Origin of the sequence: Streptomyces sp. XY006, from assembly GCF_002237655.1 — a bacterium.
GTDB lineage: Bacteria > Actinomycetota > Actinomycetes > Streptomycetales > Streptomycetaceae > Streptomyces > Streptomyces levis.
In genome coordinates, this window is sequence record NZ_NOKT01000001.1 from 454,408 (window position 1) to 511,263 (window position 56,856).

53 protein-coding genes and 1 pseudogene (2 of these 54 cut by a window edge) are annotated in these 56,856 nt (G+C 71.1%); 32 read left to right on the top strand and 22 right to left on the bottom strand.

Annotation, left to right across the window (positions count from 1 at the left end):
- Positions 1-1,140: the 5' portion of an ankyrin repeat domain-containing protein gene (locus tag CHR28_RS02025; RefSeq protein ID WP_094051636.1), read on the bottom strand. It extends 615 nt beyond the left edge of the window; the window shows 1,140 of its 1,755 coding nt (coding positions 1-1,140); its start codon is at positions 1,138-1,140; the stop codon falls past the left edge of the window.
- A gap of 140 nt (positions 1,141-1,280) precedes the next feature.
- Here CHR28_RS02025 and CHR28_RS02030 point away from each other — a divergent pair, with 140 nt between their 5' ends.
- Entirely contained in the window at positions 1,281-1,898 is a 618-nt protein-coding gene (locus CHR28_RS02030; protein ID WP_094051637.1) for an RNA polymerase sigma factor, read from the top strand.
- Entirely contained in the window at positions 1,891-2,826 is a 936-nt protein-coding gene (locus CHR28_RS02035) for a CU044_5270 family protein (RefSeq protein ID WP_094051638.1), read from the top strand. Before CHR28_RS02030 ends, CHR28_RS02035 begins: the two co-directional genes overlap by 8 nt.
- A 145-nt stretch (positions 2,827-2,971) precedes the next feature.
- On the opposite strand, the gene CHR28_RS02045 is transcribed toward CHR28_RS02035, so the two are convergent.
- Complete coding sequence (locus tag CHR28_RS02045) at positions 2,972-3,919, bottom strand: MerR family transcriptional regulator (protein ID WP_094051639.1); 948 nt, start codon at positions 3,917-3,919, stop codon at positions 2,972-2,974.
- Between the two features lie 183 nt (positions 3,920-4,102).
- Complete coding sequence (locus CHR28_RS02050; protein WP_094051640.1) at positions 4,103-4,627, bottom strand: hypothetical protein; 525 nt, start codon at positions 4,625-4,627, stop codon at positions 4,103-4,105.
- A gap of 399 nt (positions 4,628-5,026) precedes the next feature.
- On the opposite strand from CHR28_RS02050, the gene CHR28_RS02055 reads away from it, so the two are divergent.
- Both CHR28_RS02055 and CHR28_RS02060 read left to right on the top strand, forming a co-directional pair.
- Positions 5,027-5,476, top strand: a complete 450-nt coding sequence (locus tag CHR28_RS02055; protein ID WP_094051641.1) for a VOC family protein — start codon at positions 5,027-5,029, stop codon at positions 5,474-5,476.
- A gap of 105 nt (positions 5,477-5,581) precedes the next feature.
- The gene (locus tag CHR28_RS02060; RefSeq protein WP_094051642.1) at positions 5,582-6,820 is read left to right on the top strand and encodes an ATP-grasp domain-containing protein; all 1,239 of its coding nucleotides are present in this window, start codon (positions 5,582-5,584) and stop codon (positions 6,818-6,820) included.
- A gap of 28 nt (positions 6,821-6,848) precedes the next feature.
- On the opposite strand, the gene CHR28_RS02065 is transcribed toward CHR28_RS02060, so the two are convergent.
- The 9 genes from CHR28_RS02065 to CHR28_RS02105 all read right to left on the bottom strand — a co-directional run bounded on the left by CHR28_RS02065 (position 6,849) and on the right by CHR28_RS02105 (position 17,561).
- Complete coding sequence (locus CHR28_RS02065) at positions 6,849-8,120, bottom strand: MFS transporter (RefSeq protein WP_094051643.1); 1,272 nt, start codon at positions 8,118-8,120, stop codon at positions 6,849-6,851.
- A 94-nt stretch (positions 8,121-8,214) separates the two neighbouring features.
- Positions 8,215-9,468, bottom strand: a complete 1,254-nt coding sequence (locus tag CHR28_RS02070) for an ATP-grasp domain-containing protein (RefSeq protein WP_094051644.1) — start codon at positions 9,466-9,468, stop codon at positions 8,215-8,217.
- Complete coding sequence (locus CHR28_RS02075; protein ID WP_094051645.1) at positions 9,461-10,723, bottom strand: ATP-grasp domain-containing protein; 1,263 nt, start codon at positions 10,721-10,723, stop codon at positions 9,461-9,463. Before CHR28_RS02075 ends, CHR28_RS02070 begins: the two co-directional genes overlap by 8 nt.
- Positions 10,720-12,000 carry an aminotransferase family protein gene (locus CHR28_RS02080; protein ID WP_094051646.1) on the bottom strand — a complete coding sequence of 427 codons (1,281 nt, stop codon included), beginning with the start codon at positions 11,998-12,000 and terminating at the stop codon, positions 10,720-10,722. Before CHR28_RS02080 ends, CHR28_RS02075 begins: the two co-directional genes overlap by 4 nt.
- Positions 11,994-13,541, bottom strand: coding sequence for an amino acid adenylation domain-containing protein (locus CHR28_RS02085; protein WP_094051647.1), 1,548 nt, complete (start codon positions 13,539-13,541; stop codon positions 11,994-11,996). Before CHR28_RS02085 ends, CHR28_RS02080 begins: the two co-directional genes overlap by 7 nt.
- Positions 13,534-14,715 (bottom strand): acyl-CoA dehydrogenase family protein, encoded by a 1,182-nt coding sequence (locus CHR28_RS02090; RefSeq protein ID WP_094051648.1) that lies wholly within the window; start codon positions 14,713-14,715, stop codon positions 13,534-13,536. Before CHR28_RS02090 ends, CHR28_RS02085 begins: the two co-directional genes overlap by 8 nt.
- Positions 14,712-14,978, bottom strand: a complete 267-nt coding sequence (locus CHR28_RS02095; RefSeq protein WP_094051649.1) for a phosphopantetheine-binding protein — start codon at positions 14,976-14,978, stop codon at positions 14,712-14,714. Before CHR28_RS02095 ends, CHR28_RS02090 begins: the two co-directional genes overlap by 4 nt.
- A gap of 16 nt (positions 14,979-14,994) precedes the next feature.
- On the bottom strand, positions 14,995-16,248 hold the full coding sequence (locus tag CHR28_RS02100) for a pyridoxal phosphate-dependent aminotransferase (RefSeq protein WP_094051650.1): 1,254 nt from the start codon (positions 16,246-16,248) through the stop codon (positions 14,995-14,997).
- Complete coding sequence (locus CHR28_RS02105; protein ID WP_094051651.1) at positions 16,245-17,561, bottom strand: KamA family radical SAM protein; 1,317 nt, start codon at positions 17,559-17,561, stop codon at positions 16,245-16,247. The genes CHR28_RS02100 and CHR28_RS02105 overlap by 4 nt, the downstream gene beginning before the upstream one ends.
- Before the next feature lie 338 nt (positions 17,562-17,899).
- On the opposite strand from CHR28_RS02105, the gene CHR28_RS02110 reads away from it, so the two are divergent.
- From CHR28_RS02110 to CHR28_RS02160, 11 genes are read left to right on the top strand one after another with little or no spacing between them, the layout of a single operon-like run.
- Complete coding sequence (locus CHR28_RS02110) at positions 17,900-18,619, top strand: thioesterase domain-containing protein (RefSeq protein ID WP_179272285.1); 720 nt, start codon at positions 17,900-17,902, stop codon at positions 18,617-18,619.
- Entirely contained in the window at positions 18,612-19,862 is a 1,251-nt protein-coding gene (locus CHR28_RS02115) for a glutamate-5-semialdehyde dehydrogenase (protein ID WP_094051653.1), read from the top strand. Before CHR28_RS02110 ends, CHR28_RS02115 begins: the two co-directional genes overlap by 8 nt.
- Positions 19,863-19,896: 34 nt before the next feature.
- Positions 19,897-20,178, top strand: a complete 282-nt coding sequence (locus CHR28_RS02120) for an acyl carrier protein (RefSeq protein ID WP_094051654.1) — start codon at positions 19,897-19,899, stop codon at positions 20,176-20,178.
- Positions 20,175-21,500, top strand: a complete 1,326-nt coding sequence (locus CHR28_RS02125) for a TrpB-like pyridoxal phosphate-dependent enzyme (protein WP_094051655.1) — start codon at positions 20,175-20,177, stop codon at positions 21,498-21,500. The genes CHR28_RS02120 and CHR28_RS02125 overlap by 4 nt, the downstream gene beginning before the upstream one ends.
- A complete protein-coding gene (locus CHR28_RS02130) occupies positions 21,497-22,348 on the top strand; it encodes a hypothetical protein (protein ID WP_094051656.1) in 852 nt (283 codons plus the stop codon). The genes CHR28_RS02125 and CHR28_RS02130 overlap by 4 nt, the downstream gene beginning before the upstream one ends.
- 40 nt (positions 22,349-22,388) lie before the next feature.
- Entirely contained in the window at positions 22,389-22,652 is a 264-nt protein-coding gene (locus CHR28_RS02135; RefSeq protein ID WP_094051657.1) for an acyl carrier protein, read from the top strand.
- Positions 22,649-23,761, top strand: a complete 1,113-nt coding sequence (locus CHR28_RS02140) for an acyl-CoA dehydrogenase family protein (RefSeq protein ID WP_094051658.1) — start codon at positions 22,649-22,651, stop codon at positions 23,759-23,761. The genes CHR28_RS02135 and CHR28_RS02140 overlap by 4 nt, the downstream gene beginning before the upstream one ends.
- On the top strand, positions 23,758-24,360 hold the full coding sequence (locus tag CHR28_RS02145) for a 4'-phosphopantetheinyl transferase family protein (RefSeq protein ID WP_218829455.1): 603 nt from the start codon (positions 23,758-23,760) through the stop codon (positions 24,358-24,360). The genes CHR28_RS02140 and CHR28_RS02145 overlap by 4 nt, the downstream gene beginning before the upstream one ends.
- Complete coding sequence (locus CHR28_RS02150) at positions 24,357-25,235, top strand: hypothetical protein (RefSeq protein WP_094051659.1); 879 nt, start codon at positions 24,357-24,359, stop codon at positions 25,233-25,235. Before CHR28_RS02145 ends, CHR28_RS02150 begins: the two co-directional genes overlap by 4 nt.
- On the top strand, positions 25,222-25,779 hold the full coding sequence (locus CHR28_RS02155; protein WP_143655769.1) for a flavin reductase family protein: 558 nt from the start codon (positions 25,222-25,224) through the stop codon (positions 25,777-25,779). The genes CHR28_RS02150 and CHR28_RS02155 overlap by 14 nt, the downstream gene beginning before the upstream one ends.
- A gap of 12 nt (positions 25,780-25,791) precedes the next feature.
- Positions 25,792-27,372 (top strand): AMP-binding protein, encoded by a 1,581-nt coding sequence (locus tag CHR28_RS02160; RefSeq protein ID WP_094051661.1) that lies wholly within the window; start codon positions 25,792-25,794, stop codon positions 27,370-27,372.
- A 45-nt stretch (positions 27,373-27,417) separates the two neighbouring features.
- Here the strand turns inward: CHR28_RS02160 and CHR28_RS02165 are convergent, their stop codons facing one another.
- Positions 27,418-28,296 (bottom strand): LysR family transcriptional regulator, encoded by an 879-nt coding sequence (locus CHR28_RS02165; protein ID WP_094051662.1) that lies wholly within the window; start codon positions 28,294-28,296, stop codon positions 27,418-27,420.
- 391 nt (positions 28,297-28,687) lie between these two features.
- Here CHR28_RS02165 and CHR28_RS02170 point away from each other — a divergent pair, with 391 nt between their 5' ends.
- The 5 genes from CHR28_RS02170 (at position 28,688) to CHR28_RS02190 (ending at position 32,572) form a co-directional block, all read left to right on the top strand.
- Positions 28,688-29,287, top strand: coding sequence for a 2OG-Fe(II) oxygenase (locus CHR28_RS02170; RefSeq protein ID WP_107473110.1), 600 nt, complete (start codon positions 28,688-28,690; stop codon positions 29,285-29,287).
- The gene (locus tag CHR28_RS02175; protein WP_094051664.1) at positions 29,284-30,024 is read left to right on the top strand and encodes a hypothetical protein; all 741 of its coding nucleotides are present in this window, start codon (positions 29,284-29,286) and stop codon (positions 30,022-30,024) included. Before CHR28_RS02170 ends, CHR28_RS02175 begins: the two co-directional genes overlap by 4 nt.
- 53 nt (positions 30,025-30,077) lie before the next feature.
- Positions 30,078-30,947, top strand: a complete 870-nt coding sequence (locus tag CHR28_RS02180; protein ID WP_179272286.1) for a glycosyltransferase family 2 protein — start codon at positions 30,078-30,080, stop codon at positions 30,945-30,947.
- Between the two features lie 194 nt (positions 30,948-31,141).
- Entirely contained in the window at positions 31,142-32,056 is a 915-nt protein-coding gene (locus CHR28_RS02185) for an NADP-dependent oxidoreductase (protein WP_094051666.1), read from the top strand.
- A gap of 36 nt (positions 32,057-32,092) precedes the next feature.
- Positions 32,093-32,572, top strand: a complete 480-nt coding sequence (locus CHR28_RS02190) for a MarR family winged helix-turn-helix transcriptional regulator (RefSeq protein WP_094051667.1) — start codon at positions 32,093-32,095, stop codon at positions 32,570-32,572.
- Positions 32,573-32,741: 169 nt separating this feature from the next.
- On the opposite strand, the gene CHR28_RS02195 is transcribed toward CHR28_RS02190, so the two are convergent.
- Both CHR28_RS02195 and CHR28_RS02200 read right to left on the bottom strand, forming a co-directional pair.
- Positions 32,742-33,095, bottom strand: a complete 354-nt coding sequence (locus tag CHR28_RS02195) for a cupin domain-containing protein (RefSeq protein WP_094051668.1) — start codon at positions 33,093-33,095, stop codon at positions 32,742-32,744.
- 401 nt (positions 33,096-33,496) lie between these two features.
- Positions 33,497-34,102: a lytic polysaccharide monooxygenase auxiliary activity family 9 protein gene (locus tag CHR28_RS02200; RefSeq protein WP_094051669.1), complete on the bottom strand. Its 606-nt coding sequence runs from the start codon at positions 34,100-34,102 to the stop codon at positions 33,497-33,499.
- A 341-nt stretch (positions 34,103-34,443) separates the two neighbouring features.
- Between CHR28_RS02200 and CHR28_RS02205 the strand changes: the two genes are divergently transcribed.
- Both CHR28_RS02205 and CHR28_RS02210 read left to right on the top strand, forming a co-directional pair.
- Positions 34,444-34,872, top strand: a complete 429-nt coding sequence (locus tag CHR28_RS02205) for an ATP-binding protein (RefSeq protein WP_094051670.1) — start codon at positions 34,444-34,446, stop codon at positions 34,870-34,872.
- A gap of 328 nt (positions 34,873-35,200) precedes the next feature.
- Positions 35,201-35,563 (top strand): hypothetical protein, encoded by a 363-nt coding sequence (locus tag CHR28_RS02210; protein WP_094051671.1) that lies wholly within the window; start codon positions 35,201-35,203, stop codon positions 35,561-35,563.
- A 135-nt stretch (positions 35,564-35,698) separates the two neighbouring features.
- On the opposite strand, the gene CHR28_RS02215 is transcribed toward CHR28_RS02210, so the two are convergent.
- The 3 genes from CHR28_RS02215 to CHR28_RS02225 all read right to left on the bottom strand — a co-directional run bounded on the left by CHR28_RS02215 (position 35,699) and on the right by CHR28_RS02225 (position 38,866).
- Complete coding sequence (locus tag CHR28_RS02215; RefSeq protein WP_094051772.1) at positions 35,699-36,844, bottom strand: MFS transporter; 1,146 nt, start codon at positions 36,842-36,844, stop codon at positions 35,699-35,701.
- An 895-nt stretch (positions 36,845-37,739) separates the two neighbouring features.
- A complete protein-coding gene (locus CHR28_RS02220; protein WP_143655771.1) occupies positions 37,740-37,922 on the bottom strand; it encodes a hypothetical protein in 183 nt (60 codons plus the stop codon).
- Between the two features lie 59 nt (positions 37,923-37,981).
- Positions 37,982-38,866, bottom strand: coding sequence for a helix-turn-helix transcriptional regulator (locus CHR28_RS02225; RefSeq protein ID WP_094051673.1), 885 nt, complete (start codon positions 38,864-38,866; stop codon positions 37,982-37,984).
- A 187-nt stretch (positions 38,867-39,053) separates the two neighbouring features.
- On the opposite strand from CHR28_RS02225, the gene CHR28_RS38715 reads away from it, so the two are divergent.
- Positions 39,054-39,881 (top strand): SDR family NAD(P)-dependent oxidoreductase, encoded by an 828-nt coding sequence (locus CHR28_RS38715; RefSeq protein ID WP_094051674.1) that lies wholly within the window; start codon positions 39,054-39,056, stop codon positions 39,879-39,881.
- A 115-nt stretch (positions 39,882-39,996) separates the two neighbouring features.
- On the opposite strand, the gene CHR28_RS02235 is transcribed toward CHR28_RS38715, so the two are convergent.
- A complete protein-coding gene (locus CHR28_RS02235) occupies positions 39,997-41,526 on the bottom strand; it encodes an MFS transporter (RefSeq protein ID WP_256984075.1) in 1,530 nt (509 codons plus the stop codon).
- A gap of 349 nt (positions 41,527-41,875) precedes the next feature.
- On the opposite strand from CHR28_RS02235, the gene CHR28_RS02240 reads away from it, so the two are divergent.
- From CHR28_RS02240 to CHR28_RS02255, 4 genes are all read left to right on the top strand, one after another.
- On the top strand, positions 41,876-42,298 hold the full coding sequence (locus tag CHR28_RS02240) for a winged helix-turn-helix transcriptional regulator (RefSeq protein WP_218829456.1): 423 nt from the start codon (positions 41,876-41,878) through the stop codon (positions 42,296-42,298).
- A gap of 118 nt (positions 42,299-42,416) precedes the next feature.
- A complete protein-coding gene (locus CHR28_RS02245; protein ID WP_094051677.1) occupies positions 42,417-43,334 on the top strand; it encodes a LysR family transcriptional regulator in 918 nt (305 codons plus the stop codon).
- 4 nt (positions 43,335-43,338) lie between these two features.
- Positions 43,339-44,061: an SDR family oxidoreductase gene (locus CHR28_RS02250; RefSeq protein ID WP_094051678.1), complete on the top strand. Its 723-nt coding sequence runs from the start codon at positions 43,339-43,341 to the stop codon at positions 44,059-44,061.
- A gap of 491 nt (positions 44,062-44,552) precedes the next feature.
- Positions 44,553-45,551, top strand: a complete 999-nt coding sequence (locus CHR28_RS02255) for a YdcF family protein (RefSeq protein WP_143655773.1) — start codon at positions 44,553-44,555, stop codon at positions 45,549-45,551.
- Positions 45,552-45,727: 176 nt separating this feature from the next.
- On the opposite strand, the gene CHR28_RS02260 is transcribed toward CHR28_RS02255, so the two are convergent.
- The gene (locus tag CHR28_RS02260) at positions 45,728-46,207 is read right to left on the bottom strand and encodes a hypothetical protein (RefSeq protein WP_256984076.1); all 480 of its coding nucleotides are present in this window, start codon (positions 46,205-46,207) and stop codon (positions 45,728-45,730) included.
- A gap of 270 nt (positions 46,208-46,477) precedes the next feature.
- Here CHR28_RS02260 and CHR28_RS02265 point away from each other — a divergent pair, with 270 nt between their 5' ends.
- Entirely contained in the window at positions 46,478-48,619 is a 2,142-nt protein-coding gene (locus CHR28_RS02265) for an FUSC family protein (protein ID WP_094051680.1), read from the top strand.
- Positions 48,620-48,704: 85 nt separating this feature from the next.
- On the opposite strand, the gene CHR28_RS02270 is transcribed toward CHR28_RS02265, so the two are convergent.
- Positions 48,705-49,463 carry a hypothetical protein gene (locus CHR28_RS02270; protein ID WP_094051681.1) on the bottom strand — a complete coding sequence of 253 codons (759 nt, stop codon included), beginning with the start codon at positions 49,461-49,463 and terminating at the stop codon, positions 48,705-48,707.
- A gap of 886 nt (positions 49,464-50,349) precedes the next feature.
- On the opposite strand from CHR28_RS02270, the pseudogene CHR28_RS02275 reads away from it, so the two are divergent.
- The 4 genes and pseudogenes from CHR28_RS02275 to CHR28_RS02290 all read left to right on the top strand — a co-directional run bounded on the left by CHR28_RS02275 (position 50,350) and on the right by CHR28_RS02290 (position 55,371).
- Positions 50,350-51,498 (top strand): annotated as a pseudogene (locus CHR28_RS02275) (hypothetical protein).
- Between the two features lie 373 nt (positions 51,499-51,871).
- A complete protein-coding gene (locus CHR28_RS02280; protein WP_094051682.1) occupies positions 51,872-53,044 on the top strand; it encodes a glutathione-independent formaldehyde dehydrogenase in 1,173 nt (390 codons plus the stop codon).
- Between the two features lie 213 nt (positions 53,045-53,257).
- A complete protein-coding gene (locus tag CHR28_RS02285) occupies positions 53,258-54,199 on the top strand; it encodes an SRPBCC family protein (RefSeq protein ID WP_256984077.1) in 942 nt (313 codons plus the stop codon).
- Positions 54,196-55,371, top strand: coding sequence for a zinc-dependent alcohol dehydrogenase (locus CHR28_RS02290; RefSeq protein WP_094051684.1), 1,176 nt, complete (start codon positions 54,196-54,198; stop codon positions 55,369-55,371). The genes CHR28_RS02285 and CHR28_RS02290 overlap by 4 nt, the downstream gene beginning before the upstream one ends.
- A gap of 210 nt (positions 55,372-55,581) precedes the next feature.
- Here the strand turns inward: CHR28_RS02290 and CHR28_RS02295 are convergent, their stop codons facing one another.
- On the bottom strand, positions 55,582-56,856 hold the final stretch of the coding sequence (locus tag CHR28_RS02295) for a glycosyl hydrolase (protein ID WP_094051685.1). It continues 1,533 nt past the right edge of the window; the window shows 1,275 of its 2,808 coding nt (coding positions 1,534-2,808); the start codon falls outside the window, past its right edge; it ends in the stop codon at positions 55,582-55,584.

Here is a 56,856-nt window from a genome sequence, read left to right on the forward strand (position 1 = left end):
CTCCACCGCCCCCGGCAGACGTGCGACGAGCGGCGCGAGCGACGTGGTCAGCAGCAACCGGCCCGGGGACCAGGGCCCGGTCTGCGGCGTCCACACATCCGCCCCGGCGTCGATCAGTGCTCGGACACTGCCCTCGTCCACAGAGCAGGCGGCGTACCACAGCGGTGTGTGTCCGTCCTCGTCGCGCGCGTCGGCCTCCGCGCCATGCGACAGCAGCGCGGCTACGCCCTCCGCCGCCCCTTGCTCCGCCGTGAGGTGCAGCGGACTGGTGCCACGCCATCCGACGCGGGCGTCGGGCGGTGCCCCGGCGTCCAGCCGGGCACGGATCAGGGCAGCGTCACCCCAGTCCCGGTACCCCATTCGCTTCCAGTCGGCCTGCGGCACGTAGCGCCTGCGGGCTTCCTCCTGGCGGCGCAGCATCTCGCGCTCGTGCCGGGACAGGGGCGGCGCCAGGAACGCGGGCGGACCGCCCATCTCCACGTACCCGAAGGTCTCCGGCTGCTGCGACGGATCCGGCGGTTCGAGCGACGGCCAGACCTCGAGCGCCCGAGCGGAGGCGGCATGGAGGGCTGCCACATCGACCGAGGTGCGGGTTTCGGCGATCCCCTCGTCCGGCCACTCCATCACCAACTGAGCCTCTCCGGCGGGTGGAAGCTCCGCCAGATACAGGTCGACGTCGGTCTTGAACAGGGACCGGCGGGAAGGCTGCAACCCGGGATCCAGCGGAATCAGTCCGACCGCTTGCGGCGTGGATCCCACTGTCACCTGTCCCTGCGAGTCGGTGAACTCCACCCTCCGGTCCACCGTGCCGTCCAGCGAGGTCACCCGGCGACCGTCGGAGAACAGCAGGCCCACTCGCAACCCGGACTGCCGTCCCCCGGCCGCGCTGTCCTGACGGGCCCTACGGAAGACGGCCAGATGCAGGGTGGCTGCCTGCGGCCACACGGACCACCCCGTGAGCACCACCTTCGTCAGCGGACCGGCGCCGAGCACCTCAAGCTGAGACAGCAGCACAGGCGCGAACCAGTCGACCGGCGGCGCGTACTGCCCGGTGTCCTCTGCCGGCGGCCCTAACCGGACCAGTACCGCCCGCTCGGCGGCCGGTTCCTCCGGCACCACCAGATCGTCGAAGATTCCCATGCAGCGATCGTGACAGAGGGGTCTGACAACGAATGCCCTGTCCCGCGCGATCGCGGCATGGGGAACCGGAAATCCGTGTGCGGCGAAGTACCGGTGAGAGGCCAGGATTTCAGAGCGGTGAACCGATGAAAGGAGCCCCGATGACCGCTGAACCAGGCGTCAGGGTGGGGCAGGACAGTGACGCCTCGGTGATCGAACGGTCGTGGGACGAACCCGAAGCCTTCGCGGAGCTCTTCGACCGCCATGCCGACGCGGTGCACCGGTACGCGGCGCGCCGGCTCGGTGCGGAGGCGGCCGAGGACGTGATGGCGGAGACCTTCACCACCGCATTCCGGTTGCGTTTCCGGTACGACACGGCGCTGGCCGGCGCCCGCCCGTGGCTGTTCGGCATCGCCACCAACCTCATAGGCCGCCACAGGCGCGCCGAGGCGCGGCGTCTGAAGGCGCTCGGACGGCTGCCGTCGTCCGCCCCTGGTGACCAGGCCGAAGAGATGCTCGCGGACCGGGTGGCGGCGCGGGTCACCGCGCAGGCCGTCGGCCGCGAACTCGCCTGCGCCCTGGCCCGGTTGCCCGCCCGCCACCGGGACGTGCTGCTGCTGGTCGCCTGGGCCGACCTCAATTACGAGGAGGCCGCACGCGCCCTCGGGGTGCCGGTGGGGACCGTCCGGTCACGGTTGCACAGGGCGCGCAGCAAGGTTCGTGAGGCACTGGGCGGGTTCGATCCGACCACTCTGCGAGAGGAATCCGACGATGAATGAACTCGAGCTCCTGAGGGAGTGGGACGCCGACGCGCCTCCTCTCACGGACACCGTCCGCGCCCGCGCCCGCTTCCGCCTGGATCAGGCGATGCGAACTCCCGCCGCAGCGACGCCGGTTCGCCGTCGTCCGCTGCTGCGGATCGCGGTGGCCACCGTCGCCGCGTCGGCGGTCGCCACGACCGTGCTGGTCGCCGAGAACACCGGGAACCCGCCCCGCACCCGGACGGTGAGCGCGGCGACGGTGCTGCGAGGGGCGGCCGCCGAGGAACGCAGGCTCGAAAAGCCGATCGCGCCGCGCGACGACCAGTTCCTCTACACCAAGGAGATCATCAAGGAGACCCCGGTCGGAGGCGGCCCGAGCAGGACGTACGTCGACGAGAGCTGGAACTCCGTCGACGGCTCCAAGAAGTCCTACGTCAGCGAACTGGGCCATACGCAGTGGGTGCCGCCGGACCGGCCGGGTCAGCGCAGCTGGCCGCCGCGCAGGTGGGCTCAGCTGAAGCAACTGCCCACCGATCCGGAGAAGCTCCCGATCGCCCTGCGCGAGGTCGGCAGGACGCCGGACTACGAACGGCCCGTGAAGGCCGACGACTGGCCGAAGGTGCAGATCTTCCTCTCCGGCCTGCTGCGTGCCCCCGTCCTGCCGAAGGGCTTGCGCCCTGCGACGTTCGAAGCACTCGCCGCCGTCCCCGGTGTCAAGGTGATACCGGGCCAGACGGACGGAGACGGCCGCGCGGGCATCGGCATCCAGTACGTGGGCCCGCCCGGCACACCCTGGGTGAACGGCGCACAGGTGCTGGTCTTCGACGCGCAGACGTACCGGTACCTCGGCATGCGTGACCAGCGCAATGCGGGAGGAAAGACCTACCAGCAGTGGTCGTACGTGGCCGCCGGCGCGGTGGTGGACCGCGTGATGCAACGCCCCTGAGCGACCGCCCAAGGTGGGTATCCGTGATCGCGGCGATCCGTCGGCTGGTGAGGCCGGCGGCGAGCATCTGCTGGAGGCAGCGGACCAGGGCGACGGCGTCCTGTCGGTACAGGCGCTGGCCGGCCAGCGGCCTGAGGGGCTCATTTCATGGAGCGGTTGACTCCTGGGCGGCGAGTTCTTCGGCCAGTTCCATGCAGCGCAGGCGGGCCGGGGAGAAGTCGTACGGCATCTTCCCGACAGCCTCGAACGCGCTCATGGCCTTCTGCGCCCCGCCCGAGCTCTGGTCGGCCTCGTCCTCGCCCTCATCGGCGGCAGCGGGCTGCACAGTGTCCCAGGAGTCGAAGAGTGCGTCGTCGCTTGCCGCCAGGCCGGAGTGCTCGATGGCGGCGTGCAGCGCCTTTTCGAAGGCGTGCCGTTCGGCGGCCACTTGGGCCACGCGGGGGTCATCGACAGCGATCGTGTCGTCGAGTGCCTCCTCGGCGGCATCAACACGGTCGGACTCCTCCCGCAGATCCGGGTGGGTGGCCAGGGCGATGAAGCGGCCGGCCTGGACGGCTGCTCCGAGCGGGCCGAAGATCCGCTCGGTGACCAGCAGGCTGTCCAGGTCCGCCTGGCGCAGGGAGCCCTCGGGCAGGCCCTTGAGGCGGCTGGTGACGAACTCGGAGAGCAGACCCATCCTGCTTCCCTCGGTACGCATGCGCTGCACGGCGGTCCGTTGCCGCCGCAGTTCTGCCTCCTGGGCCAGGAGGGTTTCCTCCAGCCGTTCCAGGGTTTCCGCGATGCCGTCGCCGTCGCCGTCGCCGTCGCCGTCGCCGTCGCCGCCGTCGGTGTCGGTGTCGGTGTCGGCCGAGGCCCTGTCGGCGAAGGCGTCACGGATGTCGTCCAGGGCGATCCCCGCGTCGGCCATCCTACGGATCCACAGCAGCCGAATCATGTCCTCGTAGCCGTAGCGGCGGCGGTCGTCGCCGCCCCGCACGGGCTCGGGGAGCAGCCCGATCTCGTGGTAGTGACGGATCGCCCGCGGTGTGGTGCCGACGAAGGCCGCCGCGTCACCGATCTTGACCTGGCGCGGCGCGGTGAAGGACGAAAGCATGAGCAGGGGCCTTCCTCAACGGGGCGGGACGTGAGTACAGCGGACCACATACCGCTACGGAAGATGCAACCCGAGACGCTCCGTCTGCCATCCATGCCAGGACGAGCCTCCTTCGCCGCCCCGGCGCCCGCAGTGGTCGGCACCTCGGCCTGCGCACACCGTGCCGGTGCACCCCGATCGCGTTCACTGCTGTTGCAGGGCCTGGCGCATCCAGTGCAGGCGGTGAAGGGAGCGGCGGCGCATCCACAGGACCCAGGAGCACAGCGCGGCCATGCCGATGGCGAAGAGGACAGGGAAGACGAGGGACCCGCTGACGGCCCCCAGGACGAGCATGCCGGCCGCGACGAGGCTCATGGCACCGAGCCAGTACGGCAGCCACCTGCCGGCCCGCTCCACCTGGCCGAGCTGTTCGGTGACCAGCCGTCGCATGGCCGCCCGCTCCTGGGGGTCGTTCGGCACCTGCTGGTGGCGGATCCTGCGGTTGAGGTCGGCGAGTCGGCCCGTGTCGGTGCCGGCGGCGCGGGCGGCCCGGCGGCGCTGGACGGCCAGGACCGCGACGGCGATTCCGGTGTAGAGAGCGCTGTGGAACAGCCAGACGGCCGGATGCTCGTCCCTGCGGATCACGCCCGTGATACCCAGTACCAGCAGGAAGGTCAGAATCGCCTGCGCGGTCAGGCTGCGGTCGAGTAAGCGCTTGAGCGAGAGCACAGCGCCAACCTCCTTCAGAAGAGAGCCGGGACAGCGTCGTCGCCTCTCGGATACCCCGAGTCGTCCCGCTCATCGGGCAGCGAAGCTGCACCACCACCTGCTCAAGGGCGAATCGTCGATGGCCGATGGTTCGGGCTGCCGATACCGGAGGGGCCCGGCTGGGAGTTCTGGGAAAACACCGGCGACCCCACAGCCGTGCCGCCGGACTTCCGCTTCGACAGCGCCCAGTATGAGGCTGAGGTCGTGAGGGCCTGACCGCCCGCATGGTGGCCGGCGATCCGCGGACGTCCGCCGAGACGTACCGCTGAGGCCAGAATGATCGCCTGGCCGGCCGTGCCCGCGGCAGGCGTTCCCCCGACTGGGTCGTTCGGGCGGGGCCGGGCCGGGCACATGGAGTCCATGACCGACGACGCAAGCCGCATCCGGCTGGTGCAGACCGTGCTCGACAGCACCGACGCCCGCAAACTCGCCGAGTTCTACCGGGGTCTGCTGGGCCTTGAATACGCGGAGGGGGACGAGCCGCCTCCGGCAGGCGTGCCGGACGAGCACGGCAGGGACTGGCTCGTGCTGCGCAGTCCCGACGGCGGGCGGCAGCTCGCCTTCCAGCAGGTGGAGCGTCTGCGTGAGCCGGACTGGCCCGACGGCCCGGTCCCTCAGCAGATGCACCTCGACTTGAGCGTCACCTCGCTGGAGGAACTGCTGCACCAGCATGAGCGCGTGCTCGCCCTCGGCGGCAGTCTGCTCAGCAATCGGGACCAGCCGGATCCCGACGACGAGGAGCGCTTCCGTGTCTACCGGGATCCCGACGGCCATCCGTTCTGCATCTTCGTGGCGGAGCGGGAAGCCTAGCCCTGGCGGGGCGTCAAGAAGTCGGCGGGCGCGCCTGAGGAGACATCAGCAGGGGGGAGCCGCCGCCGTGGGACTCGCCGGGCGGCGCACGGGTAACCGGTGCCCATGACGATGGGACACCTGCTCGTGATCACGCCCGGCATCCGCGCCTACCGCGAGTACCTGCTGCAGTCGATCAGCCGCGACTTCCGCGTCCACTTGGTGCTGACCGAAACGCCCACATGGGAACGGGCGTACACGGCCGGCCACACCGTGGTGCCCGATCTGGCCGACGTGGACGGCCTCGTGCGGGTCGCCCGGACCGTCGACGCCGCGCAGGCGCTGGACGGCGTCATCTGCTGGGACGAGACCTGGATCGAGCAGACCGCGCAGGTGGCCGCCGCGCTCGGGCTGCCGGGAGGGGACCGGCGGTGCGTCGAGCGCTGCCGGGACAAGTACCGCACCCGCGCGGCCCTGGACGCAGGCGGGGTGCCTCAGCCGCGCTCGGTGCTCGTGTCAGGTCGCGAAGATGCCCTCGCGGTGGCCGAGGACATCGGCTACCCGGTCGTGGTCAAGCCGCGGGCCCTGGCCGGCAGCTTCGGTGTGGTGCGGGCCGACTCTCCCGCCGACCTGATGGAGGCCGTGGCGTTCACGGACGTGAGCGGCCAGTGGGCGCCCGACCTGCCGACGCACGAGCGGAACATCCTGGTCGAGGAGTTCGCCCGGGGACCGGAGATCAGCGTCGACAGCGTGGTCCACCGCGGCACGGTGACCCCGGTCTGCCTCGCCCGCAAGGAGGTCGGTTTCGCTCCCTACTTCGAGGAGACCGGGCACGTCGTCGACCTGGGGGACCCGCTGTGGTCCGACGAGACACTGGCCGACGTCGTCACGCGTACGCACGCCGCCCTGGATTTCACCGACGGCGTGACCCACACGGAGATCAGGCTGACCCCGAGCGGGCCCAAGGTCATCGAGGTCAACGCCCGGATCGGAGGGGGCATGATCCCCCTGCTGAACCTCATGGGCGGTGGCCCGGATCTAGCGCTCGCCGCCGCCGACGTCGCGTGCGGCAGACCGCCGAGGCTGCGAGCGGCCGCCGGACCGCGACGCGTCGCGGCCATCCGCTTCTACTATCCGCCCGCGGACGACTCCCTGATCGAGGAGGTCCGCTTCGAGAAGTCCGGGCTGCCGGAACAGGTGGTGCGCTGCGGCCCGCTGGCGACGCCGGGACAGGTCAAGTCGCCCCCGCCGCGCGGACTGATGGACGGCCGGATCGCCTATGCGATCGCCCTGGCCGAGAACGCGGCCACCTGCCGTGCCGCCCTGGACAAGGCGGGGCACGCACTGCGGGTGGCGGTGGGCTGAGGCGGCCGGCCGCCGGACCGCGGTCCGCTCAGGGCGTGCTCGTCGGTGTGGCGGTCCGGGCCTCCTCGGGGGGCTCGGGCCGGAGGCTGTCCAGGGTGCGGACCGTGCGCAACGGGGACAGGATCAGGAAGAGACTGGTGCTCAACAGCCCCACGGTCCCCACCACCAGCGCCCCGCGCAGCCCGAGGTGGGTGCCCAGCCAGCCGCCGAGCAGCGAGCCGACCGGTTTCATGCCCAGGGCGACGAAGAGGTAGGCGGCGTTCGTGCGTCCCAGGAGCCGCTCCGGGGTCACCGTCTGACGGATCGTCATGGTGTGCACGTTGCAGGCGGTGATGCCGAAGCCCTGCACGAAGAAGGCGAAGGCGAGCAGGGGAGCCGCCCAGGTGCCGCGGTGCGCGACCGGCAGCAGCAGGGGGGCCAGATCACCGATCACGGCGGCGATCACGAGCGTGCGGCCCAGGCCCACCCGGTGGGCGAGACGGTCGGTGAACGCCGCGCCGAGCAGCGCTCCCACGGCACCGACGGACAGCACGACGCCCAGCGTTCCGGGGCTCATGTCCAGTTCCTTGACCGCGAACAGGGTGAGTATCGTCAGCACGATCTGCCAGCACAGGTTGTAACTCGCGGCCTCGCCGAGAGTGGCCCGCAGGTAGGCGCTGGAGAAGGTGAAGCGAAAACCCTGGGTCACCTGTGACCGTAAGGGCGCGGGATCGGCGAGAACGGCCTTCTCGCGCTTGCGGACCGCCGAGAAACCCAGCGCGGAGGCGAGGTAGGAGACCGCGTCGACGAGCAGCGCGAACGGCGCCCCCACGAGCTGCACCAGGGCCCCGCCCAGCCCCGGCCCGCCGATCTCCGCCACCGACTCACTCGCAGTGAGACGGGAGTTGGCGCCGGTCAGATGTTCCGGCGGCACGATCGCCGGCAGGTACGAGCGGTAGGCGATGGTGAAGAAGACCCGCGCCGTCCCGGCCGCGCACGCCAGTGCCAGCAGCCGGCCGAACGTCAGCAGATCCAGCGCCGCCAGCAGCGGAATCGCGCCGATCGACAGCGCCTGCCCCAGGCTGGACAGGATCAGCACCCCGCGCCGTTGCCGCCGGTCGACCAGAACGCCGACGGGCAGGCCCAGGACGACGTACGGGGCGAAGGTCAACGCGCCCAGCAGCCCCAGCTGCGCGGGGGTGGCGTCGAGGGTGAGAACCGCGGTCAGTGGCATGGCCAGTTGGTACACCTGAGTGCCGACCAGCGAGGCGGTCTCGCCCGCCCAGACGAAGTTGAAGTCCCTGCGCCAGCCTTCGGCCACGATGCTCCCCAGATGTCGGTTCCGCCGCCGGTACCGGTCGGTACCGGTGCCGCCATCCCCGGACGGACGGGTCCGGGAACGGCGGTGAGACTTCTCAGTGCCCCGGTTCCACGTCGTAAAAGCCGAAGCCGTCCAGATAGCAGACAGTGGCGAAATCCTGCAGGAGGACGGAGCGGTCCGGATGGATCAGACCCACCGTGACCGGTTCGCTCTCGTCGTCGACCGTGCGCACCAGGTGTTCGCCGGGTTTGAAGCGCTGGGTGACGCCCTGGCAGCTCTCCAACTGCTCGATCAGGCCGATGTGCGGATAACCGCGCAGGACACCTTCGTAGGGGGAGGCGAAGAAGGCCATGGCGCCGTGATTCTCCACGGCGTACTCGGCGTCGGTCTCCTTGAGGAACCGCTCAGGGTCGGCGTACGCCTGTACGGTGCGGTCGATCTGCGACTCGCCCGTGAGCAGGACGGCGTACCGGGCGACGTCCGCGCCGCACAGTCGCGCGCCGGCCTCGACCAGGCGCGGTCCGGCGGCGGTGAGCATGACCTCAAGGTGCACCGGGCCCCAGAGGATGCCGAGGGCGTCGAGGACGCGGTGGGAGTATTCGGTGACGGCGTGCCAGTCCGCTTCGTCGCGTGGGACCGAGGTCATGCCGTTGATCCGGTCGCGCATCCCGTTGACCGTGATCTTCTGGTAGCGCCAGACGTCCGTGACCCGGTGCCGGCCCCGGCAGCTGACGGTGTTGACCACGAACTCCACGCCCCGCAGGTACTCCTGGGCGACGACGCCCTCGTTGGGGACGTCGAAGACACTGTCCCGCGACATGATCCGGTGGTACGCGGCGACCGACTGCTCGGGGGTGTCGCAGAACGACACCCCGTCGTTGCGGGCGCTGCGCACCGGCTTCACGACGATCCGGCCGCCCATGGAGCGGTGCCACGCCTCCAGTTCCCGCGGGGAGCCGACGCGCTCCTGCCGGGTGGTGGGCACCCCGGCCGTCCTGAGCGCCTCGATCTGGACGTACTTGTCGCGGCGTGCCTCGCTCAGAGCGGTCCCGTTACCGGGCAGGCCCAAGGCCTCGTTGAGCCGGTCCGTGAATTCCACCCCCAGCTCACTGCCCACCACGAGGGCTTCCGGACCGGCCTTCGCCAGCCGCTCGACCATGTGCGCGAAGGTCCCGTCGTGGACCAGGTTGTCCCGGTAGCCGGTCAGGTCGGCCGGTCCGTAGGACGGCGGGACTTCCGGTGTGGACTGGACGCGGAGGCAGTCGAAGCCCGCCTCGCGGAACGCCTGGCCCACCTTGTTGACGGCGCCGTAGGGGTCCACCAGGGCGATCGTGCGGGGGTCAGCCATGGTGTCCCTGCTCCACTTCGTAGAAGCCGTGGCCGTCGAGATAGCAGACGGTCTGGAAGTCCTTCTCGACGGTCGCGGCCTCGGCGTTCGCCAGACCGACCGCGAGGGGCTCACTGCCGTCGTCGACCGTGCGGCGCAGCCACTGCCCGGGAGTGACCCGCAGCGCCATGCCCCGGTAGCTCTCCAGGCGTTCCACCTCGCCGAGCAGGGGGTACGACCTGAGACGGCCTTCCAGCGGGGAGGCGAGGAACGCCATCGCGGCGTGCCCGTCCCTGCCGTAGGGGCTGTCGACGTCGGCGAGGAACGCTTCCGGGGCCGTGTACGCCTGCACCGTGCGGTCGATCTGCGACTCGCCGGTGACGAGGACGGCGTACCGGGCGACGTCCGCGCCGCACAGGCGGGCGCCGACCTCCACCAGACGAGGACCGCCGGAGGTCATGATGATCTCCAGGTGAGCGGGCCCGTGGGTGATGCCGAGGGCGTCGAGCACGGAGAAGGCGTACTCCCGCAGCCGGCTCCAGCGCGGGTCCGACGGCGGCAGCGAGAGGATGCCGTTGATACGGTCCCGGACGCCGTTGACGTCGATCTTCTGGTAGCGCCAGGTGTCGGTGACGCGGTGGCGTCCGTCCCGGCTGACGGTGTTGACCACGAACTCCGTGCCGATCAGGTACTCCTGCGCCACCACCCCCTCGTTGCGCAGCCCGAAGTCGTTGACGGCGTCGCGGATCCGTTCGTAGGCGGCGACGGACTCGGACGGGTCGTCGCAGACGCTCACCCCGTCGTTGCGGGCGCTGCGGACCGGTTTGACCACGACCCTGCCGCCCAGCCGTGTGTGCCATTCCCTCAGCTGTGCGGCGTTCTCGACCGTGAGCTGACGTGCGGTGGGCAGCCCGGCCGCCGCCACGGTCCGCGTCTGCACGTCCTTGGTGCGCCGGGCGTGGCTGAGCGCGGTGCCGTTGCCCGGCAGGCCGGTGGCCTCGCACAGAGCGTCGGCGAGTTCGACGCCCTGCTCGGCTCCGGCGATCACCGCGATCGTCCGGTGCTCGGCCAGCCGCGCGGCGGTCGCGTCGATGTCACCGGTGTGCACGAGGTTGTCGGCGTACAAGCCGAGGTCGAGTTCGTCGCGGTAGTGGGCGGGTATGTCGACGGTGCTCTGTACCCGCACACAGTCGTGCCCGGCGGCGTCGAACGCCTTCGCCAGGCGAGCGGCCGATCCGAAACCGTCGACGACCGCGACGGCGGGACGCCCGGTCACGAGCCGTGCCCGACCACGGTGCGCAAGGCGGTCGTCAGCCGCTCCACCAGCTCGTCGGCCTCCTCCTCATCCAGCACGAGCGGGGGCATCAGCACGAGCGTGTTGTTGGTACTGGTCAGCAGCAGACCGGCGGCCTTGCAGGCGTCGCGCACCTCGGCCATCTCGCTCTCGCCCGGGCGGCCCGACTCCCGGCGCAGCTCGACGCCGACCATCAGGCCCTCGCCGCGCACGTCGTGGATCAGCGGTATCTCCGCGGCCGCCGCGCGCAGCCGTCGGCGGATCTCCGCCCCGGTCGTGCGCACCCGCTCCAGCAGCGTTCCGTCGGCCAGCTCCTCCAGCACGGCCAGTCCGGCGGCCATGGCGGCGGGATGGCCGTCGGCGGTGCAGCCGTGCGGGAAGACGTACTCCGCACGGGAGACGGCCTCGTCGAACACGGAGTCCGAGCAGACCAGGGCGGCCAGAGGGAAGTAACCGGAGGTGATGCCCTTGCCGAGGACCAGCATGTCGGGCAGCACGCCCTGCGCGGCCATCACCGACATCGCGCCCGTGCGGCCGAATCCCGTGGTGACCTCGTCGGCGATGAGATGGATGCCGTGCAGGTCGCACAGCTCCCGGATCCGGGCCAGGGCCCCTTCGGGAGCGGGCACGACGTCGGTGCCCATGATCGGCTCGACGATCACGGCGGTGATGTTCTCCGGCCCGTGCCGCTCGACGGCCCGTTCGAGGGCGGCCAGGTCCCAGGGCCGGACGTGGTGCACCTCGGGGGCGAGCGGGGCCTGCAGCGCGTGCATCTGCCGTTCGCCGGTGAGCGCCCCGGCCAGGCCTCCGGTGCCGTGGTAGCCGTTGGTGAAGGCAAGGACCTTGACGCGCTGTGTCTCGCCGCGGACCTTGCGCACGAAGCGCGACATGAGCACCGCGGCGCTGGTCATCTGGGACCCGGTGCTGCCGAAGCGTACGTGGTTGAGGGGGTCGGGCAGGGCGGCGACCAGCCGGCGCGCATAGCGCAGGGAGACCTCGGCGGGCTCCTGGTAGCGGATCATCTGGGCCACCGGCAGCCGGCGGAGCTGCTCGGTCACGGCGTCGACGATCCGTTCGCAGCTGTAGCCCAGGGTGGTGTTCCACAGGGCCGCCCGCGCGTCCAGGTACCAGGTGCCGGTGGCGTCCTGCAGGCGGCAGCCCTTGCCGTGCACGACGGCGGTGGCGTCGAAGCCGCCGTCCCGGACGGTCTGCGGTGTGAGGGAGTTGTGCCAGAGTGCGTCGTGGTCGTTCCTCAGCATGCCAGTGTCTCCAGCTTCTTACGGTCGAGCTTGCCGTTGTCGTTGAGCGGGAAGCGGTCCACCCGCAGGATCCGGCCGGGGACCATGTAGGCCGGCAGCCGGGTGGCCACCCATCCGGCCAGTTCCGCCACCGCCACGGTGTCGCCCACGTAGAGGGCCCTGAGGTCGGTGCCGTCGAAGAGGACGGCGGCGTCCTCGACGCCGGGATGGCTGGCGAGGGCCGCCTCGACCTCCCCGAGCTCCACGCGGTAGCCGTGCACCTGGACCTGGGCGTCCAGCCGGCCGAGGTGGGTCAGCACGCCGTCCTCGTCCACGACCCGGTCGCCGGTGCGGTACCACAGCCGCGGCGGCGGGGCGTCGTGCGTGTCGTGGACGCGGACTCCGGCGCCGGGCTCCCAGTCGAGGAAGCGGCCGGCGTTGTTCTCCGGGTCCAGGTAGCCCGCGAAACGCTGTACGCCGCGGACGCACAGTTCGCCCTCGGCCGCGGGACTGCCCGTCTCGTCCAGGACGACGTGCTCCAGGTGCGGCAGGCGGTGGCCGATGGGGACGGATGCGTTGCGAGTCGTGGGCCAGTCGGCCGGGTCGGCGGGCAGCCGGTAGGCCGTGCAGGTGACGGTCAGTTCGGTGGGGCCGTACAGGTTCTCGATGACCGCGCGCGGTGCCGCCCGGTGCCAGGCGGCTGCCTGCTTGAGCGTCAGTTGTTCTCCCGCGAACAGACCCCACCGCAGGTCGGGCAGGCACCCGGCGGGGAGTCTGCGCATCCGTGCGGCGAGCGAGACCACCGACGGCACGGAGAACCAGTGCGTGAGCCGGTTCGCCCGGGCGAAGGCGGCCGGGTCGGCGAGATCGTCGCGCTGCGGCACGACCAGGGTGGCGCCACCGGCCCACGTGACGAACATGTCGAACACCGACGGGTCGAAGGTCAGGTCGAAGGTCTGGCCCAGCCGGTCGCCCGGAGCGACCTCGTAGCGTTCCACCTGGTGGGCGATGTAGGGGAGCACGTTCCCGTGCGCGATGGGCAGGCCCTTGGGGACGCCTGTCGAGCCCGACGTGAACAGGATGTAGGCGGGGGGCCCGTCGGCGGACGGTGAGGCGGCCGGGCTGTGCGTCCCGGCCGTGCTCCCGACGGTCGTTGCCGCCGGGGCGAGCCGGCCCGCGGGTGTGCCGTCCGCCGTCGCCAGGACGAGCGGGACCGCGCTCTCGCGCATCAGGTCCCGCAGCGCCGTGTCGGTGAGGACGCTCCGCAGGCCGGCCCGGGCCGCGATCGCGGCGTTGCGCTGCGCGGGGAAGGCCGGGTTGAGCGGGACCACGGTCGCCCCGGTGCGCAGGATCGCCAGGTAACCGGCGTAGGCCAAGGGGGAGCGAGAGGCCAGCAGTCCGATGCGCGCCACCGCCGGGACCGGGCCGAGGTGGGCCGCGAGGCGGTCGGCGGCCCGGGCCAGCTCCCGGTAGGTGAGGGTCGTGCCGGCCACGCTCAGGGCGGGCCGGTCCGGATGGCGCCGTGCGCTGGCGGAGAACAGGCCGGACAGCGAGTCAGACATGGCGGACCTCCCGGTCCATGAGGGCCAGCACGCCGTCCGCCGCGTGCAGGCGGTCGTTGCTGTAGTTCAGCGGGGCGGAGCGCAGGTCGCGCAAGGTCCGCTCCAGGCCGGTCGGCGAGTCCTTCAGGTAGCCGTGGCGCATGCCCATCAGGTCGGTCAACTCGTCGGCCGCCGCGGGGCACAGCTCCGACGCGGTCAGCTTCACCGCGTTGAGCAGGAGCTGCACCGGCGCGCTCGTGGGGTCCTCGGCCGAGGCGAGGACGGACGCGGCGTGCGTGATGAGCGCGTGGACGGTGTCCAGGCGCTGGCGGACCCGGGAGAGACGGGTCAGCAGCAGAGGGGAATCCAGGTCGTAGCGGCCCCGCTCGGCCCGCAGCAGGGTCACGACGCGCTGGAGCGCCCCGTCGGCGGCGCCCTGCCAGCACGCCGCCCAGCCGAGGTGGGCCAGCGGGGCGAAGGTGCGTATCGCGATGTCCCGGAACGCCCCGTGCTCTCCGATGACTTGGTCGTGGGGGATCTCACCGGACAGGTGCAGGGGCGCGCTGTGGGTCGCGCGCATGCCCATCGGGTTCCAGCCGCCCCGCACGGTGACGGTGAGCTGGTCGCGATCGGCGTACACCAGTGACAGCCGGGACGGGGACGTGGCGTCGGGGGCCAGGGCCGTGATGAGGAACCCGTCGGCGTGACTGCCTCCGGTCACGACGGGGGCGAAGCGGTCCACGCGCACGGTGGAGTCGTCACCGGCCGTCAGTTGCGACCCGGAGGACAGCAGGTGCCCGCCGCTTGCGGCCTCGGTGGTCACCGAGGCGAGGTAGAGCTCGCCGCGGACGATGCGGGGCAGCAGCCGCTCCCGCAGGTGGCCGCCGTCCCGGACGACGGCGGCCACCTGCTGGCAGTGCATGGTGAAGATCATGCCGACCGACATGCAGGTGCGGGAGAGACGGCTGCTCACGGCCAGCAGGTCGGCCATGCCCCCGCCGGGGCCGCCGTCCTCGGCCGGCACCAGGAGGCCGAGGAGGCCGGTGCGGCGCATGGCCTCCAGCGCTTCGGCGGGGAAGCGTGCCTCGCGGTCGCAGACTTCGGCGTGCCGGGCGGCCTCCGCCTCGACCTCGGACACGGCACGTTCCAGGTCGGCGGGCCGCCACGCCGTGCGGGGGAGGTCGGTGACGGTCATCCGGGCACCCCGCTGGTGCGCAGGGTCCGCTCGAAGAGGGCGGTGAGGGTGTCCAGGCGGCTGAGGTTGTCCGGGGTGAGTTCGCTCGCCTCGACCTCGGTGTCGAGTTCCTCCTCGACCCGCTCGACGATCTCCACGATGCGGAAGGAGCTGAACGTGGGCAGGTCGGTCAACGCGTTGGTGCTGTGCAGAGCGGCCGGGTCGACGCCGAGGACCTCGGCGGTGATGCCGGTGACGACCGCGCGGACGTCGGGTGTCTCCATGATGTCTCCGGATGTGTCAGGCGCCGAGTTTGGCGAGGCCTTCCGCGACGCGGGTGAGGGAGTCGGCGACGTGGGGGACGGCGAGCGGGTCGGGGGCCGCGAGGGCGGCCTCCTGCTCCTCGTCGGTGTCGCCGTAGAGCATGCTGGTGGCGGCTTTGAAGCGCAGGGCGCCGGGATCATCGCCGAGATGGTGCCCGGCGAGGACGGCCAGGCCGTGTTCGTCCAGCAGATGGCGGGCCAGCGACGGCGATCCGGTCACTCCGCGCTGGGCCAGCGCCTCGCGCCGCGGCTCGAAGTCGGGGTAGACGTAGAACGCCCCGGTGGGCGGCCGGCACGTGGCTCCGGCGGCGATCGCCGCGGCGTGCACGGCACGGGCCACGGCTCCGTGCAGCCGTGCGCCGGCCGCCAGCCGCTGCCGGATCTCGGGCGGGTCGCCGAAGGCGTACGCGGCGACCTGCTGCATCGGTCCCGACAGCGTGGACCACAGGTCGCTGGCCACGGCGACCAGCCGGGCGCGCAGGTCCCGGCCCCGGATCCCCGGGGGCACCCGCAGGCCGCCGATGCGCCAGCCGCCGAGCGCCAGGGACTTGGAGAGTCCGGTGGTCACGACGGTGCGCTCGGGGGTGACTTCGGCCGGGCTGAGGAAGGGGGCGTCGGGCTGGTGTATGACGTCGCGGTAGATCTCGTCGGAGACGATGACCAGGTCCTCCGCCTCGGCGATCCGGCACAGCCGCTCGATCAGCCCGGCGCCGGCGAGCGTGCCGGTCGGGTTGTCGGGGAGCGTGACGACGACGATGCGCGGGTCGCCTCCCGCCCGGCGGGCGCGCTCGACGGTCTCCGGCAGGGCGTCCGGGTCGGGGATGCCGCCGCACTCGGCGGGGATCGGGACGCCGTACACGTTCTTCCCGGCCATGCGGGCCTGCGGCTCGTAGGAGTTCCAGCTGGGACGCGGCAGCAGCACGTCCCCGGGCAGGACCAGGTTCAGCGCCATGAGCAGGGGCTTGCTGCCGGGGCCGAGCAGGACGTCCTCGGGGCCGGTGGGCAGGCCGCGGCGTCCGAAGTAACCGGCGAGCGAGGCGAGGGCGTCGGGCGCTCCGGCCACGGGCCCGTAGGCGTTGCGGTGGGCGCCGGCGCGCAGTTGCTCCACCAGCGGGGCGAAGGCGGGCAGCCGGGACTCGCCGAAGCCGAGGTGGACGATGGACCGGCCCTGGGCCCGCATCCGCACGACTTCCTCGTTCAGGGCGAGATTGGGGGACATCGAGGTGCTCATGGCCGCAGTGCCTCCCGGATGTCCTGCGGCGCGTCCGCCGCGATCCGAAGGTCGCTGAGCCAGGTGGCGCTGGGGTCGAAGTGCGCCCGGAACGGGCGGCCGACCAGAGCGGGGTTGCGGGCCTGGGCCAGCCGCAGCTGGAAGTACCGGTCCGTGCCGAGGGTTTCGACCCCGTCCACCACGATCTTGCCGGGCGTGGTGGACATCACCGGGCCGCGCACAGTGCGGGCGAGCCCCGGCAGGGTGCGGTAGGCGGTGTGGAAGATCTCCATCGCGCGGGCCAGCGGCACCTTGAAGTAGTCGTAGGGGCCGGTGTCGCGCTCGACGAACATGTAGTAGGGGACCGCGCCGAGGGCCAGTTCGGACCTCCACATGGCGGCCCAGGTGTCGGCGTCGTCGTTGATGTGCGCGACCATCGGGGCCTGGCAGTAGACCACGGCTCCCGTGGCCCGGATCCGCCGCACGGCCTCGGTCACCAGGGCGGTGCGCACCTCACGGGGGTGGGTGAAGTGGGCCATGACGGCGACCTGTTTGCCCTCTGCCGCGATCCGCTCGAAGAGCCGCAGCAGCGAGTCGGCGTCCGCGTCGCTCACGAAGCGCTGCGGCCAGTAGGCCAGGGACTTGGTGCCGATGCGGAGGGTGTGGACACTCTCCACGCCGAGCAGCGGCTCCAGATGTCCGGTGAGGCGCTCGGTGCTCATCACCATGGGGTCGCCGCCCGTCACCAGGACGTCGCTGACCTCGGGGTGGTCGTGCAGGTAGCGGACGAGGCGGTCCGGGCCGGGGGCGGCGAAGCGCAGGGACGGGTCGCCCACGAACTGCGCCCACCGGAAGCAGTAGGTGCAGAAGGAGTGGCAGGACTGTCCCTGCGTGGGGAAGTACAGCACCGTCTCGCGGTACTTGTGCTGCAGGCCGGCCAGTCGTTCGCCCTCGTGCACCGGCACGTTGTACTCGCGCTGCCCGGAGGGGTGGGGGTTGAGTCCGGCGCGGATCCGCGTGACCTCGGCGGCCATCTCGCGCTTGCCCGCCCCGGAGCGCACGAGGGACTCCAGGCAGCGCTCGTCGTCCTCGGGGAGCATGCCGCGCTGGGGGAAGACCAGGCGGAAGAGCGGATCCTGCGCCGGGTCCGTCCAGTCGATCAGCTGGTCGAGCACGTACTCGTTGACGCGGAACGGCAGAACGTGCGCCAGCAGGGCGATGCCGTCCCGGATCCGGGGGGAGAGCCCGTACCGGCGGGCGATGTCGTCGATCTGCCGCGGACCGAAGGCACGGAAGCGGGTGGCGCCGACCGGTTGGTCGAGCATCAGTGTCATGCGGGGTCCCTCTGCATTCGGCGGAATAGCTGGGCGACGGCAGGGCCTGCCCTTGTCGGCGGTCGTGGCGTCGAGCGCCGATTACCCCGCTGGGATTCGTTGATTCGAGTCCGTTCCCTCAGCCATACACGCTTCGCATGGCGTCGATAAGAAAGCCGAATCACGCCTCCTGACCTGCTTTCATAATGCCCGCGGTCAAAGGCGATAAGTGCCCTCTATGGGGTGTGAACGAAATTCGTTTGAAAGGGGGGTGGTGCGGAAGTCGCTTCTCGTCAATGCCATTGAGCGCGGAAGGAAAGATCATCGATGATGGATTGCCCCCGTCGCGGACGCACACCATGAGCCGCGCGGAAGTCGCCCAGCCGGTGCTCATGCCGATGGGCCGGCCCCGGCCCGGGAAGTGCAGCGTCCTCGTCCACGCCGCCGGCGGCGGGGTCGGGGCGTACACGGGCGTCGGGTTCGCCCTGCGCAGGTCCGGCCCGGTCTTCGCCCTGCGCGGGTACGGGCTGGCGCCGGGGGAGGAGCCGGACCGCAGCGTCGCCGCCATGACGGACCGGTACTGGTCGCTGCTGGCGGAACTCCCCGAGCCGCCGCAGCTGTTGTTCGGCTGGTCGCTCGGCGGTGTCGTCGCCTGGGAGCTGGCCGCGCGGCTGGCCGAGGAGGGACGACGGCCACGGGTCGTGATGGTCGACAGCCCCGCCGCCCGCATCGACCGGGACCCGGCGACCGCCCGCCGGTGGCGCGAGCGGGTCCACGCCTCCCTCGCCGCCGACGACAGCGGCGTCCCCGCCGACCGGGTCGCCGCGACCGCCGACGCGCACCTGGACGCCGTCGTCTCCTACCGGTCCGAGACCCGGCACGACTGCCCCGCACTGCTCATGCCGTGCACCGACGAGGACAACGACGACCACCTGGCCGCCTGGCGCGAGGTCGCCCCGCGTCTGACCGTACGGCCGCTGCCCGGCGACCACTTCACCGCCTTCGACGGCGAACGGCTGCCCCTCGTCCTGGACCACCTCGGCGCCTTCCTCACGACGACGGAGGAGCAGCATGCCTGACGGTCTCCTGAGCCGAGCCCGCGCGGCGTTCGACACGGCCCCGCCCGTGGGCGACCCCGCCTACGACCGGTACTGCCGTGTCCTCGGCGAGGAACTCGTCGCGCACTGGCCGCAGATCGCCAGGGCCAACGCGGCGGACGTCACCACGGCCCGCCGGCTGGGCATGCCGCCCACCCTGGTGGAGCGGCTGCGCCTGACCGACGCCCACCGGGACCGGATGGTCGAGCTGACCGCGATGACCCGTGACGAACTGCGGCAGGTGCGCGAGAGCGAGGTGCCGGTCTCCGGCGCGGCGCGGCACGTCCACCGCGTCCCGCGGCCCCTCGGCGTCGTCCTGATGGTCTACGAGGCCCGGCCCACCGTCACCGTGGACGGCGCCCTGCTCCCGGTCGCCGTCGGCAACGCCGTGCTGTTGCGCGGCGGCAAGGAGACGGCCGCCACCAACGCCGCCCTCGAACGGGCCGTGCACGCCGCGCTGACCCGGGCGGGACTGCCCACGGGGCTCGTCACGGTGCTGGACGACCCGCAACGACGGCTGCTGCGCGCCCTGCTGAAGCGACCCGACGAGGTGGACGTGCTCATCCCGCGTGGCAGCCCCGCGCTCGTCGAGTACTGCCGCACCAGTGCCATCCCGCTGATCGCCGGTGGCGGCGGCGTCAACCACCTCTACGTGCACCGCAGCGCCGACCTGGACCTCGCCGTGCGGGCCACGCTGGACAGCAAGCTGCCCGAGCCGGCCGGCTGCACCTCCGTGGAGACACTGCTGCTCGACCGCGCCGTCGCCCGGGACTACCTGGAAGCCCTGGCGCGCGGGCTGGCGGGCCGTGAGACGGAGCTGACCCTGCACACGGCACCCGAACTCGACGCGCTCGTCCCCACCGCGCTCAAGACCGAACCCCTCGCCGCGCACGACCTGGGCCGGGAGTTCCTCGACCCGGTCGTCGCCGTCGTGCCGGTCGACGACGAGAACGCCGCACTGGACCACGTCCGCCGTCACGGCTCCGGGCACACCGAGGGCGTCATCGCCCGGGACCGGCACGTCGTCGACGCCTACCGCCGCCGCGCCGACGCCGCGATGGTCGTCGTCAACGGCTCACTGCGGCTCCACGACGGCCCCACGCTCGGACTGGGCACCGAGATCGCCATCGCCACCGGCCGTCTGCACGTGCGCGGCCCCGTGACGCTCGGCGCACTGGTCACCCACAGCTACGTCACCGATGGCGCCGGCGCGCTGCGCGGCTGACACCGGCCTCCCCCTCTTCCCCGAAAGGCGTGCCATGCCCCAGGAACTGTCCCTCGACCGGGACGCCGTCGCCACCATCGTCAAGAAGGTGGTCATCGCCGAATCACGGCTGTCCCTCCCGCCCGGCAGCATCAGCGACGACGAACCGCTCGTCGGGGACCTGCTGAACGTGAACTCCCTCGGCTTCGTCGGCATGCTCGTGCGGATCGAGGACGAGCTGGACGTCACCCTCCCCGACGACCTCTTCGTGGGACGCAGCTTCCGCACCGTCCGGGACCTGATCGACGTCGTGACGGCCGCGGAGGTGCGGCGGTGACGCCCGAGATCCCCACCCGCTGGCGCAGCATCCTGCCCCATCTGCCCGAACCCCTGCCGCCCGACCGCACGCCACCCCGCTCCGGCGACGGCACCGGGGAGTTGAAGATCAACCTCCCGACCGAGCTGATCCGGCACAGCGTCTCCGCCCGTGAGTACTGGGACATCCCCGCCCCGGTCGTCGAACGCTACCGGCAGTACCGCCCGACCCCGCTGTGGCGTGCCCGCGGTTTCGAGGAGGCCGTCGGCGCCCGCGTGCCCGTGTACGTCAAGAACGAGGGCGTCAACATCTCGGGCAGCCACAAGCTCAACACGGCACTCGCTCAGGCCTACTACTACCGCGAGGCCGGGGTGGAGGAACTGGTGACGGGCACCGGCGCGGGGCAGTGGGGCACCGCCATGGCCGCGGCCTGCGCCTTGTTCGGACTGCGCTGCCGGGTCTTCATGGTCGAGTCCAGTCTGCGGCGCAAGCCCTACCGCGGGGTCCTGATGCGGATGCTGGGCGCCGAGGTGCACGCCAGTCCCAGCGGCATGACCAAGGTCTCCGCCAAGGAGGACCCGGCCGCCGGCAACAGCCTCTCCCTCGCCATCGGGGAAGCCGTCGAGTACGCCGCCGAACACGACCGGGTGGCGTTCTGCATCGGCAGCGGCGAGACGTACAGCATCCTGCACCAGTCGGTGATCGGGCTGGAGGCGGAGCAGCAACTCGCGGAACTGGAGGCCGACATCGGCGCGGTCGTCGGCTGCGTCGGCGCCGGGTCCAACTTCGGCGGCATCGCGCTGCCCTTCCACGCCACCGCCCGGGCGACGGGCCGCACGGGGCCCCGCCTGGTCGCCGCCGAGTCCAGCAGCACACCGAAGCTGACCCGCGGTGTCTACGCCTACGACAAGACCGATGCCACCGGCAGCGGCCCCATGGAGGCGATGTACACCATCGGCAGCGACTACCGGATCCCGGACGCGCACACCGCGGGCCTGCGTTTCCACGGCGCGGCGAAGCTCATCTCCGCCATGCGGCACAGCGGTGACGTCGACGCCGTGGCGGTCAGCCAGGCGGACGCCCTGGACGCGGGCCGGCTGCTCGCCCGCCACGAAAGCGTCCTGCCGGCACCGGAGTCCGGCCACGCCTTGGCGGCCGCCGCCCGGATCGCCGCCTCGCCCGACACCACCGGCGGGGTCCTGGTGTGCGTCAGCGGCCACGGCTACCTGGACCTCGGTGCCTACGAGCACTTCCTCGACGGCGGGGTCGAGGACCAGTCCCCGCCCGACGAGGCGCTCGCCCGTGCGGTGGCCGGGCTGCACCGGGTGGAGACCCGCTCGTGACGGCCACCGCGACCCCGTCCGTGCGGACCGGGATCCTCGACTGCGTGCAGGTCAACCTGGCGCTTATCGCGGACCGCCGGAACGGACCGGGACGGCACCTCGCCCTCGGGGCGCGGCTGCGCTTCCGCCCGGAGCCCGGCCCCGACGGCCTGCCCACGGTGGACCCCCCGCCGGAGGAACACCTACGCGAGGGAGCCACCCTCGTGGGCCTGCGGCCGGACTCCTTCGCCCACCGCGTCCCCGCGCGCGACCTGCGCGCCATGGCCGAAGGCGCGCCCGTCGTGTACGCCGTCGCCGACTCCTACGCCATGCCGTGGCTGCCCTACGCGGGCCGGGCACACATGGAACACGGCTTCCTCGTCGGCGCGCACCGCGACGGAGCCGAGGTCGAGGACGCGTACGACAACGAGACGGCATGGGGGCCTGCCCGGCCCGGCCGGTGGACGATCCCCTGGGAGCACATGCCCACCGCCTCCTTCGCGTGCACCCTGTCACCCGTGGCCGGGTACCGCGCCCCCGTGCCGGAGCTGTCCCTGGACGATCCGGCGGCCTACGTCGAGGCCTACACCGCCCACCCCGACCGGCCCGCCGCGCTGCGCCGGCTGACCGCCGAGACCTGGCTGCTGACCCGGGCCCGGCACCTGCACGCCGCGTATCGCGAACACCTCGGGGAGCGGCTGGACGCACAGGCCCACCTGCGCGGCTGGGACCGGCTCACCGCGACCGCGTTCATCGCCCAGCGGCGCGCCGAACGGGGCAGGCCGGTCCCCGAGACCCTGCTGCCCGAACTGGCGTCCCTGCTCACCGCCGACCGCGAGGTGTTCGCCGTGCGGAACCACCGACCCTGACCCTGCCGATCCTCATCACCAGCCAAGCGACGGAGAAGCCGTGAACCAGCCCTTCATCGACCTGCTGACGCCCTTCCTGCCCAACCTCGGGGACCGTCCCCTCACCGAGGACAGCCGCCTGCACGACCTCGGGATGAACTCCATGAAGGCCATCGACCTGCTCTTCGCCATCGAGGACGGGCTCGGGGTCTCCCTCCCGGACGAGGACCTCAACGACACCACCTTCGCCACCGCCGGCAGTCTGTGGGCCGCGGTGCAGCGCGCACAGGACGCCGCCGAAGGAGACCGCAGGGCGGCGGCGTGAGCGTCTTCGCAGCGCGGGAGGCCGCCGCCGGGACCGGTTCCCCGCTCGCCACCCTGCCCGCCGACACGAGCGGCGCCGACCTCTGGCACGCGCTCGGCGCGCAGAACCGGCTGGCCGGTGTCTACCGCGGCAACGACCCGCGCCGGGGCGTCGACCCGGCCGCGTTGAGCACCCTGCTGACGGACGTCGACCGCCGCTTCGGCGTCGGCTCGACGCTTGCCGTGACCGTGCCGCTGGCCACCTGTCTGCCGCTGCTCGCCCACGGGACCGGCCCGGCCACCCACACGCTCGCCGACAGCCTCGACGGCCACACCGTCGTGGCCCTCGCCGCCACCGACGAGGACTCCGGCTGCGACCTGGCGGCGCTGGACACGCGTGTCACCTTCGACGGGGACCGGGTCCGGCTCGACGGAACCAAGCGCTGGATCACCAACGCGACGACGTGCGGCGCCGCCCTCGTCCTCGCACGCCACCGGCCCGGACCCCACTTCACCAACTTCACGTGGGTGCTCGTACCGGCCGACGCGCCCGGCGTGCGCGCCGAACCGGCCGGGACGGACCTGTTCGACGGCTCCGGAACCGGTCACCTCGCCTTCGACGGCGTCCGACTGACCCGGGAGCATGTCGTGGGCGGTACCGGCCGGGGACTGAGCGCGTTCGCGGCCCACATCGCCACCGAGCGGCTGGCCGGTGCGCTGTGGGCGGTCGCGCTGTGCGAGCGCGTGCTCCGGGACACCGCCCGTCACCTGGGGCGGCGCCGGCAGGGCGGCGGGGTCCTGTGGGACCGGGAGGCGATACGCCAGCGCTGGGCCGGCGCGCTGCTGCGCTCCCGTCAGCACCGCGCCCTGACCGAGAGCCTCACCGAGGCGGTCGCCGCCCGCCGTGACACCGCGGCCGCCGCGCTGCTCAAGGCCAGCGCCGCCGAGACCGTCGAGCACGTCCTGGACGTGTGCGCCCACCTCCAGGGCGCGCACGGATTCCGCACCGGTGGGCCGCAGCAACTGCGGGCGCAGGCGGCCCTGTTCGGGATCGGCGGCGGCACGACCGAGGTCGTCCTGGACATCATGGCCGAAACGGCCCCCCTGGCCGGTGCCGGGGAGCTGCCGTGAAGGTCCTCGAGGCCGGCCCGGCCGTATGGGTGGCCACCGGTGAGGCGGCCGGCGGCCGCCTCACCCGCACCGACCTCGCCACGGCGCGTGGCCGGCCTGCCTGGCGTGCCCGCCAGATCCTGGCCGGGCGTGCGCTCCTGCGCGGGCTGCTGGCCGAGGTGGCGCCCGACCACGCCGGCGAGCCGGTCGTGGCCGGCCACAACGGCAAACCGGTCCTGGCGGGCCGCAGCCGGCCCGGCATCAGCATCTCCCACGACGGCGACCACACCGTCGTGGCTGTCGCACCCGGCCGCCGCGTCGGAGTCGACGTGCAGGTGCCGCCGCGGCACGTCGGCGACTCCATGGTCCGGCGGTGCGCCGCCCGCTACACGACCCACCTGTACCGCATGCCTGAGCCCCTGCGGCACACCGTCTTCACCGAGATCTGGACGGTCCAGGAGGCCTGTGTGAAGGCCGACGGGACCGGCATCGGAGGGCTCCCCTGGCACATCGACGTGCCCCCGCATCTCGACCACGGCGACTGGCGCCGTCTGCGCTGGCGCAAAGTGCGAGACCTCATCGACGTACCCGTGGCGTGCGCTTGGGAGGCGACACCATGACACCTGCCCTGTCCTGCTACTCCACCACGCTGGTGGAGTACCTGGGAGGCGCGGCTGCCGACCGTCTGGCCGCGACGGTGCACCTGTGGGTGCGCACCGACGAACCGGACGGCGCGCTCGCCTTCTCCCATCACGACCGCATCGACGGCGGGAGCCTGGTCCACGACCATCGGCCCGACTGGCCGTCGGCCCGCGCGGCTCTGGCCGGTCTGCTGGCCGACGAGGGGCAGGTGATCGTGTCGGGCAACGCCTTCCACCTGCCCTGGTCACCGCACCACGGAGTGCGAACCGTCCCCCACTGGTTCCTGCTGCGGGCCCACGGCGCGCGGGGGTGGCTCGTCGCCGACCCGTTCCACGCTCTGATGCCCGGCGGTGAGCACCTGCCCTACACCGGAGTGCTCGACGACGACTCCCTGCGGCGGGCGCTGACACCGGTGGGCCGGCTCGACCCGGCCGTGCGCAACCGGGAGGTGTACGCCTTGGGGGAGCCGGTGGACATCGGCCCCATGGACTCCTACCGCTGGCTGCGCAGGGCCGCCCCCGACCCGGCCGGAGCCCCGGCGCGCTGGCCGGGCACCTGGCTGCGCGAGCCGCGGGAGGTGTTCGCCCACCTGCGGGACCGCCTCACCCACGACGGGGATCTGCTGGAGCGGCACATCGACGACCTGTGGGCGGCGTCCCGGCACCAGCTGCACCGCCTGGGCCCGAACCCCGAGCCGGACCTGGCCGACGCCTGGACGCAGTTGCCCAAAGCCCTGCGCTTCAGCGCCGACTCCGCCCGGCGCGGACGCCCCCGTACCGGTGTGGTCGAGCGGGCCCTCGACACCCTCGCCGCGCTCACGGCCGGCAGGGAGGTGAGCCGTGCTCGGGGTTGAGACGACGACTGCCCCGGCGGACCCGCCGGCCGAGCCAGGAGTGGACGAGGCGCTCTTCCGCGCGACCATGACGGGTCTGGCCAAGTGCGTCGCGGTCACCACCGCCCTCGGACCCGACGGGCCGGTGGGGTGCACCACGACCTCGCTGATGTCGCTGTCCGTGGCGCCGCCGAGCGTGCTGCTGGCCTTCGGCACGGGCGGACGCACCCTGGACGACCTGCTCGGCGCCGGCCGCTTCGCCGTCAACGTGCTGTCCCACACGCAGGGACCGCTGGTCCGGCGCTTCGCCACCGGCACCCCCGCACAGCGCTTTCGTGACACGCCGCACGCCGTGCTCCGGGGCGTCCCGGTCCTGCACGAATCCGCCGTCGTGATGACCTGCGACGTCGCGGAGACCTTCACCGCCGTGGACCATGTCCTGGTCGTCGGCACCGTACGCCATCTGAGCACCACCCCCGGTTCCCCGCTGGTGCTCGTCACCGGGGAACCGCACATCGCCACACCCGTGCCGCCCGCCACGGCCGCGGCAGACCACCTGCGTTGACCTGGAGAGCCAATGCCAGCGACTCCCGCACCCGAGGTAATCCACCGGCCCGACGAACGCTTCGACGAGTTCCTCCTGGCCGCCGCCGCCACCCACCCCGACCATCCCGCCGTGGTGGAGTACACGGACGGCGCGGAACGCGTGACGACCTTCCGCGGCCTGCGTGAGACCGCCGAGCGCTATGCCGGCCAACTGGACCGCTTCGGCCTGGAGATCGGCGAGCGCGTCATGATCGTTTCGGACACGTCCGCCGAGGCCGTCGCCCTCGTCCTGGCGTGTGCGTCACGCGGCCTGCCCTTCGTACCGGTCAGCCCGGAGACGCCGGCCGAACGGCGGGCGACGATCGAGCGGCTGGCCGAGCCCGCGCTGTGCCTGGCCGCCGACGGGGAACCGGAGACGGCCGTGGGGCACGGCCGGTTCGGCGGCGGCGCCATCGAGGTGCCGCGACCGCCGTCGCGTCGTGCCCGGTCGAGGCGCGCCGTGACACCGACGGACACCGCCTACATCATCTTCACGTCGGGCACCACGGGCCGGCCCAAGGGCGTGGTCATGAGTCACCGGGCCGTCGTCGCCTTCTACCGCGGCATGATGGCCGAGGGGTTCGTGTCGGTGGGCGACCGGGTGGCGTCGACGTCCCCCCTCCAGTTCGACTTCTCGCTGCTGGACATCGGCATGGCGCTGGGCAGCGGAGCGGCGGTGGCCCCCGTCCCGCGGGCCCTGCTGCGCTGGCCGACGAGATTCCTCAAGGTCCTGAGCGTCACCCGGGCCACCCACGTCAACGGTGTGCCGTCCATCTGGCGGCAGTCGCTGCGTCACATCCCGGGCCGGCTGGCCGACCTGCCCGACCTGCGCGGCGTGCTGTTCTGCGGGGAGGAGTTCCCACTCGCCGAACTGCGCCACCTTCAGCGCCTCCGGCCCGGCATCCGACTGATCAACTGCTACGGGGCAACGGAATCCATGGCGGCCAGCTTCGCCGAGGTGCCCGACCCGCTGCCCGCCGACGTGACGCACCTGTCGATCGGCAACGGACACCGGGGCACCGACATCCTCCTGCTGGACGCCGAGGGGTCACCCGTGGGGGAGGAGGGCGTCGTCGGCGAGATGTACCTGCGCAGCCCGGCCCTGATGACCGGCTACTGGGGGGACGCCGACGCCACGGACGCCGCCCTCGTCGCGGACCCGCTGGAGCCCCGCTCGGGTCAGCGCCTGCTGAGGACCGGTGACCTGGCCTTCCGGGGCGCCGACGGCGGCCTGCGCTTCTGCGGGCGGCGGGACTCCCAGGTGCAGATCCGTGGCAACCGCGTGGAGCCGGCCGAGGTGCAGCGACGGCTGTCGGCCCACTCCGACGTCTGCGAGGCGGCCGTCGTGGTGTCCGAAGGGCTCGACGGGGAGGCCGAGTTGTGCGCGTTCGTCGTGCTGACCGACGGCGCGGCCGATACGGCCGAGAGCGATCTGCGCGCCTTCTGCCTGCGTGCGATGCCCGCCTACATGGCACCCGGCGTGGTGCGCATCGTGGACAGCCTCCCCGTCAACCAGCACGGCAAGACCGACCACCGGCGGCTGCTCGCCGAGCTCCTCACGGACGCCGCCTGAGCGGCCCCGGGCCCCGTGGCTCCCGCGGCGGGGCCCGGGGCCTGTTCAGCCCGCGCTGACCACATCGGAGGCGGCCTTCAGCACGGCGTGGAGGGCCGGGTGCCCGGTGTCTCCGCGCCGCCACAGGGCCTGCGTGTAAGTGGGGGTGGCGGGGCGCCAGTCCACGACCCTGCGGAGCCGGCCGTCGGCGAGGTCCTCGGCCACGGTGACCTCGGGAAGCAGTCCCACGCCTATACCGCTCTCGGCCAGGCGCTTCACGGCGGTGATGGAATCGAGTCTCAGCAGCCGCCCCGCCCGCAGGGTCGACTCGACCTCGTGCAGAAGCTCGCCGCAGTGGCGGACGTCGAGGTCGGCGCTGACGAGAATCGACGCCAGGGGCTCCTCGGAGGCCGGGCGGCGAGAACCAGGCCGTTCTCCCGCAACCAGCGCGAACGGCTCGGGGCAGAGATCGCAGTGCTCCAGGTCCTCGTCCGACGCCCCGCTGCCTATCATGAACACGCAGTCCATCTGACCGTTGCGCAGCATCACGAGCGCCTCCTTGGGAGTGGACAGGCGGAGCGACACGTCCATGTCCGGATACCGCAGGAGCAAGTACTCGATGAGCGGCAGCAGTCGGTGGTTGATGAGGCTTTCCGACGCGCCGACGCAGATTCTTCCCTGCGGAGTCAGTGACGCGTCCGCGACGCGTCGTACGTGACCGCTGAGCCGCACGATCTCCCGGGCGTGTTCAAGGATGGAGCGACCGGCCCGAGTCGGCCGCACACCCCCCGGTAAGCGCTCCAGCAAGGGCATACCCAGCGACCGCTCCAGAGCCTTGATGCGATTGGTCACCGTGGGTTGGGTCACGTGAAGCATGCCGGCCGCCCGGGTCACACTTCCCGCGTCCACGGCGCCTAAAAACGCTTCGAGTTGCCGAGTATCCAATTCTTCCCCCGTATGAGTCGAACCGTCGAAAATGAAAGCCGACGCTATGTCGGATTTCTCCCGGCGCTGCGAAGTCCTGTCATTCTGGTCACGAATGACATACGAGCGTTCATGGTGCCTGCGAGCGTAGCGTCACCCTTCCCACTCATCAACATGTTTGGTATTGGCATTTATGGGGAGGTCATTTGCCGGACGGACGATTTCACGTCAGTTCGGATGCTCCTTTCGCATCCCGCGGCTCGGGCCCCGCCCGCCGTTCCGCCGCGCGGGCTAGTCCGGCGTTTCGGTCCCCGCGGACCGGTATGTCTTGTAGGAGTCTGGGCACACCCCACGCGGCCTACCCCACCGGGAGGCGTCAGTACTCATGCGACCCCAGTTCAGGACAGAGAACGTGGCGTCGGCCCCGGACTTCCTCTCGGCCGCCGAGTGCGCGGACGTCATCCGGGCCATGAACGAGTCACCCCGCGAGCCGGCCCAGGTCGTCCGTGCCGGCGAATCGGTCCTCGACCCCTCGCTGCGCTCCTGCTTCGACCACCACTTCCCCGAGGACCACAAGCGGCGCATCGGTGAGCGCATGGCGTCGTATTTCGACGACCACCGCGCGGCGTTCGAGTCGGACGCGGACTTCCTTTACGGCCCGTACTTCATGTCGTACGAGAAGGGCAGCTACTTCCGCGCTCACCGCGACGTCGCCAACCACAAGGACGATCCGCCGAGGCTCGCCGCTCACCGCTGGTCGCTGCTGCTGTACCTCAACGGCCGCCGCGCCAAGGGGGCCCTGCCGACGTTCGACGGTGGCGCGCTCACCGTCTACGAGACCGATTCCCGCCTGCGCGACCGCCGGGTGGTCGTCGTGCCCGAGCCGGGGATATTGCTGCTGTTCCGCTCCTCGTTGATGCACGAGGTGGCGACCGTGCTGGACGGCACGCGGTACGCAGTCGCCGGATGGATGTCCAGTGCCCGTTCCCCCGCTCTCGGAGGCCCGAGATGACCTACCACTCCTCCGCCAACGAGTCGGTCCGGATGGGAGTGTTCCGTGAAACCGACCTCGAGACGCGGACCGCCCTCGCGGCGTTCTGCCGCCGCAACGGCTACCCGTACCTCGTCGCCGAGGTCCTGGAGCCGCTGCTGTCCGGGCACGGTCTCGTCCTGGCGCTGGCCGTGACGGAGCGGCCGTGGCCGCCCAAGGGCATCGGGTCGCAGACGATCGAGGCAGTGGGCATCGCCATGATCGGAACCGAGGGCCGGGCCCAGCTCACCCCGGTCCTCACGGACCGGAGGAACGCCACCAACATCGGTCTCGTCGGTGCCCTGACGAAACAGTTGCTCGAGCACCTGCACGAGGCGGACGTCCCGTCGGCCGGCTATCTGGTGCGCCAGGGCGACCGGGCACTCGAACGCGTCCTCGAGCGAGCCGGCTTCGCCGAGGCGGACTTCCGGTCGTCCACCGACTTCGCCGACTACCTGGAGTTCGCAGCCTCGCCGCGGAGCGTCCTCGACGCACTGGGCCTGGCGGCACTGAGGGTCGGCGACCTCCTGGCGCTGGACCTGGACGGAGGGGAGCTCGACCGGCTGGGTTCCTACCACTTCGCGCTCACCGCGGGGCTCACGGCCTATCTGCAGGACTCGCTCCGGCACGCGGCACTCCTCCCGGGTCTGATCGACCTCGTCGCCACGCTGCCGCCCGGGGGCGTCCCGCCCGGCACCCCCGGGCCACCGCTGACATGAGCCGTACGGCGTCCTCGCCCAGGCAGGCGTCGCAGGGCACACGGTCGTCGACCGTGTCGCTGGTCGTCTCGACGCTGGACGAGGGCGCCGAACTGCCCGCCACCCTCGAGTCGGTCTACGCCGGATCCGTCGTCCCGGACGAGACGATCGTCGTCGACGACGGCGGCACGGACGACAGTTGCGCCTTGCTGGAACGGGCGGAGTGGCGGGCTCGCGGCGTCATGGTGCACCGCATCCGGCGCAGCGGTATCGCTGCGGCCCGCAATGCGGGAGCCCGGCTCGCCGGCGGTACACACCTGGTGTTCCTCGACGCACATTGCCGACTTGAACGGACCTGCCTGGCACGGCTCCGGGCGGCCCTGGACGCCCGGCCCGACGCCGTCCTCGCGCCCACCGTGCGCGATGCCGCCGGCACGGCGGCGGGCTGCGGTGCACGGCTGATCGACGCCCACTTGCGGGTGCGCTGGCTGCCTCCCCGACCCGATGGGACCGCCCCCTACGCGGTGCCGCTCGCGCCGGGCGGCTGCCTCGCGGTACGCCGGGCGACGTTCCGGCGCATGGGCGGGTTCGGCGCCTTTCGCGAACTCGGCCTCGAAGACGTCGACTTCAGCCTGCGGGCATGGCGGGCCGGGCTCGACGTGCTGGCCGTGCCCGGGGCACGGCTGGCACACCGCTTCCGCCCGTATCCGTCGTACCCCCTGAGCGGTACGAGCCGCGCCTACAACCTGGCGCGGACCGCGCTCGTCCACTTCGGTGGTTCCCGCCGCGAGGAGTGTCTGCGCAAGGTGATCGGTACCCCTCGGGCCGCCGAGGTGCTGGTCGAGGCGTTCGCCGGTGACTGGGAGGCGGAGCGGGCCGCCGTCGAGGCCACCAGTGTGCGCCCTGTGGAGGCGTACTTCGAGACGTTCGGCGACTGGCGCTGACACCGAGCACATCCGGCAGTCGCCCTGCGCCTGCGCGCCTCTGACCAGCAGCGTTGTAGGCGGGGAGCGAGGTCCCGCAAGGCTGCGGCAGAGTTCTCCCCGCGATTACTTGGCTAGCCACATAAACGGTGTTACTTTTATGTGGCTGGCCACAGAAAGTGGTCGGCACGGCATCTCGCTTGAGGAGTCCAGCCATGAAGGCCATTGTTTTCGACGCGTTCGGCGGCACCGAGGTCCTGCACGAGGCAGAGATCGACCTCCCTCAGCCCGGCCCCGGCCAGGTCCGTGTGCGGGTACGGGCGGTCGGCGTCAACCCGGTGGACGGCAAGATCCGCTCCGGCGGCATGGAGGCCATCTTCCCCACCACGCTGCCCGCCGTGCCCGGCGGCGAGATCGCCGGCGTGGTCGACGCCGTCGGTGAGGGCGTCGAGCACCTGAAGGTGGGGGACGAAGTCCTGGGCTGGTCCGACACCGGCTCCTACGCGCAGTACGCCCTGGCCTCCGCGTCGGTCCTCGCGCCCAAGCCGGCCGGTCTGGACTGGACGCATGCCGCCGCCCTGCCCGTGGCGACCGACGGTGCCGAACGGGTCCTCGACCTGCTCGGCGTCACCTCCGGAGAGACGCTGCTGATCCACGGCGCGTCCGGCGCGCTCGGCACCATCGCCGTCCAACTGGCCGTCGCCCGCGGCGCCCGCGTCATCGGCACAGCCGGACCGACCAACCAGGAGTACGTCACCTCGCTCGGCGCGACCGCGCTGGTCTACGGCGACAACCTGGTCGAGCGGGTCCGTGCCGTCGCCCCCGAGGGGGTGGACGCCGTCTTCGACGCCGCGGGCAAGGGCGCGCTGGAGGACTCCATCACCCTGCGCGGCGGCACCGACCGGATCGTCACCACCGCCGACTTCCGCGCCGCCGAACTCGGCATCGTCTTCGCCGAGGGCCCCCAGCGCCGCTCCGCCACGCGCCTGGCCGAACTCGCCCGGCAGGCGGCCGACGGCACACTGAGGACCACGATCAGTGCCACGTTCCCGCTCTCCGAAGCGGCAAAGGCCCAGCAGGCCAGCGACGCGGGGCACAACCGAGGCAAGATCGTCCTCGCGGTCGACTGATCCGTCACCGCAGTCGAGCGACCTCAGGGAGCAGCAGTGTCAGACACCACCTCACCGGAGCTGCCGGACGCGGCGGGGGAGGGGCCATTGAGCTACGCCATCTTCCAGCTCGCCCGCGCCCACCGCGGCCACGCCGCCGTCATGCTGCGCGCCATGAATCTCCACCCGGGGCAGGAACTGCTGCTGATGCAGCTCTTCGACCACGACGGCCTGACTCAGGGGGAACTGCTGGAGCGGGTCGGCCTCGACCACTCCACGGTCTCCAAATCCCTGCGGCGCATGCAGGACGCAGGGCTGCTCATCCGGGAGCCCGCTGACCACGACCGGCGGGTCATGGTCGTCCACCTCACCGATGCCGGCCGTGCCCTCAAGGAGCCCATCGCGGACATGTGGCGCTCCCTCGAAGAGATCTCCGTGCGCGACCTGACGGCCGATCAGATCGAAGCGTTCATCGCGTGTGCGCGCGTCATCGAGAAGTCGGTCAGGGACCGCGGCCGTCGGCCTCCGGTCGAGTAGCCGGGGCCGGACGCCCCGCCCGCTACCGGCCGGACCGTCGCCGCAGAGCATCCCGAGAGGGATCCGAGCCATGGCGAACCCCCGTACAACCCTCCCGCCACCCTCATTCCTGCCTCACCCGTGCGCACTCGCGAGCGCACGCCCCCGCCCGCAGCAGTCCGATCGCTCCTCAGGCCAAGGTGGTGTGGAAGACCTTGCGCAACGTCTCATGCACCGTCCACGTCGTCCGGTCCCCGGCGCGCAGTACAGCAGCGTCCCCCGGTCCCACGTGGAAGGTGGCGCCACCCTCCACCGCGATCGTGGCCCTGCCGCTGACGACCACGAAGAGCTCGTCCGCCTCCGTATCGGTGACGACGCCAGGCGTGATCTGCCAGATGCCTCGCACCTGCGTACCGTCCTCCGACTCCCACAGAACCTTGGCGGACACCTCAGGCGAACCCTGCAGAATCTGTGCAGGGTCGAGGGGCTCGGGAATCAGATCGGCATCGGGGACGTGCACCGCAAAGCTGCTGTTCTTCGTCATGCGGCGACGCTACGGCACCCTGACCGGGCACTCCCATGGCCACCGTGTCATACCAGGCGTACTCAGGAGCGACGGTGTGTCCAGTGCGCGACGATGCGCGCGAAGACGGCGGTATCGCCGTACATCCGGATCCTCGGCCGGCTGATCCTGGTCATTGCCGAGTGGGGCAACTCTCCCGACTCGACCAACGACAGGAACCGCTCTTTGGAGGAGACCCGAGCGTGCACAGGAACGGAAAACCCCGTCGGGACAGAGTGACCGCATGGGTCTCCTGCCCCGACGGAGCTCGATCGGCCGGGCGGCGGATTACCGGTGCACCGGATCACCGGGGCGCCAGTTCACCGGGGCGCCGGATCATCCGTGCCCGACACGGCCGGGTGCCGTGAGCGGCGCTCTTTGGATCAGCCGAAGTTCACGTCGCTGCACCACATGTAGGCCTGGTCGAGGTGCGAGGCCTGCCAGATCACGAACAGGATGTGGTGCCCGGTGTAGCCGGAGGTGTTGACGTTGAACCTGATGTCCTGCGCCGGTGCGTAGCGACCGGTCTGCGTGATGAAGTCCAGGTTGCCCCAGCCCAGGGTCTGGGTCTTGGGGTTGAAGCCCTGCTTGCTCACGTAGACCCGGAAATAGTCGGCACCGTGGGACGCCTGGTCGTGCAGCTGGACCGTGAAGTTGTTGCTGACGTTGGTCGTCTTCCACGCCCCGGGCTTGTCCAGGCTGGCGTTCCTGGAGAGGTTGTTGCTGCAGAGCGTCCCGTCGGGCGTCCGCGCCTGGAACTGGCCACCGAGGCCGTCGCGCAGGGCGCTCATCCAGTTCCACATGGTGTCGGGGTTGGCCTGGAACGCCTGGTAGCACATGGGGTCTTCGGTCTGCATGGCCGGGCTCGTGTGGTTGCTGCCCCACGTCTTCCAGCACTGGTACGCGCGGGTGGCCGGACTGACGATGGTGCCGTGTGCCTGGGCGGGGGTCGACCAGGCCAGTGCGCCGACGACTACGGCGAACACCATGACGAGCGCCTGAAGGGGCCGGCGGAGGGACCGCGAACGCCCGGTTAACGGACTCTTTTTACGCATGTGGGGGGAACTCCTTCCAGTTTGCGAGGCTGTCATGGGAGCGCTCCCAACAGTACGACTGCTGAGTGAAATGTCAATGAAACAAACGGAGTTGACCGCAGGGATGGCGGAGACCCGTGGGGTTCACGCCACGACGGGTGGCTGCACTGACGCGGCAGTGGGACATGAGATGCGAAACAGGGGGTATGCGCGAGTCTGTGAACGGGGGAACGCAGATGAACTCAGCCGGATGGAGCCTCGCGCAGGAGGGCCGTGCGACGCCGGGTGTCCGGCCGATGCAGGACACCGTCGCCCTCGACGGTGGCGGGCACGTCATCGCGGAGGCACGTCATCGGGCGGCCGGTTTCCTTGCGCGGGTCCAGGCCGAGCACGGCATTCCGGTGTCCGCTCGCGCGATGGATCTGACGCAGCTGGTGGTCAGTGAGCTGGTCACCAATGCGCGTAAGTACGCTCCCGGGCCTGTGTTGATGGAGCTGCGTGTGGTCGGTGACGCGGTGCACGTCATCGTGTGGGACAGCGATCCGGTCATGCCGGTGGCGCGGGCGGCCGACGCGGGCAGGGTGGGGCAGCACGGTCTGGAGATCGTCATGGCCGTTGCGCAGGGCTTCGAGGTGCAGCGGGAACCGGTCGGCAAGCGCATCACCGTCCGCATCGCCCTGCTGGACGATCCCGGCGGCGACATCGCCGGCCGCAACCCCATGTAGCGGGGCGCGGCGCTTGTCTCGGAAGGACTGCATGCAGCGGGGCGCGGCGCTTGTCTCGGAAGGACTGCATGCAGCGGGGCGCGGCGGTTGTCTCGGAAGGACTGCGCCGCGTCGTGGCCGGTAGGGCCCGGGACGGCCGGGCGGGTCCGGGGGGCGCTCGCCGCCGAAGCGACCCCGTACCCCTCCTCGGCCTGCGCAGCATCCGACGCGACCGAGCCTCGCCCAGAATCTCGTACGGCCCGCGAGCCCCTCAGGCCGCCATCAGTGCCGCCAGTTCAGCCATCCCCACTTCAAGGACCTGACCGCGGCTGGACGACAGCATGAAGTGATGGCCGCCGACCGGGCTCTACGCGAGGCCGGGGCGGGCCGTGCGTTGACGCCGTTCTTCCGGTTCCCGTACAGCGAGACCAGTCCCGCTCACATCCTGGAGGTCAACGCCCTCGGCTTCGCGGACATCGAGTACACCGCCGACACCAACGGCTGGAAAGGGACCGAAGGCGGCATGACGGTGGAGCGCGCAGTGGAGCGGGCCGTGAACGCCCTGCGCCCGGGAGCGATCCTGCAGATGCATGTCGGGGCGTCACAGGGACGCACGGAGGTGATCGACGCCCAAGCCCTGCCCCGCATCCTCGACGCCCTCGCCGCCCGCGACTACCGGGTCATCGACCTGCGCACGCTGCTCACCCCCTGAAACGCTCGACCACCGCGTGAGTGCCGTATCCCGCTCACGCCGCGCGAACCCCGGCCGGTCACGCGCTCACAACACCGGCTCCCTTCCCTCCTCCGGACTGCCGTCCGGGGAATATGTCGATCAACGAAGAAGGTGCTACTCCGCTGGTTGTGCGGTGCGGGCGCGCAGTGTCAGGGCGCACAAGGGGGCGACTGCCAGCAGGGCGGCCAGGACCGCGTAGCCGGTGGTGAGCGTGGAGACGGTAGCGACGGCGGCGACGAGGAGAGGGCCGCCGGCGTCGCCGAGTTCGCGGCCCAGTTCGGCCGATCCCATGGTCTGGCCCATGCGTTCCTCGGGAGTGGCGGCGGCGAGCGCGGCGAAGCCGAGCGGGGTGATGAGCCCGGTGCCGGTTCCGATGAAGGCGGCGGCGAGCAGGACGCCGACCGGGCCGGGCAGCATGGCCGCCGCAAGGCCGACAGCGGTGATGAGCAGTCCGGCGAGCAGTCCGGTGCGGGTGGTCAGCTGTCCGCTATCCAGCGCGCGACCGGCTCTGGGCTGGACGACGGCGGCGGTGGCCGCGAGCACGGAGACGGCGGCACCGGTGGCGACGGTGCCGAGTCCGGCCGCCGCTCCTGAGACAGGCAGGAAGCCGACGCCGACGGAGAGCGCGGCGGTGGCGGCGGCGAGGGCTGCGGTGGGCGCGAGGAAGGAGCGGTCGGCCAGACGGCGGACCAGGTCGGCGACGGTCTGCCGGGCGCGGGGCAGCGGTGGAACGGCGGGCACGGCCAGGGCGGCCCACAGGGCGACGACGGCCGCGCACAAGGCCATGACGGTGAACAGTAGGCGCAGGCCACCGCCCCAGACGAGCACGCCGCCGAGAAGCGGGCCGAGGGTGTAGCCGATGGACTTGTAGAAGCCGTAGCTGCCGAACGCACGCCCGCGTCGGGCGGCCGGGTTGAGACGGGCGACCATGGCCGAGGCCGACGGTGAGAACGCGGAGGCGGCGGCGCCCTGGCCGAGGCGGGCGGCCCACAGCCAGCCGGGGCTGTCGGCGATTGCGTACAGCGCGGAGGCGCCGGCGAAGGCGATGAGGCCGCCCAGCAGTACGGGCTTGCCACCGATGCGGTCGGCGAGCGAGCCGAAGACGGGCTTGAGGAGGACTTCGGCACCGTCGTAGAGGGCGAGCAGCCCGCCCAGCACGAGCAGCGAAGTGACGGCGTCCTCGGAGAAACCACCGAGGTTGGCCGCGATGCCGTGGGCGCCGAAGGCGGTCGTGAACCCGGCCGCATACAAGGGCCACATGCTCCGATTCGGGGCGGCCTGGACCATGGGCTGGGCGGACACAATCGCTCCTCGTCGGTGGCATGCACTGCGTCGCAGACGCTCGCTGCGCAGTCCTAGTACACCGCAGTGCACTGCCAGAGCCACATACCGGCCTCGGCTCCTCGATGGAGCGGAAGACAGCAGTCACCGCACCAGCGCCACCTCCGCCGGAGCACGCCGCCTGCTGCTGAGCGGCAGACGTCAGTAAGGCGGCTTCACCAACTGTTCGCCCAAGCATTCGTCGGTGTTCCGAGAGGCGCGCAGGAGCCGGTCTGGATCACTGGGCCGTTCTGACCGGGCGAAGCGTACTGAATCTGGCTCTGCCTCGTGGTGAAAGCCCACCCGAAACCCATGGGCTCACGGCAGGTGACGAAAACCCGGTAGGAGCTGCCGCCGCTCGTCGCGCCGACGCAGGATCCCTGACCGGTCGTCGCGGTGATGCCTACTGAGCAGTAGGGTGACGTCCCGGCGTGCGCGGGTGGAGTGACCAGCATGGTGCTCAGTGCTGCGACACAGGCCGCCAAGCCGGCTGTGATCCGACGCCTCATCCTTGACCCCCCTCGGGCTGGAACCGTCCACGGGGATAGTGCTCCAAGTTCGGGCGTTCCGCCACCAATGGCCAAGGCTGCGTGCGGAGTTCAGCTCTGACGCGTTCCGATCAACGCCGTCATCACCGGCGTGACCCTGCCCTGGACTCGGGCGTCGTGGTCGCGTGAGTTTCAAGAGAGGCCTCTGATCGACCGCATCGGTGTGGTCGGCCTCGAATATGGACTCGTCGCGTATGCCGGGCCCATGACGGAGAGCAGGAACAAGCACGTGGTGGCCCTCCCGCGTTGGGAGGGCCACCACGTTGGCTTGCCTGTTTCCGTGGGTTCTACTTCCTCAGGATGCCTTCCGCGATGGCGACGAGCTCGCTGAGCCCGGGGCCCACCGGGCCTGCCTTGGTGACCTTTTGAGTCGTCAGAGGCGCGGTTTCGGCAGCGGCCTGGGCCGGAGTCGCCAGGAACAGGGGCATGGTCACGAGGGCGACGGCCCCCAGCACGGTGCGTGTCTTCATGCCGTGATCAACGAGCCAGTGGATCACGGGATACGCACCCGAAGACAGGTCTGGATCAGCTACCCGTGGTGGTGAAGGCCGGTCTTGGATTCGTGCCGATCCGATGTGTCCGCGGACCAGGACGCCAGCAGGCGCAGGGCCTCGTCGGTGCGTGAGCCGGGGTCGGCGAGGAAGGTGAACAGGGTCTGGTCGGGATCGTCCGGGAAGGTCAGCGCCTCGGTGCGCAGGGTCAGTTCACCGGCCACGGGATGGTGCAGCACCTTCGTGTCGTGGCTGATGCGGACCACCTTCTGCACCGCCCACCAGCGGCGGAACGGTTCGCTGCGCATGGACAGTTCGCCCACCAGTTCCGCCGTGCGGGTGTCGTCGGGGTGCCGGGCGGCGTCCATGCGCAGCGTGCCGACGAACACGGCGGCCACCTGCTCCCAGCTGTGCCCGAACACCGCGCGGGCGGTCTCGTCGAGCATGATCCATCTCACCGCGTTGCGTTCGCGGACCGGCATGGCGTCGAAGTCGGCGAGCAGCAGGCGCGCTATCCGGTTCGTCGCCAGGACGTCGGTGCGCCGGCCCAGGACGAATGCGGGAGTGTCTCCGAGACGGGCGAGGAGCGCGTGCACGCCGGGGCGCACCTTCTGCGGAGTGCGCCTGGCCGGGCGGCGCGGGGCTGAGGGGCGGCGAGCCACGGCATGCAGATAGCTGCGCTCCGCTTCGTCGAGGCGTAGCGCCCGCGCCAGTGCGTCGAGCACGGACTGCGACGGCGTGATCGGCCGGCCCTGCTCCAGACGCGTGTAGTAGTCGACGCTCACTCCCGCCAGGGCCGCCAGCTCCTCCCTGCGCAGCCCCGGCACCCGGCGCGGGGCCGTGTCGTCGATACCCAGCTGATGAGGGTCGAGCGCGGCGCGGCGGGCGCGCAGGAAGTCGGCGAGGCTTTCGTTCCGCTCCATACGGCCAGGATCGCCGCATGGAGCGGCGGGGTCCAGCGGCCGGGTGGCCCTCTCGGACCCAGGATCGAAGGGGCCACCTCCGGTCTCGTCCGAGCCGTTCTCGGGCGCTTGGCTCGATGACGGAGCCAGCCGGCTCCGTCACCTCGGTCGACCGCCCGGTCGCCCAAGTTCCCCAGGGATGTCACCCATGTCTTCCACCTGGCTCGTCACCGGCGCCACCTCCGGCTTCGGCCGCCTCGTCACCGAACGCGCCCTCGCCGCGGGCGCCCACGTGATCGCGGTGGGCCGACGCCGCGACCGCCTTCAGGACCTCATCCGGCGCGCCCCGCAGGGAGCGCTGACCGCCGTCGAACTGGACCTCACCGACGCGGACGCCGAAACCGTCCTCGCCGACACCGTCCGTGCCGCCGGCCGCCTGGACGTCCTCATCAACAACGCCGGGTACGGCCTGTTCGGCGCCATCGAGGACATCGGCGCCGACGAGGCCCGCGCCGTCCTCGACACCAACGTCCTGGCCAACCTCGCCGTCCTGCGCGCCACCCTCCCCGCCCTGCGCGCCGCACGAGGGCGCGTCGTGCAGACCTCTTCCCTCATCGGCCAGTTCGCCTGGCCCTCCTCCGGCCTGTACGCGGCGTCCAAGGGGGCCGTCGAGCTGATCAGCGAAGCCCTCACCCACGAACTGGCCCCCACCGGCGTCAAGGTCACGATCATCGAACCCGGCACGTTCGGAACCGAGTTCGGCGCCAACCTGCGCGTCGTCCCGCCCACCGATGCCTACGCACCCACCGTCGGCAAGTTCCTCGCCGACTTCTCCGCCCTGCCTCCGGAGGCCTTCGGTGACCCGAACGCCGTCGCCGACGCTGTCATGACCGTCGCCGCCCTCGACGAGCCGCCCCTGCGCCTGGCCGTCGGTGCCGACGCCGTCGAGCACATCCGCGCCTCCCTCCGCTCCCGCCTGGAGGAACTGGAGCGCTGGGAGTCGCTGTCCCTCAAGGGCGAGGTGCGGGCGGCCTGACGCGGAGCGGACTCGTGGAGATCGGACTGCGGCTGCCCACAGGGTGCCGCAGCCCGATCTTTCTACGCCGCTCGCACGGGAGAAAGCAGTCCCTTCGCGCCGCAGCACTGCCTTCTCACCCCATGCGCTGGTCGGAGGGGGAGCCGGCGAGTCCCGCTGTCGGCCGGTGTCGGACGAAGAGGGCGCACGGGACGGCCGCGATGAGCAGGACGACGCCGCCCACGAGGAGTCCCCGGTGCACCGCGTCGGTGAACGCCTGGGGCACCGCGTGCGCGACGGTCCGGGCAAGGGAGTCGGGAAGATGGGCCGCCGAGCCGCCGCCCTGGGAGGCACCCGCGACGATGCCGTCGGCGCCGGACGCGGGGACGCCCGAGGCGACGAGCCGGTCGTGCAGCTCACCCGGGAAGCGCGTGGTGACGATGGTGCCGAGGACGCTGGGACCGAGGACGTTGCCGAGCTGACGGGCCATGTTGATGGCCGAGGCGGCCATGCCTGCCTGCAGTGCGGGGACGCTGCTGACGGCGGCTGCGGACGACGGGGCGATCAGCAAGCCGCCACCGGCGCCGGCGACGAGCAGTCCGGGCCACATCGCCCCGTAGCCGTCGAAGGGACCGGCCGCGAGGAGGGCGAGGGCCCCGGCGCCCAGGGCGAGAAGGCCGGCGGTGAGGACCACCGTGAACCCGAGTCGGCGTACCAGGCGCGGCGCGACGGCGCTGACGGCGATGAAGGTGACGAACAGGACGAGCAGCCGGACGCCGACCTCCAAGGTGCTGTCCTGGCGGACGCGCTGCATGTACAGCACGCTCAGCAGGGCCACCCCCACGAAGCCGAACATGGCCGCGGCGGCGACACCCATGACCGCGCTGAACGACGCGCTGCGGAAGAGGCGCAGATCGAGCATGGGGTCGTCGTGGCGCAGCTCCACCCGCACGAAGAGGCCGGCGGACAGGACGAACACCACGTAGGCGGCGACGATCGGCGCTTCGCCGTAGCCGCTCGCGCCGCCCTGGATGATCGCGTAGGTGGCGGAGGCCAGGGCCAGGGTGCCCAGGAGCACGCCCGCCGGGTCCAGCCGCGGCGAAGGATGCCGGCTCTCGTGGACGAGGACGGGCGCCAGGGAGGCGGCCAGCGCCCCGACGAGGAGGTTGGGCAGGTAGACGGAGTGCCAGGAGAAGTGTTCGAGCAGGACGCCGGCGATCAGCGGGCCGACGGCCAGGCCGAGGCCGGAGCAGGCCGCCCAGGCGCTGATCGCGGTCGTGCGCTCGTGCGGGTCGGTGAACGTCGTGCTGACGATGGTGAGGCTCGACGGCAGGACGGCCGCGCCGCCGACACCCATGACCGCCTGCGCGGCGATCAGGGCGGTGGAGGTGTCCGAGACGAAGGCGAGCAGGCTGCCGACGGTGAAGACGGCCGCTCCCGCGATGAAGGTCCGCCGGCGTCCGATCAGGTCGCCGAGGGTGCCGGCCGACATCACCAGGCTGACGACGGCGAGGCTGTAGGCGCTGGTCAGCCAGACGAAGGTGGCGGGGGAGAGGTGCAGGTCGCCCTGGATGCGGCCGAGCGCCGAGATGGTGCCGGTGACGTTGAAGAACGCCATCATCACGCCGAGGCACACGACCATCAGGCCCAGCCATCGGCGGGGCACTCTGCCCCCATCGGGGGTGGGGGCGGGGGCGGTCGGTCTGACGGTGGGCGAGGCGGCTGACGGCTGACTTTGCTGTGTCATAGCCAGGGCCGTAGCAACCTGGCTATGGGGAATCCAAGTCAGGTGGTGAGTCGGTTTCTGCGGCGCTCGACTTCGAGGTGGCTGAGAGCGCGATGGTCGGGGCGGTGAGTGACGGGCACAGGGTGGGGGCGCCGACGAGCAGGGCGATGCCGCCCGTGGCTTTGGTCGGCCATAGCCAGGGACGTACGCTTGCCGCATGGAGGACCAGTCCAAGCACCGAGACCCAGAGGCCATGGCTCACTGCCCCGTGGCGCTTTCACTCGACGTCGTGGGTACGCGGTCGACGCTGATCATCGTCCGGGAGGCGTTCTTCGGGACGCGCCGGTTCGGGGACTTCGCCGAGCGCGTGGGCATCGGCGAGGCCGCCACCGCGGCCCGTCTGAAGGACCTGGTCGCCTCCGGTCTGATGGAGAAGGTGCCGTACCAGGAGCCGGGCCAGCGCAAGCGCTACGAGTACCAGCTCACCGACAAGGGTCTGGGCCTCTTTCACGCGATCATGTCGCTGCGTGACTGGGGCGAGACATGGCTGTCCGGGAGCCGGGTCACGCCGTGGCGCTTCGCCCACCGGGACTGCGGGGCGGAAGTCCACACGGTGGCCCGCTGCACCGCCGGCCACGATGTGCACCTCGACGAGTTCACCGCCGTGCGGCAAACGGAGCGGCCGACGGCAGCGCCGGACACGCACAACTGAAGGACGCACGCCGGCGCCCAGCACCGCCCCTTGCACCATCGGAGTGCCTGGCACCACTCCAGGCAGCCCTCACCAGCTCGTCGCGCCCGAGCTACTCCTCGCGCCATAAACTCTGTGCATGTCGGAGCTCAATCTGCGGCGTCTGCGCTACTTCCTGGCCGTCGCCGACACGCTCAGCTTCAGCCGGGCGGCGCAGGAGCTGCACATTGCCCAGCCCGTACTCAGCCGGCAGATCGCGCTGCTGGAACGCGAACTCGGTGTGGTGCTGTTCGAGCGCTCGACGCGAGGCACCGACTTGACCCACGCGGGCCGGGCCATCGCGGAGGACGGACGCCAACTGCTGCGGTCGGCCAGTGCACTGGAACGGCGTGCCCGTCAGGCCGCCCAGGGGATCGAGCGGCTGGCCATCGGCTTCATGCCGGGCCTGCTGGTCACGCCGATCGTGCAGGGCCTGCGAGAGTGGCGCGCCGACATCCGTATCGACCTCGTCCGCACGGGCTGGGACGACCAGGTGGAGACGATCCTCGACGGCCGCGTCGACCTCGGTCTGGTGCGTCTTCCCGTCCCGCAGCGGGGTCTTCAGGTCGAGCCCTTGTTCCGGGAGGCGCGGGTCGCCGTCCTGTCGGCCTCCCATCCCCTCGCCGTCGCCGGGGATCCGAGCCTGTTCGACCTTGCCGGGTACGACCTCCTCCAGTCCCCGGACGCGGCTCCCGAGTGGCGTGACGCCCGGCTCGCGCGTGGTCTGCCCGTGCCGGCAGGGGGCGACTATCCGCACGAGGTGGAGATCAAGCTGGAACGGGTGGCCGCCTCGACCGGGGTGGCCTTCCTCCCCGTCTCCACGGCCCGGTTCTACACCCGCACCGACATCGCCGTACGCCCGGTGGCCGGGCTGGCGCCGAGCGCGGTCGGCGTCGCCTGGGCCGCCGGGCGCGACTCGGCTGCGCTGAACCGCGCGATCACGCTCGCTCATACCCTGCGGGCATCACTGACGACGGAAAGGGTCTTGGACGCGGCAGCCGTCCCGGACGGACCCTGAGTCCATGACCATCACTTCCTCCTCCCGCATCGTCGTCCTCGGTGGAACCAGCGGCATCGGCCTCGCCGTCGCCCGCCGCGCCGCCGACACCGGGGCGACGGTGACCATCGCCTCGAGTCGGGCCGCATCGGTCGAGCGCGCTCTCGGGCAACTTCCGGCCGGGGTCGTGGGACGGGCCGTGGACGCGAGTTCCAGCGACGCGGTCGCGGCCCTCTTCGACGAGATCGGAACGTTCGACCACCTCGCCTACACCGCCGGCGAGAACCTCACCGGCCTGCCCCTCACCGACTACTCGGTCGACCGGGCGAGCGAGTTCTTCGCCCTGCGCCTGTTCCATGCGCTCGACGCCGTCCGGCTCGCCGTACCGCATCTCGCACCGGGTGGGTCCGTCACCCTGGTCAGCGGCACAGCGGCCTTCAAGGGCGGCCCCGGGTGGACCCTCGGGGCGGCGGTCTCCGGCGCCGTGCTGTCCGCTGCCCGCAGCCTCGCCGTGGAGCTGGCGCCGATCCGGGTGAACGTGGTGGCGCCAGGGGTGGTGCGCTCGCCGCTGTGGTCCGGGATGAGCGAGGAGGACCGGGAGCACATGTACGCCGGTCTCGCCGCCTCCCTGCCGCTCGGCCGCGTAGCGGAGCCGGACGACGCGGCCAAGGCGTTCCTCGCCCTCATGGACCAGGACTACGTCACCGGCACGGTCTCGGTCGTCGACGGCGGCACGCTCGCCGCCTGAGGGCCAGCCCTGAAGGGGACACCCTGACATCTGACAGGGATGCGAAGTGCCCGGCGCGGCCTACGGTTTGAGAGATGACGGGCCTCTGAACCGCTACGGCGGCTGCTGAAGCCGGCGGTGTCGAGTCCCGGTAGACACAGGAGGAGACTGTGCGCAGAGCTGTACTCGGGTTGTTCGTGGCACTGGCGGCTGTGCTCGCGGTGACACCGCTCGCAGGTGCTGACCACTCCCAGACCGTCGCCTGTTGCGGCCCGCCGCCGCCCGGCTGGCCGTAGCAAGCGATCCGTCGTGTCCCGCTGGTGCTTGAGGGCCCGTCAGCTCGCTGTTCTGTCCGAACCGTGGCGGGCCGCCCGCCCGCGTTCAGCGCACCAGATCAGGTCTGGGAGGATGGCCGGCAGCCGTCCGTACCCGGTCTGGGAAGCCGCGGATGGTGAAAGGCAGTCGGGTACGGGCAGCGGCCCGGCGGGCGGGAGAGCGGAGTGGTGCGGCAGATGCCGGAGTATCCGGAGTACGTTGCCGCGGTCGTGTTCGCCGCGGGCGGCGTCGTCAACGCCCTGCTGGCACCGCACCGGTTCTCCACCGCCGTCCTGTTCTGCCTCGCGGTGACCTCCGCCGGACTCGGCTTCGCCGTGCGCAGCGCGGCGGCCCACCCGACCATCGCCACTGCCCTCGCTGTCAGCGCCCTGCTCCTAGGGCTTGCGGTGGGGCTGCTGTTGCTCGCCGACGGCGTCCTGCTGGTCCGGCGCTACGGACCGCAGGCAGCCCTGCTGGCGACAGGGGGCGCCGGCTGCGCGGTGCTTGCGGTGCTCGTGCTCGACGCGGTCTTCCACACCGTCGGCGGTGAGATGTTCGGTGCGCTCGTGCTCGCGGTGAACGCGGCCGCGGGATACCTCACTCTGCTCTTCCTTGTCTTCGCCGGCTATGCGTTCGTCCGGGGCCGTAGCACCACCCTGCCGGAAACCACCCATGTCGTCGTCCTGGGCGCCGGGCTCGACGGCGACCGGCCCGGCCCTCTGCTGACCCGCAGGCTGGAACGAGCCCTCGCGATCGACGTCGACCGCGCGCCGGACACGCCGCGTGTGGTGTTCGTCGTCTCGGGCGGCCAGGGCGACGACGAGGTCCGCTCGGAGGCGGACGCGATGGCCGACTATCTGCGCGGACGCGGAGTGCCCGACGACCGCATCGTGCGGGAAGACCGCTCCGTCAACACCGGGCAGAACCTTCGCTTCAGCGCGGCCCTCGTCGAGGCCACCACTCCCGGCCATCACGCCACGGTGGTCACCAGCGGCTTCCACGTCTACCGCACGAGCCTGCTGGCCCGCCGCGTCGGCGTCCCCGTCCACGTGGTGGGCGCACCGACCTCGCCCGCCTACTGGCTGGCCGCGACACTGCGCGAGTTCGCCGCCATCCTGTGGCTGGACCGCCTCCCCCTGATCGGACTCAGCCTGCTGCTGGCAGTGCCGGTGGCGACGGCGGTCTTCGAGCACTGAAGCGTCGGGAGCGGGTTGGTCGATCTGCCGCCTCGTGGCCAGCACCATCTCCCAGCCGAAGGCCAGGGTCTCCAGGACCAGGGCCTGTTGGCAGGGAGTGCCAGGTTCACCACGGCATCTGCTCGCGGACCAACTGCGCCCGGCAACGGTGAGACCCCGCAGACCTGTCCGCCGGGTCAGATGCCCATGGAGGCCATCTCGATGGGTGAGCGGTAGTTGGCGGCGGCGGTGACCACGCAGGCGCGGTACGTCCTGTTGTCCTTGACCGCGAGGAAGTAGTCGCGGAGGTTCTTCCAGTAGCTCACCAGGTAGCCGAGCCCGGGGACGAAGCCGGGCGGGCGGGGCACGAGGGCGAACCGTTCACTGCACCGGAGGATCTCTCCGGTGGCGGTCGACAGGACGGCGGCCACGTCCGCGTTCATGTTCCACCCGGCCGCGAGCTCCGGGTTCCATATCGCACCGGCCACTTCCCGCAGCTTCTCCTGCTCCTCGGGTGTCGGGTCGCTCAGGACTCTGGACGTCACGGTCACCGACTCCCGTGCGGGCGCACCGCCGTTCGCGGCCGCGACCGGCGGTGCCATGGATGCTGCGAGACCCATCGCCAGCAGTGTGACCGCGGCCGCCGAGGCTCCTCGCTTGACGCTGCCCTTCGTCACCGTGTTCTCCTCTCGGTGAGGTGATCGCCCCCGGTGCGAGGGCGGTCCGAAGGTCGCACGAGGGGAGGAGCAGGTCAACGGCGACAATGCGCCACCGAGGGTGCAGCCCGAGCTGTGTCTCCGTCGCGTCGGCATGGGTGGTCGCCCGCAAGGTCGCAACCTCGTCATCGAGCATCTCGCCACCGAGGCGGGGCAGCGCCGGAAAGCGCGGGAGCGCGACACTCGTGTGACGGGACGGCTCCCGGACGGGTGTGCGTGGGAAGATCGATCATGCCGAAACGGCCGTCGCTCCTCGCCTCCGTCCGAGCCGGCCGGCGCGCGCTGCGTGTCACGGTGGCCGCGGCTGTCGGCTTCTACCCCGCCCTGTATCTCCTGGACCAGCCCGTCGCCGCGGTCTACGCCCTGTTCGCACCGATCGCGTTCGGCCTGCTCTCACCGGTTCCGGGATCGGGCCGGGCCCGGGCCGGCACCGTGCTGCGGGCCCTGCCGGGCGCCGCCGCGCTGACCGCGATCGGCACCGTCCTCGCCGCATCGACCTGGACGGCCGTCGCGGGGATGCTGGTCGTGAGCTTCATGCTGACGTTCGGCGCGGCCTGCGGCCCCCGGCTGTCCGGGACCGCCCCGGGCCTGCAGTTGTTCTACATCCTCGCCTGCTTCCCTCCCTACGCTCCGGACACCCTGCCCCAGCGCCTGGCCGGTGTGGCCGTCGGCATGACCGTGCTGGCGCTGGTAGAGATGACACTGCTGCCGGACCCGGCACAGCCGTCGTACAGCGGGCGGATCAGCGAGGCTCTCGATCTCGCCGCCCAAGCGGCCGACGGCCTGGTGAGGGCCGCTCCATCCGGCCTGGCCGCGCGGCTGAGGCAGACCGGCCGCGATCTGCGCTTCTCGCAGCAGCCGGCCGGTTCCCGTCCGACCGGTGCGGGCAGAACGGACCGCGCACTGGCCCAGGCGGGCTCCGCGACCCGTCGTCTGCTGGACCAGCTGGCCGCCCTGAGCGAACTGCCGGTCGTCAAGGCGGACCTCGCCTCGAACGAGTTGCTGCGTGAGATCGCGGCGGCCTGCCGGGACACGGCAGGAATACTGCGCCGGGTACGGCCCGTCGCCGGGCCGGAAGTGATCGAGGAGATGATCGACCAGTTCCTGGCCGTCCGCGGCACCCCGGGCGACCCCCGCAGCGCTGCCACACACGCCATCCTGCGGCGGCAGTCGACGGTGCTGACGATCGCGGTGTCGGCGGTGACCGTGCGCACGGCGGTGGCCCTGGCGGTCGGTGGCCGCCGACCGGTGCACGGGCTGCCCCGTGAGCAGTTCTGGTACGCCGGAACGGGAACGGTCCGCCTGTGGCTGGTCCGCGTCGCCGGACTGTTCACGCGCCGCTCCGTCACCTTCCAGAACGCCTGGCGCACCGCGCTGGGCCTCGCCCTCGCCCGTCTGGTGGCAGGCTGGCTGGACCTGGCGCACGGCTTCTGGGTCCTGCTGGCGGTGCTGACGCTGGGGCGCACCACAGCCGTCGCGACCTGGTCGGCCGTCCGGTCGGCGGCGATGGGGACGTTCACGGGCGCGTGCGCCGCCGGCTTGTTCGTCGCCGGGGCAGGGGGAGGCTCCGACCTCTACGCGTACCTGATGGCGCCGGTGATGCTGGTGGCCTTCACCGTGGGACCCCTGGAGGGGCCCGCCTGGGCACAGGGGCTGTTCACGCTGGTCGTCACCATGGCGTTCGCGCAGATCGCGCCCGTGACGTGGCAGCTGGCGGAAGTCCGACTCGTCGACGTGCTCACCGGCAGCGCGATCGGCCTGCTGTGCGGTCTGCTCGCCTGGCCCGCCGGGGCGCGTGCCGAGATCCGGCGCAGCGCACGCAAGCTACTGGTCGCCACCGCCCCACTGGTACGAGCGACCGTCAGCGCCGCTTCAGCTGGCCGCGGCGGCTCCAGCGCGGGGCACGAAGTCGCCGCACAGGCGCTGCGGCTGACCCGGCATCGGCTGCGCATCGCGGAGGGGGCCTATGCGCAGTACCGCACCGAGCTCTCCCCGCGAGCCGCCGAGGGCGGGGCGGACTGGCTCGCCGCCCTCAACTACGGGGTGAGGGTCCTCGTAGGTGCCTACTGGCTGCCGCGGATGCGTACGCAGGACGGTCTGCCGTCCGCGGCCCGGCGCTGGGTTCTGCAGGCGTCCGAGGAGGTGGAGGGGGCGGCCCGGCGAGTGGCGGACTTCCCGCCGGAGGGCCTGCACGTGCGGCTCTCTCCTCTGCCCTCCGACGTGGCGGCAGAGGTCCCGGCGCGGGTGCTGCCGCTGCTGATCGACATGGAGACCTGGCTCATCGCACTGACCACCGACCTCCAAGCGGCCACCGGCCACGGCGGCGAGGGAACCGCACCCTCGGGTCCGCACGCGGACGGCACTCGGAGGTGACGGTTTGAGGCCGGGGTCAGGAAGTGCGAGGCCAGGGAGTCACGGCCGTCCCCTACTCCGGGGATGCCCTTCTAAAACTGTCCGCTCAGTTTCTGCGAACCCCCGGGCGTAATTCGATGCGGATGCTGTCGTCGTCCTGAATGACGTAGGTGGGATCACGTTCGTGCCGCCACCCCACGGGAAGGAGGTAGTACCGCTGATCGCGTGCCACGAGCAGGCGTAGACGGCTATAGCGATAGCGATAGTGGTTGCCGGCGCCCAGGTCCTCGGCGCGAGGCGCGGCCGGTCCTGGGGCCATGCTCAAACGTTCGGTGCTGAGGACGACGACCTCCACGCGCAGCACTGATCGTTCGGCATCCCGTTGGGCATCCAGCCGCCCCAGTGAAGTGGCTGCCAGCGCAATGGCCCAGACGACGAAAAGGGCCGCGGCGGTGAGAACCACCGTCCGCCCCCAGGACGAGGATGCTCCTGGGCGAGATGGTCCGAGCTCTCCGAGGAGGAGACCGGTCGCTATGAGAACGGGACACAGCCATCCCCAGGGCTGGATGTATCGCCAAGCGGCCATCGCGGCGATACCGAGGGCCACGAACAGCATGTGCGCTCGTGCTGCAAAGCGATAGGCAGCGACCAGGCGATCAATCACGGCCGACGGTACCCTCAGGGTCACGAGCAGCTCGGGGAAGCGGGGCGTCATCACAATGACGGCAAGGACCGCGAGAGCGGGCAGCGTGGCGAGCCGCAGACTCCGCAGCACCAGTTCCAGCGGGTCCAGTCCAATGGCGAAAAGTTCGAGATGGAAGTACCCGAAGTAGGCGCTGCCGTGAATGAACCCCGCATAGAGCATGAGCGCGAAAACGATCGAACTGGCTCCCAGCAGCGAGGCGAAGTTGGGCGCTGTACTGTCCGTGGGGATACGACTCTCGGCACGTATTCGGGTTGTTCTGACCCGCTGACGTCTGGCGCTTATTCGGCGTAGCGCCCGCCTGCTTTGCGTAGATGGTCGAATGCTGCGGCGTCCGGAATTGGGGAGCCGCTGAGAACTGTTCGAGTTCCTGGCACGCACGGCGGCTCAGTAGTCGTCGGAGGGGTACCCCTCCGACTCGTCCGCCGACCGGTCGAGGAAATCGCATAGGGCCGGGCGATCCGGGTTTTCCGTCTCGTCGCACCCAGGTGGGGGACTTGCAGGCACTCCCACGGTGATTCCGGTCCCGGCCGGCTCCTCAGGGTCGCCGGTCAGAGTAGGCGGATCGGGAAGTTCACTGACTCCGGGATCTCCGCCGACCTCACCGCCGCTTTCAGTCCAGCCCTCACCTTCTCCTTCCGTTCCGGCGGATCCGGGTTCGGCAGGTCTGGGGCTTGCGTCAGTCGTTGCCGAGTCCGTCAGCCCACTCTGCCGGTCGTCAGGCTCGCTTCCGCCCGAGCATCCCGCGACACCTAAAGCAAAGGCAGTAACTACTGTCACACAGAGCCCCACGCTCTTCGACCAGGAATCGGTCATGTGTACCCCCGCTGTTCCGCGATGAGCTACACACCATAGCGCCGCACCCAAAGTCGGCATAAGAGAATTGAGAAATGGCAGCGGCTGATGCTGATCAAGTGTCGCCTGGTCTATGCATTGAGAGGACAGGGCAGAGGGCGTCGGTGTCCTGAACTCCCGGTCACGCCGATGTTACGGCGGGGACATTGTGGGCACTGCTGAACGCTGGGGCAGAAGACCCTAAGAAGCCGTCATGGTGGAGCCGTCGAAGAGCGTTACCGTCGTGGCTCTCCTGGCGGATCCGGACGCGCCGACGGAGGTCGCACGGCGCATGGCCCGGGACCTGCCCGCCCGACTCGAGAACGCGTCCGGTCGGCGCCGACGGTTCGACGTCAAGGTGGTGAGTGAGCCCTTCACGGCGGGCACTGAGGACCTGTCCACGCTGACTCGCCGGCTTTTGGACCGCGTACGCGAGGAGGATTGGGACGTCGTGGTAGCCCTCACCGACCTGCCGTTGCACACACGGGGGCGCAAGCTCGTCGTCGAACTGAGTCATGAACACGGCTTGGCGCTTCTGTCCCTCCCGTCGCTGGGAGGGCTGCGTCTTCAGAGAAGGGCCCGGCGGGCGGCCGAAGAGGCCGTCCTCAGCTTGACGGATGCGCAAGCCGCCGAGACCGAGGGGCCTGGGGACGCCGCCGAGGCCGAGAGCCCTGGCCGGCGTCGGTCACTGGGGGATTTCACCGGCCGCCTCGCGTCCGTTCACCCGGCCCCGGTCGGCGACGAGGAGGCCGCAGATCTCCGGTATGTCCTCAAGGGGCCGCGCGGTTACCTCAGGATGCTCGGCGGCATGGTCCGGGCCAACAGGCCCTGGCGCTTGGTACCAGGGCTTTCCAAGGCTCTCGCGGCCGCACTCGCCACAGGAGCGATCGCCACCGTGAACTCCACCGTCTGGGGCCTGGCCGCGGCCCTCAGCACGCCACGCCTTGTGATCGCCGCGGTCGGGTCCGTCGCACTCATGATCGGCTGGCTGGTCGTGGACGCGCACCTGTGGCATCGAAAGAAGGAGGACTCACCTGAGGCGAGGAAGCGGACAGCTCTGTACAACGCGTCGACGGTCTTGACCGTGGGCACCGGGGTGATCGTCTGCTAAGCGGGGTTGCTGGTCATCAACTTGGTGTGGGTGCTCTTCATCCTCAACGGCCAGGTGTTCGCCTCCATGACGCGAACCCCGCTGCACGCCGGGGAGTACTGGACGCTGGCCTGGTTCGTCGCCTCGGTCGCCACGGTGGGTGGCGCGCTGGGATCGGGCCTGGAGAGCGACGAGGCGATCCGGGCAGCCGCCTATTCCAAGCGTGAGCAGGAACGTCGCCGCATGCTTGACGACGACGATGACAGCTCGTGACCACATTCTGAGAGGCGCCCTCGATCGGTAGCTGTCCGTGTAGCCCTCCGTGTAACTGTCCGTGCAGCCCTCCGTGTAGCCGTCCGGTACGAAAGCCCTTGGATCGATCGCTGAAGGGTTGTTTGGTGTCGGAGGCCGACGGGGACCCGCACCGCAAGTCGCCGGAGCGCCGAGTTCCGCCTCGGCACCGACGGCCTGCACCACCGTTCCACCTCATCTGGGGGAACGGCCGCAGAGGCGTGCCGGAGCCCACGTGCCGGAGCCCACGTGCCGGAGCCACGGAGCCCGTCGTAGCACTTCCGAGCGTCAGGCTCTACGCGCCGCCTCATCATCGCCGTGCCGCGGTCATGCCGTGACACCGAGAGAAGTCATCATGAAAGCAGCGGTATACGAGGGCCCGCGTACGGTCACGGTGAAGGACGTACCGGACGCGAAGATCGAGCACCCCTGCGACATCATCGTCAAGATCACCACGACCAACATCTGCGGTTCGGACCTGCACATGTACGAGGGCCGCACCTCGTTCGAGACCGGCCGCACGCTGGGGCACGAGAACATGGGCCAGGTCGTGGAGGTCGGCTCGGCCGTGCGGAAGGTCCAGGTCGGCGAATACGTGGTTCTGCCCTTCAACATCGCCTGCGGCTTCTGTAAGCAGTGCGAGCGGGGGCTGACCAACTACTGCCTGACCATGCAGCCGGAACCGGCCCTCGCCGGGGCCGCCTACGGCTTCGCCGACATGGGCCCCTACCAGGGCGGCCAGGCAGAGCTGTTGCGTGTGCTCTACGGCGACTTCAACGCCCTGCGCCTGGGCGAGGACGCCGCCGAGCGGCAGACCGACTACGTGATGCTCGCCGACATCTTCCCCACCGGCTACCACGCCACCGAGATGGCCAACGTCAAACCGGGCGACCAGACGATCGTCTTCGGGGCCGGTCCCGTCGGGCTGATGGCGGCCTACTCCGCCGTGCTCAAGGGCGCCGGCCGCGTCTGGGTGGCCGACCACCAGCCCGACCGGCTGGCCAAGGCGGAGGAGATCGGCGCCATCCCCATCAACACCGCCGAGCAGGACCCGGCGGAGGTCGTCAAGGAAGCCACCCTCGGTCTGGGCGCCGACAACGGGTGCGAGTGCGTCGGCTACCAGGCACACGACCCCGAGGGACACGAAGACGCCAGCCTCACGCTCAACGGCCTGATCGACTCGGTCCGGTTCACGGGCCACATCGGTGTGGTGGGCGTGTTCCTGCCCCAGGACCCCGGCGGCGAAGAGGCGCAGGGCGAGTGGGAGGCACAGGGCAAGGTGCCGATCGACTTCGGGATGATGTGGTTCAAGGGCCAGCACATGGGGACCGGCCAGGCGCCGGTGAAGAAGTACAACCGGGCGCTGCGGGACCTGATCGCCGGCGAGAAGGCCACGCCGAGCTTCATCGTCTCCCACGAGCTCAGCCTGGACGAGGCCCCCACCGCCTACGAGCACTTCGACGCCCGCCACGACGGCTGGACGAAGGTGGTGCTGCATCCCGACGGCCACGGGAACGGCCACAAGTAGGAGGAAGGCCAGGGTCGTCACCCGCTCCTGCACCACACCGGGCGGGCGACGGCCGGCGTCCGGCCCCGGTTCGGCCCGGGGCCGGGCGGGCGGCCTTCCTCGTAGGCGGTCGGCTGCCTGGGTGCGGATCACGCGGACGTCCCGCCGTCGTCCGCTGCAGAGCGTCCCCCTGAAGCGGCCGGCCTTCCGCTCACCTCCCCGCACGTGAGGAACATGATGACAACAGACACCCGCTCCACCTCCCGTCTGCGACACGATCCGCTCGTACGTGGTCTCGGCTGGGCCAGTGCGGCCCTGGGCGTGCCCCAGGTCGTCGCCCCGGCGGGCTTCGCGCGGGCCCTGGGCGTGGGCGACGCCCCCCGCCACCGATCGGCCACGACAGCCGTCGGCGTGCGCGAACTGGCGGCGGCGACCGGGCTGCTGGGACGGCCGCATCCCGTCTGGCTCTGGGGTCGCGTCGGTGGCGACCTCATGGATCTGACGATGCTCGCCCGGGCCTTGAAGAACCACGACGGTCGCGGCCTCGGACGTACCGTCGCCGCGACGGCCGCGGTCACCGCCATCACGGCCACGGACGTCTACGCGGCCGTGACCCGCACTCGTAGGAGCACCCCCATGGAACTGACCGCGGCCACCACCGTCACCCGGTCACCGGACGAGGCGTACACCCTCTGGAAGGACCTGGAGCGACTGCCGGAATTCACGGTGCACCTGGACGAGGTGCTCGTGACCGGTCCGCGCACCAGCCACTGGCAGGCCAGCGCACCGTTCGGCAAGACGGTCGAATGGGACGCCGAGATCACTCAGGACGTCCCGGGCCAGATGATCGCGTGGCGGTCGGTGGACGGTGCCGACATCGACAACTCCGGCGAAGCCCGTTTCGTGCCGGCCCCCGGTGGCCAGGGTACGGAGATCCGCGTGTCCCTGCGCTACGAACTGCCCGGCGGAGCGGTGGGCAAGGCGGCGGCACGCTACTTCGGTGAGGAGCCGCACCAGCAGTTGGACGACGACCTGCGCCGCTTCAAGCAGATCGCGGACATCGGTGAGGTCGTCCGCTCCGAGGGCGCGCCCGGCGGCAAGCGGGCCCGGGGCGAGTTCCCGCAGCACCCGGCCCAGCCGCTGACCGAGGACGAACTGAAGGAGGTCCTGTCATGAAGGCCAACTGCTGGACGGGACGCAACTCCGTCGCGGTGCAGGACGTCCCCGACCCCTCGATCCTCAACAGCCGCGACGCCATCGTGAAAATCACCTCGACGGCGATCTGCGGCTCCGACCTCCACCTGGTCGACGGCTACGTGCCCACCATGCAGAAGGGCGACATCCTGGGCCACGAGTTCATGGGAGAAGTCGTCGAGGTCGGCCCCGGCATCAGCGACGGCTCACTGCGCGTCGGCGACCGGGTCGTGGTGCCCTTCCCCATCGCCTGCGGCGCTTGCGCGTCCTGTCGCGCGGAGCTGTACTCCTGCTGCGAGAACAGCAACCCCAACGCCGGCATCTCGGAGAAGATGTTCGGTCACCCGACCTGCGGCATCTACGGGTACTCCCATCTCACCGGCGGCTTCGCCGGAGGCCAGGCCGAGTACGCGCGGGTGGTGCTCGCCGACACCAACGCCCTCAAGATCGAGTCGGATCTGACCGACGAGCAGGTGCTCTTCCTGTCCGACATTCTGCCGACCGGCTACATGGGCGCCGACATGTGCGACATCAAGGAGGGCGACGTCGTCGCCGTCTGGGGTGCCGGGCCGGTCGGCCAGTTCGCCATGGACAGCGCCCGGGTCCTGGGCGCGGAGAAGGTCATCGCCATCGACAAGGAGACCTACCGCCTCGACATGGCCGCCGCCCAGGGCTACACCACCATCAACTTCGAGGACACCGACGTACGGTCCGCCCTGCTCGAACTCACCGGCGGCCGTGGCCCCGACAAGTGCATCGACGCGGTCGGCATGGAGGCCACACACGGCGCCTCCCACGTCCACCTCTACGACCGCGCCAAGCAGGCGGTCCGCTCCGAGACCGACCGGCCGCACGTCCTGCGCCAGGCCATCATGTCCTGCCGGAGCGGCGGCGTGGTCTCGGTCATCGGCGTCTACGGCGGGATGATCGACAAGTTCCCGGCGGGTGCCTGGATGAACAGGTCCCTGACCCTGCGCACCGGGCAATGCCACGTGCAGCGGTACATGCGACCGCTGCTGGGCCTGATCGAGCAGGGCAAGATCGACCCCACTCGGATCATCACCCACCGGCTGCCCCTGACGGAGGCACCGAAGGGCTACGACCTGTTCAAGAACAAGAAGGACCACTGCGAGAAGGTCGTCCTCAAGCCCTGACGGACGCGCCGCCGACTTGCGGCAGGCGTCGCTCACGCCGACGAGCCGAGACGGCCATGCGGGAAGCCGCACCGCGAGCTGCACGCCGTGACCGTCCACGGTCACCCTCGGCGCGGCGCTCGCCGCCGGCCTGAGGAACTCGGTCGTGCCTGCGTGTGCGGTGGGCAACGCGTGGTGCCGCTGCCCACCGCACGAGCATGTTGCGCCGGTTCAGCTGTAGGGGATCACCACCACGGCCTTGTCCGTGCCGGTCTGCAGCTTAGAGGTGCCGTTGCCGATGGCGCTCCAGACCTCCAGACGGACGGTGCCGCCCTTGAGATCGCCGAGGGTGCCCGTGGCGGCCTTGAGGCCGCGCGCCTGCGTGTACTCCTCCCATCCGGCAACCGGGTCGGTGGCGAAGTAGTTGTAGGTCTCGGTCCGGTCGAAGGTGCCGTCACCGGTGAGGTCGTAGCTGACACGTGCCTGCTGGCCGAGGCCGACCGTGGTGCCGGCGTCCACCTGGAGCCGGAACGTCGTTCCCGCACCCGGTGTGAGCGTCCCGTTGACTCCGCGGGCCTCGTAGACGAGGGGCTGGTACGGCGTGCCGTCGTGGTTGGCGCCGCCCCCGGAGGCGATCGTGTCGCTGCCCGAGGTCCCGCCGGTCGCCGTGGTCAGGACGCCACCGCTGCGCAACTGGAAGGTGTTTCCCGTCGGCGGGTCGGGGTCCGGGTCGGGGTCCGAGGAGCCCGAGCCCGTGCCGCTCGCGGTGGAACGGGCCGGCACGGAAAGGGTCTTGCCGTCCGAGAAGGTGACGGTGCGCGCCGATGAGCCGTGGTTGTGGGCGACGTACGTGCGGGTCGTGCCCTTGGTGAAGACGGCCGAGGTGGGCAGGTCACCGGTCACCGTGGCGTCCGGAGCGCCGACCGCGTCGAGTGTGTTGATCCAGTGGTAGGTGTGGGCCTTGGACTCGCCCTGCTCCGGGGTGTATCCGGCGTGGCCCGCGTCCCACTTCGACTTGGCCGCGGCAGGGTCGGCCAGGGACTGGAACTCCCAGAGGATGTCCCGCCATTCGACGGCCGGGCCGCCGTTCTCCCGTTCCATCTCGGCGAGGTTGCGCCGGATCGCGGCCTTCTCACCGCCGAGGTGCAGCGAACCACCCGTGACCGGCAGGACGTTGATGCCGTGGATCTCTTCCGGGTTGGCGGTCCACCAGGTGGAGTACGCCGCGCCGCTGCCCCACACCATGCCGGCCGTGTCGTGGCCGAAGGAGGACGGGAAGACCTGTTCGTCGGCGTCGAACCAGTACTGCGCGATCGACTCCGACTCGGTGGTCAGCAGGTAGGCGCCGAGGTCGCGCAGCGAGGCGTCCCCGGTCGCGGAGCCCCACAGGACGAGGGCCGCGCTGAGGTTGGTGGACTCCGAGGAGGACTCCTGGTTGTTGCCGGCGGCGAAGCCCTGGTGGCCGGAGGCCCAGCTGTGGCCCGCGTAGACGTCGAAACCGCGCAG

Coding starts and splice junctions, on each gene's coding strand:
- CHR28_RS02030 (WP_094051637.1), top strand. CDS start 1,281: ATGACCGCTGAACCAGGCGTCAGGGTGGGGCAGGACAGTGACGCCTCG.
- CHR28_RS02035 (WP_094051638.1), top strand. CDS start 1,891: ATGAATGAACTCGAGCTCCTGAGGGAGTGGGACGCCGACGCGCCTCCT.
- CHR28_RS02045 (WP_094051639.1), bottom strand. CDS start 3,919: ATGCTTTCGTCCTTCACCGCGCCGCGCCAGGTCAAGATCGGTGACGCG.
- CHR28_RS02055 (WP_094051641.1), top strand. CDS start 5,027: ATGACCGACGACGCAAGCCGCATCCGGCTGGTGCAGACCGTGCTCGAC.
- CHR28_RS02060 (WP_094051642.1), top strand. CDS start 5,582: ATGACGATGGGACACCTGCTCGTGATCACGCCCGGCATCCGCGCCTAC.
- CHR28_RS02070 (WP_094051644.1), bottom strand. CDS start 9,468: ATGGCTGACCCCCGCACGATCGCCCTGGTGGACCCCTACGGCGCCGTC.
- CHR28_RS02080 (WP_094051646.1), bottom strand. CDS start 12,000: ATGCTGAGGAACGACCACGACGCACTCTGGCACAACTCCCTCACACCG.
- CHR28_RS02085 (WP_094051647.1), bottom strand. CDS start 13,541: ATGTCTGACTCGCTGTCCGGCCTGTTCTCCGCCAGCGCACGGCGCCAT.
- CHR28_RS02090 (WP_094051648.1), bottom strand. CDS start 14,715: ATGACCGTCACCGACCTCCCCCGCACGGCGTGGCGGCCCGCCGACCTG.
- CHR28_RS02095 (WP_094051649.1), bottom strand. CDS start 14,978: ATGGAGACACCCGACGTCCGCGCGGTCGTCACCGGCATCACCGCCGAG.
- CHR28_RS02100 (WP_094051650.1), bottom strand. CDS start 16,248: ATGAGCACCTCGATGTCCCCCAATCTCGCCCTGAACGAGGAAGTCGTG.
- CHR28_RS02105 (WP_094051651.1), bottom strand. CDS start 17,561: ATGACACTGATGCTCGACCAACCGGTCGGCGCCACCCGCTTCCGTGCC.
- CHR28_RS02110 (WP_179272285.1), top strand. CDS start 17,900: ATGAGCCGCGCGGAAGTCGCCCAGCCGGTGCTCATGCCGATGGGCCGG.
- CHR28_RS02115 (WP_094051653.1), top strand. CDS start 18,612: ATGCCTGACGGTCTCCTGAGCCGAGCCCGCGCGGCGTTCGACACGGCC.
- CHR28_RS02120 (WP_094051654.1), top strand. CDS start 19,897: ATGCCCCAGGAACTGTCCCTCGACCGGGACGCCGTCGCCACCATCGTC.
- CHR28_RS02150 (WP_094051659.1), top strand. CDS start 24,357: ATGACACCTGCCCTGTCCTGCTACTCCACCACGCTGGTGGAGTACCTG.
- CHR28_RS02160 (WP_094051661.1), top strand. CDS start 25,792: ATGCCAGCGACTCCCGCACCCGAGGTAATCCACCGGCCCGACGAACGC.
- CHR28_RS02175 (WP_094051664.1), top strand. CDS start 29,284: ATGACCTACCACTCCTCCGCCAACGAGTCGGTCCGGATGGGAGTGTTC.
- CHR28_RS02185 (WP_094051666.1), top strand. CDS start 31,142: ATGAAGGCCATTGTTTTCGACGCGTTCGGCGGCACCGAGGTCCTGCAC.
- CHR28_RS02195 (WP_094051668.1), bottom strand. CDS start 33,095: ATGACGAAGAACAGCAGCTTTGCGGTGCACGTCCCCGATGCCGATCTG.
- CHR28_RS02200 (WP_094051669.1), bottom strand. CDS start 34,102: ATGGTGTTCGCCGTAGTCGTCGGCGCACTGGCCTGGTCGACCCCCGCC.
- CHR28_RS02205 (WP_094051670.1), top strand. CDS start 34,444: ATGCAGGACACCGTCGCCCTCGACGGTGGCGGGCACGTCATCGCGGAG.
- CHR28_RS02210 (WP_094051671.1), top strand. CDS start 35,201: ATGGCCGCCGACCGGGCTCTACGCGAGGCCGGGGCGGGCCGTGCGTTG.
- CHR28_RS02215 (WP_094051772.1), bottom strand. CDS start 36,844: ATGTGGCCCTTGTATGCGGCCGGGTTCACGACCGCCTTCGGCGCCCAC.
- CHR28_RS02220 (WP_143655771.1), bottom strand. CDS start 37,922: ATGAAGACACGCACCGTGCTGGGGGCCGTCGCCCTCGTGACCATGCCC.
- CHR28_RS02225 (WP_094051673.1), bottom strand. CDS start 38,866: ATGGAGCGGAACGAAAGCCTCGCCGACTTCCTGCGCGCCCGCCGCGCC.
- CHR28_RS38715 (WP_094051674.1), top strand. CDS start 39,054: ATGTCTTCCACCTGGCTCGTCACCGGCGCCACCTCCGGCTTCGGCCGC.
- CHR28_RS02245 (WP_094051677.1), top strand. CDS start 42,417: ATGTCGGAGCTCAATCTGCGGCGTCTGCGCTACTTCCTGGCCGTCGCC.
- CHR28_RS02250 (WP_094051678.1), top strand. CDS start 43,339: ATGACCATCACTTCCTCCTCCCGCATCGTCGTCCTCGGTGGAACCAGC.
- CHR28_RS02255 (WP_143655773.1), top strand. CDS start 44,553: ATGCCGGAGTATCCGGAGTACGTTGCCGCGGTCGTGTTCGCCGCGGGC.
- CHR28_RS02265 (WP_094051680.1), top strand. CDS start 46,478: ATGCCGAAACGGCCGTCGCTCCTCGCCTCCGTCCGAGCCGGCCGGCGC.
- CHR28_RS02270 (WP_094051681.1), bottom strand. CDS start 49,463: ATGCTCTATGCGGGGTTCATTCACGGCAGCGCCTACTTCGGGTACTTC.
- CHR28_RS02280 (WP_094051682.1), top strand. CDS start 51,872: ATGAAAGCAGCGGTATACGAGGGCCCGCGTACGGTCACGGTGAAGGAC.
- CHR28_RS02285 (WP_256984077.1), top strand. CDS start 53,258: ATGATGACAACAGACACCCGCTCCACCTCCCGTCTGCGACACGATCCG.
- CHR28_RS02290 (WP_094051684.1), top strand. CDS start 54,196: ATGAAGGCCAACTGCTGGACGGGACGCAACTCCGTCGCGGTGCAGGAC.